General features: G+C 43.9%; 54 protein-coding genes and 4 tRNA genes (2 of these 58 running past the window's edge). 50 read left to right on the forward strand and 8 right to left on the reverse strand.

Annotated elements, in window-relative coordinates:
• From ACSQ8O_RS06640 to ACSQ8O_RS06745, 22 genes are all read left to right on the forward strand, one after another.
• On the forward strand, nt 1–93 hold the end of the coding sequence (locus ACSQ8O_RS06640) for an ABC transporter permease (protein WP_436240931.1). It extends 648 nt beyond the left edge of the window; only the last 93 of its 741 coding nucleotides appear in the window; the start codon falls outside the window, past its left edge; the stop codon is at nt 91–93.
• Nucleotides 94–147: 54 nt separating this feature from the next.
• A complete protein-coding gene (locus tag ACSQ8O_RS06645) occupies nt 148–1,416 on the forward strand; it encodes an ABC transporter ATP-binding protein (RefSeq protein WP_436240932.1) in 1,269 nt (422 codons plus the stop codon).
• A 12-nt stretch (nt 1,417–1,428) separates the two neighbouring features.
• Nucleotides 1,429–2,400: a glycosyltransferase family 2 protein gene (locus ACSQ8O_RS06650; RefSeq protein ID WP_436240933.1), complete on the forward strand. Its 972-nt coding sequence runs from the start codon at nt 1,429–1,431 to the stop codon at nt 2,398–2,400.
• Between the two features lie 34 nt (nt 2,401–2,434).
• Nucleotides 2,435–3,370: a glycosyltransferase family 2 protein gene (locus tag ACSQ8O_RS06655; protein ID WP_436240934.1), complete on the forward strand. Its 936-nt coding sequence runs from the start codon at nt 2,435–2,437 to the stop codon at nt 3,368–3,370.
• A 47-nt stretch (nt 3,371–3,417) separates the two neighbouring features.
• Entirely contained in the window at nt 3,418–4,161 is a 744-nt protein-coding gene (locus tag ACSQ8O_RS06660; RefSeq protein WP_436240935.1) for a sugar phosphate nucleotidyltransferase, read from the forward strand.
• A 14-nt stretch (nt 4,162–4,175) separates the two neighbouring features.
• Entirely contained in the window at nt 4,176–4,721 is a 546-nt protein-coding gene (rfbC, locus tag ACSQ8O_RS06665; protein WP_436240936.1) for a dTDP-4-dehydrorhamnose 3,5-epimerase, read from the forward strand.
• Nucleotides 4,722–4,735: 14 nt separating this feature from the next.
• Nucleotides 4,736–5,620 (forward strand): UTP--glucose-1-phosphate uridylyltransferase GalU, encoded by an 885-nt coding sequence (gene galU / locus ACSQ8O_RS06670; protein ID WP_436240937.1) that lies wholly within the window; start codon nt 4,736–4,738, stop codon nt 5,618–5,620.
• Nucleotides 5,621–5,624: 4 nt separating this feature from the next.
• Nucleotides 5,625–6,647, forward strand: coding sequence for a dTDP-glucose 4,6-dehydratase (rfbB, locus tag ACSQ8O_RS06675; protein WP_436240938.1), 1,023 nt, complete (start codon nt 5,625–5,627; stop codon nt 6,645–6,647).
• The gene (gene rfbD, locus ACSQ8O_RS06680; RefSeq protein WP_436240939.1) at nt 6,644–7,489 is read left to right on the forward strand and encodes a dTDP-4-dehydrorhamnose reductase; all 846 of its coding nucleotides are present in this window, start codon (nt 6,644–6,646) and stop codon (nt 7,487–7,489) included. Before rfbB ends, rfbD begins: the two co-directional genes overlap by 4 nt.
• A gap of 134 nt (nt 7,490–7,623) precedes the next feature.
• Nucleotides 7,624–8,055: a glycosyltransferase gene (locus ACSQ8O_RS06685; protein ID WP_436240940.1), complete on the forward strand. Its 432-nt coding sequence runs from the start codon at nt 7,624–7,626 to the stop codon at nt 8,053–8,055.
• Nucleotides 8,056–8,128: 73 nt separating this feature from the next.
• Nucleotides 8,129–8,584 carry a glycosyltransferase family 2 protein gene (locus ACSQ8O_RS06690; protein ID WP_436240941.1) on the forward strand — a complete coding sequence of 152 codons (456 nt, stop codon included), beginning with the start codon at nt 8,129–8,131 and terminating at the stop codon, nt 8,582–8,584.
• Between the two features lie 98 nt (nt 8,585–8,682).
• Nucleotides 8,683–9,549, forward strand: a complete 867-nt coding sequence (locus ACSQ8O_RS06695) for a glycosyltransferase family 2 protein (RefSeq protein WP_436240942.1) — start codon at nt 8,683–8,685, stop codon at nt 9,547–9,549.
• Nucleotides 9,550–9,555: 6 nt separating this feature from the next.
• Complete coding sequence (locus ACSQ8O_RS06700) at nt 9,556–10,962, forward strand: undecaprenyl-phosphate glucose phosphotransferase (RefSeq protein WP_436240943.1); 1,407 nt, start codon at nt 9,556–9,558, stop codon at nt 10,960–10,962.
• An 86-nt stretch (nt 10,963–11,048) separates the two neighbouring features.
• On the forward strand, nt 11,049–11,174 hold the full coding sequence (locus tag ACSQ8O_RS06705) for a hypothetical protein (RefSeq protein ID WP_436240944.1): 126 nt from the start codon (nt 11,049–11,051) through the stop codon (nt 11,172–11,174).
• A 167-nt stretch (nt 11,175–11,341) separates the two neighbouring features.
• Nucleotides 11,342–11,887, forward strand: coding sequence for a dTDP-4-dehydrorhamnose 3,5-epimerase (rfbC, locus tag ACSQ8O_RS06710; protein WP_436240945.1), 546 nt, complete (start codon nt 11,342–11,344; stop codon nt 11,885–11,887).
• A 102-nt stretch (nt 11,888–11,989) separates the two neighbouring features.
• Nucleotides 11,990–12,295: a hypothetical protein gene (locus tag ACSQ8O_RS06715; protein ID WP_056608630.1), complete on the forward strand. Its 306-nt coding sequence runs from the start codon at nt 11,990–11,992 to the stop codon at nt 12,293–12,295.
• Between the two features lie 168 nt (nt 12,296–12,463).
• Nucleotides 12,464–13,645, forward strand: coding sequence for a LolA family protein (locus tag ACSQ8O_RS06720; RefSeq protein WP_056608634.1), 1,182 nt, complete (start codon nt 12,464–12,466; stop codon nt 13,643–13,645).
• Between the two features lie 176 nt (nt 13,646–13,821).
• A complete protein-coding gene (locus tag ACSQ8O_RS06725; RefSeq protein ID WP_436240946.1) occupies nt 13,822–15,147 on the forward strand; it encodes a YecA family protein in 1,326 nt (441 codons plus the stop codon).
• Nucleotides 15,148–15,170: 23 nt separating this feature from the next.
• A complete protein-coding gene (gene alr, locus ACSQ8O_RS06730) occupies nt 15,171–16,361 on the forward strand; it encodes an alanine racemase (RefSeq protein ID WP_436240947.1) in 1,191 nt (396 codons plus the stop codon).
• Nucleotides 16,362–16,578: 217 nt separating this feature from the next.
• Entirely contained in the window at nt 16,579–16,860 is a 282-nt protein-coding gene (locus ACSQ8O_RS06735) for a CopG family ribbon-helix-helix protein (RefSeq protein WP_028553892.1), read from the forward strand.
• 3 nt (nt 16,861–16,863) lie between these two features.
• Complete coding sequence (locus ACSQ8O_RS06740) at nt 16,864–17,214, forward strand: type II toxin-antitoxin system PemK/MazF family toxin (RefSeq protein ID WP_028553893.1); 351 nt, start codon at nt 16,864–16,866, stop codon at nt 17,212–17,214.
• Nucleotides 17,215–17,388: 174 nt separating this feature from the next.
• On the forward strand, nt 17,389–19,569 hold the full coding sequence (locus ACSQ8O_RS06745; RefSeq protein WP_436241957.1) for a Tex family protein: 2,181 nt from the start codon (nt 17,389–17,391) through the stop codon (nt 19,567–19,569).
• Between the two features lie 308 nt (nt 19,570–19,877).
• On the opposite strand, the gene ACSQ8O_RS06750 is transcribed toward ACSQ8O_RS06745, so the two are convergent.
• The 3 genes from ACSQ8O_RS06750 to ACSQ8O_RS06760 form a co-directional block, all read right to left on the reverse strand.
• Nucleotides 19,878–20,441: a hypothetical protein gene (locus tag ACSQ8O_RS06750; RefSeq protein WP_436240948.1), complete on the reverse strand. Its 564-nt coding sequence runs from the start codon at nt 20,439–20,441 to the stop codon at nt 19,878–19,880.
• Nucleotides 20,442–20,740: 299 nt separating this feature from the next.
• Complete coding sequence (gene cmpA / locus ACSQ8O_RS06755; RefSeq protein ID WP_141692697.1) at nt 20,741–20,905, reverse strand: cortex morphogenetic protein CmpA; 165 nt, start codon at nt 20,903–20,905, stop codon at nt 20,741–20,743.
• 73 nt (nt 20,906–20,978) lie between these two features.
• Nucleotides 20,979–21,332, reverse strand: coding sequence for a hypothetical protein (locus ACSQ8O_RS06760; protein WP_056608646.1), 354 nt, complete (start codon nt 21,330–21,332; stop codon nt 20,979–20,981).
• 113 nt (nt 21,333–21,445) lie between these two features.
• Between ACSQ8O_RS06760 and ACSQ8O_RS06765 the strand changes: the two genes are divergently transcribed.
• The 7 genes from ACSQ8O_RS06765 to ACSQ8O_RS06795 all read left to right on the forward strand — a co-directional run bounded on the left by ACSQ8O_RS06765 (nt 21,446) and on the right by ACSQ8O_RS06795 (nt 26,602).
• Nucleotides 21,446–21,919 carry a SprT family protein gene (locus ACSQ8O_RS06765; protein WP_436240949.1) on the forward strand — a complete coding sequence of 158 codons (474 nt, stop codon included), beginning with the start codon at nt 21,446–21,448 and terminating at the stop codon, nt 21,917–21,919.
• Nucleotides 21,920–21,938: 19 nt separating this feature from the next.
• Nucleotides 21,939–22,014: transfer RNA gene (locus tag ACSQ8O_RS06770), tRNA-Asn, on the forward strand.
• 5 nt (nt 22,015–22,019) lie between these two features.
• Nucleotides 22,020–22,108, forward strand: a tRNA-Ser gene (locus tag ACSQ8O_RS06775).
• Nucleotides 22,109–22,253: 145 nt separating this feature from the next.
• A complete protein-coding gene (locus ACSQ8O_RS06780) occupies nt 22,254–23,996 on the forward strand; it encodes a methyl-accepting chemotaxis protein (RefSeq protein ID WP_436240950.1) in 1,743 nt (580 codons plus the stop codon).
• A 171-nt stretch (nt 23,997–24,167) separates the two neighbouring features.
• Nucleotides 24,168–24,239 (forward strand) — tRNA-Glu (locus ACSQ8O_RS06785).
• A 17-nt stretch (nt 24,240–24,256) separates the two neighbouring features.
• A tRNA-Leu gene (locus ACSQ8O_RS06790) sits at nt 24,257–24,338 on the forward strand.
• Between the two features lie 371 nt (nt 24,339–24,709).
• A complete protein-coding gene (locus ACSQ8O_RS06795; protein WP_436240951.1) occupies nt 24,710–26,602 on the forward strand; it encodes a rhamnogalacturonan lyase in 1,893 nt (630 codons plus the stop codon).
• Nucleotides 26,603–26,646: 44 nt separating this feature from the next.
• On the opposite strand, the gene ACSQ8O_RS06800 is transcribed toward ACSQ8O_RS06795, so the two are convergent.
• Nucleotides 26,647–27,492, reverse strand: a complete 846-nt coding sequence (locus ACSQ8O_RS06800) for a helix-turn-helix domain-containing protein (RefSeq protein ID WP_436240952.1) — start codon at nt 27,490–27,492, stop codon at nt 26,647–26,649.
• A gap of 159 nt (nt 27,493–27,651) precedes the next feature.
• On the opposite strand from ACSQ8O_RS06800, the gene ACSQ8O_RS06805 reads away from it, so the two are divergent.
• From ACSQ8O_RS06805 to ACSQ8O_RS06820, 4 genes are all read left to right on the forward strand, one after another.
• Nucleotides 27,652–28,326, forward strand: a complete 675-nt coding sequence (locus ACSQ8O_RS06805; RefSeq protein ID WP_436240953.1) for an MBL fold metallo-hydrolase — start codon at nt 27,652–27,654, stop codon at nt 28,324–28,326.
• Between the two features lie 9 nt (nt 28,327–28,335).
• Nucleotides 28,336–28,647: a hypothetical protein gene (locus ACSQ8O_RS06810; RefSeq protein ID WP_436240954.1), complete on the forward strand. Its 312-nt coding sequence runs from the start codon at nt 28,336–28,338 to the stop codon at nt 28,645–28,647.
• A 114-nt stretch (nt 28,648–28,761) separates the two neighbouring features.
• Nucleotides 28,762–28,848, forward strand: coding sequence for an AraC family transcriptional regulator (locus tag ACSQ8O_RS06815; RefSeq protein WP_436241958.1), 87 nt, complete (start codon nt 28,762–28,764; stop codon nt 28,846–28,848).
• 436 nt (nt 28,849–29,284) lie between these two features.
• Nucleotides 29,285–29,500 (forward strand): hypothetical protein, encoded by a 216-nt coding sequence (locus ACSQ8O_RS06820; RefSeq protein WP_056608664.1) that lies wholly within the window; start codon nt 29,285–29,287, stop codon nt 29,498–29,500.
• A gap of 214 nt (nt 29,501–29,714) precedes the next feature.
• Here the strand turns inward: ACSQ8O_RS06820 and ACSQ8O_RS06825 are convergent, their stop codons facing one another.
• Nucleotides 29,715–30,050 carry a hypothetical protein gene (locus ACSQ8O_RS06825; RefSeq protein ID WP_056608669.1) on the reverse strand — a complete coding sequence of 112 codons (336 nt, stop codon included), beginning with the start codon at nt 30,048–30,050 and terminating at the stop codon, nt 29,715–29,717.
• A gap of 379 nt (nt 30,051–30,429) precedes the next feature.
• Here ACSQ8O_RS06825 and ACSQ8O_RS06830 point away from each other — a divergent pair, with 379 nt between their 5' ends.
• From ACSQ8O_RS06830 to arfA, 6 genes are all read left to right on the forward strand, one after another.
• Nucleotides 30,430–32,406, forward strand: coding sequence for a glycoside hydrolase family 127 protein (locus ACSQ8O_RS06830; RefSeq protein ID WP_436240955.1), 1,977 nt, complete (start codon nt 30,430–30,432; stop codon nt 32,404–32,406).
• 152 nt (nt 32,407–32,558) lie between these two features.
• A complete protein-coding gene (locus ACSQ8O_RS06835) occupies nt 32,559–33,971 on the forward strand; it encodes an ABC transporter substrate-binding protein (protein ID WP_436240956.1) in 1,413 nt (470 codons plus the stop codon).
• A 72-nt stretch (nt 33,972–34,043) separates the two neighbouring features.
• Nucleotides 34,044–34,967, forward strand: coding sequence for a carbohydrate ABC transporter permease (locus tag ACSQ8O_RS06840; RefSeq protein WP_436240957.1), 924 nt, complete (start codon nt 34,044–34,046; stop codon nt 34,965–34,967).
• The gene (locus ACSQ8O_RS06845) at nt 34,964–35,833 is read left to right on the forward strand and encodes a carbohydrate ABC transporter permease (protein ID WP_236288534.1); all 870 of its coding nucleotides are present in this window, start codon (nt 34,964–34,966) and stop codon (nt 35,831–35,833) included. The genes ACSQ8O_RS06840 and ACSQ8O_RS06845 overlap by 4 nt, the downstream gene beginning before the upstream one ends.
• A gap of 349 nt (nt 35,834–36,182) precedes the next feature.
• Entirely contained in the window at nt 36,183–39,293 is a 3,111-nt protein-coding gene (locus tag ACSQ8O_RS06850; RefSeq protein WP_436240958.1) for a DUF5695 domain-containing protein, read from the forward strand.
• A gap of 106 nt (nt 39,294–39,399) precedes the next feature.
• Nucleotides 39,400–40,911, forward strand: coding sequence for an arabinosylfuranosidase ArfA (gene arfA, locus ACSQ8O_RS06855; RefSeq protein WP_436240959.1), 1,512 nt, complete (start codon nt 39,400–39,402; stop codon nt 40,909–40,911).
• 249 nt (nt 40,912–41,160) lie between these two features.
• On the opposite strand, the gene ACSQ8O_RS06860 is transcribed toward arfA, so the two are convergent.
• The 3 genes from ACSQ8O_RS06860 to ACSQ8O_RS06870 form a co-directional block, all read right to left on the reverse strand.
• Nucleotides 41,161–42,036: an IS3 family transposase gene (locus ACSQ8O_RS06860; protein WP_436241959.1), complete on the reverse strand. Its 876-nt coding sequence runs from the start codon at nt 42,034–42,036 to the stop codon at nt 41,161–41,163.
• On the reverse strand, nt 42,033–42,329 hold the full coding sequence (locus ACSQ8O_RS06865) for a transposase (RefSeq protein ID WP_056620178.1): 297 nt from the start codon (nt 42,327–42,329) through the stop codon (nt 42,033–42,035). The genes ACSQ8O_RS06860 and ACSQ8O_RS06865 overlap by 4 nt, the downstream gene beginning before the upstream one ends.
• 360 nt (nt 42,330–42,689) lie before the next feature.
• Nucleotides 42,690–43,580 (reverse strand): AraC family transcriptional regulator, encoded by an 891-nt coding sequence (locus ACSQ8O_RS06870; RefSeq protein WP_056608686.1) that lies wholly within the window; start codon nt 43,578–43,580, stop codon nt 42,690–42,692.
• Between the two features lie 233 nt (nt 43,581–43,813).
• On the opposite strand from ACSQ8O_RS06870, the gene ACSQ8O_RS06875 reads away from it, so the two are divergent.
• From ACSQ8O_RS06875 to ACSQ8O_RS06925, 11 genes are all read left to right on the forward strand, one after another.
• A complete protein-coding gene (locus ACSQ8O_RS06875) occupies nt 43,814–44,584 on the forward strand; it encodes an NUDIX domain-containing protein (RefSeq protein ID WP_436240960.1) in 771 nt (256 codons plus the stop codon).
• A 78-nt stretch (nt 44,585–44,662) separates the two neighbouring features.
• Complete coding sequence (gene pnuC / locus ACSQ8O_RS06880) at nt 44,663–45,328, forward strand: nicotinamide riboside transporter PnuC (RefSeq protein WP_436240961.1); 666 nt, start codon at nt 44,663–44,665, stop codon at nt 45,326–45,328.
• Nucleotides 45,304–46,347, forward strand: a complete 1,044-nt coding sequence (locus ACSQ8O_RS06885) for an AAA family ATPase (protein ID WP_436240962.1) — start codon at nt 45,304–45,306, stop codon at nt 46,345–46,347. Before pnuC ends, ACSQ8O_RS06885 begins: the two co-directional genes overlap by 25 nt.
• Nucleotides 46,348–46,352: 5 nt before the next feature.
• A complete protein-coding gene (locus ACSQ8O_RS06890; protein ID WP_436240963.1) occupies nt 46,353–47,240 on the forward strand; it encodes an ADP-ribosylglycohydrolase family protein in 888 nt (295 codons plus the stop codon).
• Nucleotides 47,241–47,709: 469 nt separating this feature from the next.
• Nucleotides 47,710–48,657, forward strand: a complete 948-nt coding sequence (locus tag ACSQ8O_RS06895; RefSeq protein WP_056608699.1) for an ABC transporter permease — start codon at nt 47,710–47,712, stop codon at nt 48,655–48,657.
• Between the two features lie 13 nt (nt 48,658–48,670).
• Complete coding sequence (locus ACSQ8O_RS06900) at nt 48,671–49,540, forward strand: carbohydrate ABC transporter permease (RefSeq protein WP_436240964.1); 870 nt, start codon at nt 48,671–48,673, stop codon at nt 49,538–49,540.
• 71 nt (nt 49,541–49,611) lie between these two features.
• On the forward strand, nt 49,612–51,198 hold the full coding sequence (locus ACSQ8O_RS06905; protein WP_436240965.1) for an extracellular solute-binding protein: 1,587 nt from the start codon (nt 49,612–49,614) through the stop codon (nt 51,196–51,198).
• 88 nt (nt 51,199–51,286) lie between these two features.
• A complete protein-coding gene (locus ACSQ8O_RS06910) occupies nt 51,287–53,026 on the forward strand; it encodes a sensor histidine kinase (protein WP_436240966.1) in 1,740 nt (579 codons plus the stop codon).
• The gene (locus ACSQ8O_RS06915; RefSeq protein ID WP_436240967.1) at nt 53,023–54,648 is read left to right on the forward strand and encodes a response regulator; all 1,626 of its coding nucleotides are present in this window, start codon (nt 53,023–53,025) and stop codon (nt 54,646–54,648) included. The genes ACSQ8O_RS06910 and ACSQ8O_RS06915 overlap by 4 nt, the downstream gene beginning before the upstream one ends.
• Nucleotides 54,649–54,735: 87 nt before the next feature.
• Complete coding sequence (locus ACSQ8O_RS06920) at nt 54,736–56,961, forward strand: FAD-dependent oxidoreductase (protein WP_436240968.1); 2,226 nt, start codon at nt 54,736–54,738, stop codon at nt 56,959–56,961.
• A 7-nt stretch (nt 56,962–56,968) separates the two neighbouring features.
• Nucleotides 56,969–57,671, forward strand: the 5' portion of a protein-coding gene (locus tag ACSQ8O_RS06925; RefSeq protein ID WP_436240969.1) for a GDSL-type esterase/lipase family protein. The gene runs 506 nt beyond the window's last position; the window shows 703 of its 1,209 coding nt (coding positions 1–703); the start codon lies at nt 56,969–56,971; its stop codon lies beyond the right edge, outside the window.

The following is a 57,671-nucleotide window of genomic DNA, read 5'->3' on the forward strand; positions in this document are numbered from 1 at the left end:
ACAATTTATTTTTGGGTTTTTACAATTGTTTTATCAATTATCGGCGCTGTTTTTTACAAAAAGATGAAACCTCAATTTGCTGATGTTTTATAATAATTCCATTGTAAATAAGGCCGTGATTGAGTTTGAAGTGGGAGGTCTATTAACTTGTCCGATTTATTAATTCAAATTAATAATTTATCCAAAGTCTATAAACTTTATTCGAGCCCGATGGACCGAGTTAAAGAAGTTTTAACAAAAAAAAAATATCATAAAAATTTTCATGCTCTTGATAATGTTTCTTTTAATGTAGAGCGTGGAGAAACTGTTGGGATTATTGGGAAAAATGGATCTGGAAAATCAACACTTTTGAAAATGATCGCCGGAATAGTTGCTCCATCTGCTGGTGAAATTAGTGTTGAAGGAAAGATTTCCGCATTATTGGAATTAGGAGCAGGATTTAATGGGGATTTGTCAGGATTAGAAAATATACATCTTAATGGCACGCTTCTGGGATATTCAAAAGAATATGTGCGAAACAGTGTTGAGTCCATCTTGGAGTTTGCCGATATTGGTGATTTTATACATCAACCAGTAAAAACATACTCAAGTGGAATGTTTGTACGTTTGGCATTTGCTATTGCAATCAATATTAATCCAGAGATTCTTATTGTTGATGAAGCACTCAGTGTTGGAGATATGCGCTTTCAACAGAAATGTTATAGAAAGATAAGAGAAATAAAAAAGACAGGAACAGTGCTTTTTGTTACTCATGACACAGGAGCATTAGCAAATTTTTGTGATCGAATTATTTGGCTGGATGGTGGAAGGATTTTTAAAGAAGGTCGTCCAGATAAAATATTAGATGAATATCAAGCCTATATGAGCTACGATATTAAGGAAATGCAAGCAGTCACGCTATATAATAGCGATAAAATAAACGAAGATGTCGAAACACATGATACGAGTACTTCACGACCGCAAGCATTTGGAAATGGAGATGGATATTTCGAATCCGTACGGTTAATAAATCAAGAAACTGAGAAAGAGTGTAGTGTAATTTCAGGTGGCGATATCATATATATTGATTTCACCCTAAAAATAGACAATGATATTGATTTACCTATCCTGGGATTTACTTTAAAAGACGCTTTGGGAAATAGTGTGGTTGTCACCAATACACATTTTGAAAAAGTGTCTATGAACCCTTTAAAGAAAGGTCAGCGATATAACTATCGTTTTGTTTGGGAATTCCCATTTTTACGTAGTGGGAAATATTCCCTTGACATTGCTTTAGCCAATGGAACCTACCAGGCGCATGAGCAGATTCAGTGGATAAATGATGTACTTATAATTGTTGTAAGAGATTCCAGACCATACCAAGAAGGACGCGGGTTTTTAGTACCTACTGGAATTAAATTAGTGATTCCACATTAAAGGAGATATATTATGTTCTTCAAATCAAGATCGCCGAAAGATCAAGATGCAAGAGTTTCCGTGATAATTCCACTTTACAATCACGAAAAATTCATTAGTGAAGCAATATCGAGTGTATTAAATCAATCCTATGCTAACCTTGAATTGATTATCATCGATGATGGTTCAAAAGATAGTTCATATAGCATCGCAGAATCTTTCAAAGATAGTAGGATCATACTCCTCAAACATGAGAATAGGGGAGCTCATCATACAATTAACCGTGGACTGGAAATGGCAAGTGGTGAATATCTGACTATACTAAATTCAGATGATTCATTTGAAAAGGATCGTTTAGAAAAATGTTTAAATTATTTACGAACAAATACAGATACCCATTTAGTATGTTCATATATTAAATTAATTAACGAAGTGGGGAGTGGCTTGGGTGTAAAAAAGGGATGGGAGAACATGGAACCATGGCCCATTGCTCATAAAGATAAATCTTTTGCTAAAAACAAAGACTTTATAAGAAATCTTCTTATGTCGAATTTTATCTCCACAACAAGTAATATGGTATTTACCAAGGAATTATACCGCCATATTGGCGGAATGCGTAATTTGCGTTTTGCACATGACTGGGATTTTGCGCTAAGAGCAGCAGAGTATGGGAAGTGTGCGATCATTGAATCAGCTCTCATGCGTTATCGCTTACATGGTACCAATACAATTAATACTAATAGGAAACATATGCTATTTGAAATATGTTGGATTTATGCTGCAAATCTTCATAGATTTGAGGGAATTCATATATTTAATAATGATCCTTTAATTGGATTAGAGGAAATGGCAGAATCATTGAATTTCCAAGGGAATGATAAATTAGTTTGGCTCTTGCGCTCATATTTCAATTCAGAAATCAAGCGAGGTGTAAAAGAGCCAGAGTTAGAAATACTAAATAATACAATTTTAAGAGAATCATTGTTCAAATATATTGTAGAATAAAGAATAGATATTTATGGAAATTTTGTTGAAATAGGTGAAAAAATTGAAAAAAGAACTGGCGATATTAATGGCAACCTATAATGGTGAAAATTATATTGAAGAAATGCTAGATTCTTTACTGAAAACTCAAAATCGTATTTCTCTTGTTGTTTTTGTGAGAGATGATGGTTCTAAGGATCGAACAGAATCCATATTAAAGAGATATTCAATTCAATATCCCGAAAATATAGTACTGTTTTTTGGTGAAAACATGGGCCCAATTCAGGGATTTGATTTTTTGATAAAGAAAGCTCTTGATGAGGGTTATGAATATTTTATGTTCGCGGATCAAGATGATATTTGGTCAGAAGAAAAAGTAGATATTTTATATGAACGACTTAAACAGGCTGGTAACAGTAATCCTTTTTTAATTCATCATGATCTAGCTGTGGTTAATGAGAAATTAGAAATGATGGATCCATCATTCTGGCACTACCAGAACCTTAATCCATGCAATGTTGGTTTAAATAGATTATTGATCCAAAATGTGGTTACTGGATGCACAATAGGAATCAATCGGAAATTAGCTTTATTAGCTTCTCCTATACCTAAAGAAGCAATAATGCATGATTGGTGGATAGCCCTAGTAGCGAGTGCTTTTGGAAAGATTGATGTCATAAAAAAACCACTTGTTTTTTATCGTCAACATAGTACAAATACAATTGGTGCCCAAAAAAATAAAATTCAAATTAATAAAATTAAGGCTCAACTAAATTTATCGAAATATACCAATCAAGCAAATGCTTTCTATCGGAGATATGTTGATATTATGAATGAGAAGCAAAGTAGGGAAATAATTTCGTTTGTAAATTTTTTCACGGCTAGCAGATTGAAAGTCATTTTTATGATATTTATTTTTTCCTTCTATAAGTCAGGTGTTTTAAGAAATGTTGGTTTCATACTTAAAATTTTGTTCCAAAAAAGAGTGTGAGAATTATCAACAAGTACTGAAAAAATTATAGAATAGGAGGTTTTTCAATGAAAGGGATTATCCTAGCTGGTGGGACGGGTTCAAGATTGTATCCGCTAACCAAAGTAACAAATAAGCATTTACTTCCAGTTGGTAAATATCCGATGATATTCCACTCAGTTTTCAAACTTAAACAAGCAGATATCACGGATATTTTGATTGTCACAGGTAAAGAACATATGGGTGATGTGGTTAACCTACTAGGAAGCGGTAGAGAAATGGGAGTATCTTTTACTTTTAAAGTTCAAGATGAAGCTGGAGGAATTGCTCAAGCACTTGATTTAGCAGAGCAGTTTGTAGGAAACGATCAAATGGTTGTTGTATTAGGTGATAATGTTTTTGAAGAAAGCATTGTTCCATTTGTCAATAACTTTAGGGCTCAACGTACTGGAGCTAAGATTTTAATTCAAGAGGTTCTTGACCCTCAGCGATACGGGGTTCCAGAATTGCAAGGTGATAGAATCATATCTATTGAAGAGAAGCCTAAACTGCCAAAAAGTAACTATGCAGTTACTGGTATATATATGTATGACAATTCAGTATTTGAAATTGTTAAGGATCTCAAACCTTCAGATAGAGGCGAACTAGAAATCACAGACGTAAATAATGCTTATATCCAAAGACATAGTTTAACATACGATATCCTTAAAGGTTGGTGGACCGATGCAGGTACACATGCCTCATTAGCAAAAGCGAATGAATTGGCTAGAAATTTGTTTTTTGGAGAGGAATTTGGGAAATTTAAATTATAAGAGGTGCTACACTGATGAAATTAATTTCTACGAATATAAAAGGACTGTGTATTGTTGAGCCCGATGTCCATGGAGATAATCGGGGCTTTTTTTTGGAGAGTTATAGCAGTCTTAAGTTTAAAGAGATCGGAATAGATCAAGTATTTGTTCAAGATAATCATTCATTATCTGCGGAAGCAGGAGTTTTACGAGGACTCCACTATCAGTTAAAACCTAAAGCCCAAACAAAGCTAGTAAGAGTGGCATCTGGAGCTATTTATGATGTAGCAGTTGATATTCGAACAAATTCAGCTACTTTTGGACAATGGGTAGGTGTAATACTTAGCGAGGCCAATAAACGCCAACTCCTAGTTCCGCAGGGCTTTGCTCATGGCTTTTGTACTCTTGTAGCTAACACGCAAGTGCTTTATAAAGTGGATGAGTACTACTCACCTGAACATGATAGAGGCATTCTTTGGAGTGACCCTGCATTAGGTATTGATTGGCCAACTTCTTACCCTATTCTCTCTGATAAAGATCAAAGACACCCATTACTTAAAGATGCAGAAACGAATTTCTAAATTAGGAGAACTTAATGAGAATAAAAAAAGCTATAATACCAGCAGCAGGTCTCGGGACAAGATTTCTTCCTGCAACGAAAGCAATGCCAAAAGAAATGCTGCCAATTGTAGATAAGCCAACTATCCAATATATTGTTGAAGAAGCTGTTGCTTCCGGAATTGAAGATATTATTATTGTGACCGGCAGAGGGAAAAGAGCAATTGAAGATCATTTCGATAACTATTTCGAGTTGGAACAAAATTTGTTTGATAAGGGTAAATTTGAACTTTTGGATGAAGTACAAAAGTCTTCAAAACTTGTAGATATTCATTATATTAGACAAAAGGAAGCAAAAGGACTCGGTCATGCGATTTGGTGTGCACGTAAGTTTATAGGTAATGAACCATTTGCTGTTCTTCTTGGGGACGATATCGTCGTTTCTGAAACACCTTGTTTAAAACAAATGATTGATCTCCATAGTGACTATAAGTCATCAATTATTGGTGTAAAGCAAGTAACTAATGAAGAACGTTCGCGTTACGGTATTGTTGAAGCGGATAAATTAAGTGAAAGGATTTATAAAACGAATAAACTGTTTGAAAAACCTATAAATGATGTCACTCAATCTAATCTAGCTATCATGGGAAGATATATTCTTACTCCTAAAATCTTTGAAATCTTGGAAAACACTAAAATTGGTCGAGGTGGAGAAATTCAGTTAACCGATGCGATTGCTGAATTAAATCTTTCCGAAAGTGTTTACGCATATGATTTTCTTGGGACAAGATATGACGTGGGAGAAAAGTTAGGATTTATTAAGACAACTATAGACTTTGCTCTGGAGCGAAATGACTTAAAAAAGGATTTGCTAGAGTACTTAGAGCAGGTTATTGCTAAAAATCAAAGTAGGGAGTCATAGTCATATGAAAATACTAATAACTGGCGGTGCCGGTTTTATCGGCAGCAATTTCGTTCACTATATGCTTGATCGCTATCCCAGCTATGGAATCATTAATTTGGATGCACTAACGTACGCAGGAAACTTAGAGAATTTGACATCCATCCAAGAGAATAGTCAATACACCTTCGTCAAAGGTGATATTACGAATCCAGAGCTCGTGAACAGTTTATTCGAGCAAGGCGTTGATACAGTCGTTCATTTCGCCGCGGAATCGCATGTGGATCGTAGTATTCTTGAACCGGACATTTTCGTGAAAACGAATGTGTTGGGTACTCAAGTCCTGCTGGAAGCTGCTCGTAAGCATGTGGTTAAAAAATTTGTTCATGTCTCGACAGATGAAGTATACGGATCTCTTGGTGAAACAGGACTCTTCACGGAGGAAACGCCGATTGCTCCGAATAGTCCCTATTCTGCGAGTAAAGCAGGTTCTGATTTAATGGTTCGCTCTTATCATGAGACCTTTGGACTAGATGTGAATATCACTCGCTGCTCCAATAATTATGGTCCCTACCAGTTCCCTGAAAAGCTAATTCCATTGATGATTGCCAACGCCTTAAGCGACAAGGTTCTGCCTGTATATGGTGACGGTCTTAATATTAGAGACTGGCTTTATGTTGAGGATCACTGTAGTGCGATCGATTTGGTTCTACATAAGGGAGTTAGTGGTGAGGTTTATAATATCGGTGGAAATAACGAACGAACAAACATTCAAATTATCCAAACGATCCTTCGCGAGCTTGGCAAGTCTGAGTCTCTGATGCAATTTGTTAAAGATCGCCCAGGACATGATCGACGTTATGGGATTGACGCAACCAAAATTACAACTGAACTTGGCTGGAAGCCGAAGCACAATTTTGAGACAGGTATTCATGAGACGATTCATTGGTATCTGAACAATCAAGATTGGTGGAAACGAATACAGACAGGTGAATATCAAAAGTATTTTAATGAGCAATATGGTTCGCGTTTAGGTGAAAACGCATGAAAATTGTTGTAACTGGCGCGAATGGGCAGCTTGGCCAAGATATTGTTAAGCTGCTAGAAGCTCGGCATGAGGTTCATGGGTTAACAAGAGAACAGCTCGATATTACGAATGAGGATCAATGTTTAGAGGTAATTCAACGTCTAAAGCCAGAGGTTGTTATCCATAGTGCTGCTTATACGGCTGTTGATCTTGCGGAGACTAATGAAGCGGACGCCTTTCGAGTAAATTCGGATGGGACCAGAAATCTAGCGATTGCCGCTGAGAGTATCGGGGCGAAGTTTGTATATATAAGCACGGATTATGTCTTCGATGGGATGGCTACGCAATCCTACAGTGAAAACGATCCCACGAATCCACAGAGTGTATATGGAAAGTCGAAAAGAGCTGGAGAACTCCATGTTCAAGCGATTTCGTCAAGATATTTTATTGTAAGAACGTCATGGGTATATGGCGCGTACGGAAAGAATTTCGTGAAAACGATGCTGGAATTAGCAAAAACACGAGATTCATTAAAGGTTGTCAGTGATCAATTTGGATCACCTACGTACACAGTAGATCTTGCCCTTTTTCTTAAAAAACTCATTGATACTGATCGTTACGGCATTTATCATGCCTCTAACTCGGGTGTTTGTTCATGGTATGACTTCGCATGTGCTATTTTTGAAGAAAGTGGTATAACAATGAACGTAGAGCCATGTACAACGGAAGAATTCCCGCGACCTGCTCCAAGACCTCGAAATTCAGCGATGGAACATGAGGCAATCCGAGTGAACGGATTTGAAGATTTACGTGCGTGGCGGGAAGGTCTTAAGGCTTTTTTAAAAGAATTAGAGGAAGCTTAGCAGTCTGGGAGAGCTATCATTATGCTTTATGTGCATAGTGATGGCTTTTTTGTTTTCGAATTTCCTGGTGGAAAATGTCGTTTGTTTCGGCTTCCAATTCCGTATAATGAATAGGAAGAGGAGGCTGATTTAGTTTGGAAGCTAGCAAACGGACAGTCAGTGTCCATGTCGTCACGTATAATAGCGCGGAACATATCGAAGATTGTTTAGAAGCTGTTCTGAAACAGTCCCATCCAATTGACCAAATCATTGTCGTAGATAATGCATCCAAGGATCATACACTTCATTCGTTGACAAAATGGCAAGAGAAATGCACGATCATCCAAAACAATCAAAACAACGGCTTCGCCGGTGCTCACAATCAAGCGATCCGGCTGACAGAAACGGATTACTGTTTAATCCTCAATCCTGACGTCGTCCTTGAACCGGATTATGTGCTCAACACAGTCCTTGCACTTCAGAATAGCCCTCGAGTAGGCAGTGCAACGGGCAAACTACTTTTCAAGGCGTCACCTCATCATATAGACAGCACCGGACTAATTATTAATAAAGCTCGTAGGGCTTGACCGCGGTGCACACCAGACCAACGATCAGTATCAACAAACCGAAGAAGTCTTCGGTGTTTCCGGCGCCGCTGCAATGTACTCACGCAATATGATTAACGATATTAGTCTCAATGGCGAATTTTTTGACGAGGACTTTTTTGCCTATAAAGAAGATGTAGATGTGGCATGGCGTGCGCAATTATTAGGCTGGAAGGCACTTTATGAGCCAACAGCAATCGTCTATCATGAACGGGGCTGGAAAGAGGGCGGCAGGAGCAGCAAAGCGCTTTTTGTAAGAAGATTATCCTATATTAATCGCTATAAAATGATGATTAAGAACGATAACATCAAAGCCGTTATGAAGCATTTCTTCCCACTTTTGGTATATGAATGCCTTAGACTTGTGTATGCACTCATCCGTGAACCCAAATTATTAGGCGCTTGGATGGATTTTTATCGCAAGTACCCGGAGTTGAGAGACAAGAGAAGTCTAATTCGTTCGAAACAAAAACAAGCATCGTCCGAAGTGTATAAATGGTTTATCAAATGACTACCTAAGATTAGCAGACGCTAGTCTTATTTTTTTAGGCGAAAAATAATATTCCCATGCTATACTAGGGGTAATCAATTAATAAATGAGGTCATATCTTGGATTTATCCATTATCATCGTGAACTACAAAACGAAGGATCTAACGCTTGCCTGCATTGAATCGGTTTTTACGTCAACTACATCATACAAATATGAGATCATCCTTATTGATAACGCATCTAACGACGGCACTATTCAATCTGTGAATGAAGAATTCCCACAGGTAGTCACTATTGCCAATACAGAAAATGTAGGTTTCTCAAAAGCTAACAACCAAGGTATTCGCATCGCTAAAGGTCGCTACGTCCTGCTCCTGAACTCCGACACAATCGTACAACTGGACACATTAGACATCATGCTGTGTTTCATGGACGAAAACCCTATTGTAGGGGCCAGTGGATGCAAAATCGTGCTATCAGATGGTTCTCTCGATAAAGCCTGTAAGCGTGGATTCCCAACGCCTTCGGCATCGTTTTACTATGCATTCGGATTTGCCAAGCTATTCCCGAAAATCCACAGATTCAATCAATATCAGCTTGGTTATCTAAATCCTGACCAACAATATCCCATCGACTCCCTCGTAGGTGCCTTCATGCTTGTCCGCCGTGAGACGATAGAGCATGTCGGCATGCTGGATGAGGAATTTTTTATGTATGGTGAAGATATTGATTGGTGTTATAGAATTAAAGAAGCTGGTTGGGTGAATTATTATTACCCTAAGACTCAGATCGTTCATCACAAAGGGGCTAGCAGCCGAAGAAAACCATATAAGATTATTTATGAATTTCATAGAGCGATGATTTTGTTCCATAATAAGCACTATCGCACAAAGTATTCTTGGCTTACGAATGCGATGGTATACATAGGTGTAGGCTTGAAGTTCGGCCTGTCTCTAGCTCGAAATAAACTACGTCCAACGAGGTGATTCTGTTTGATTCGTCAGAGTCAAGGTTTCTTAACCCAATTATACGCTTTGGCTGATTTCATATGTATCCAGCTCGTGTTTCTCTTATCATGGTGGTTAAAATTTAAAAGCGGTTGGATTCCATATGGCTCACCGCTCCCTTTTAAACACTATCTGATGTGGAGTATTACTTACGCAATCATCGCGATTTTTATCAGTTATTTGGTGAATTTTTATACGCCGAAGCGGAGAAAACGGTTTTCTTTTGAGGTTTTGAAAATCATTCAAGTACATGCGTTCAGCTTACTAATGCTTCTAAGTGTGCTTTTTATCTTAAAAGAAGTCGACGTTTCACGTTCGTATCTATTACTTTTCCTAGTGAATAACATCCTTGTCATTAGCTTTTATCGTTATATGATCAAAATCTCGCTCAAACGCGCTCGCCAAAAAGGCTATAACAAACAATTCATTCTCATTCTGGGTGCAGGCTCACTGGGTCGCAAATTCTATACGAAGCTGAAGCAGCATCCTGAGTTGGGCTATGAAGTCGTAGGTTTCCTTGATGATTACCAAGAGAAACACGAGGTGACTTATCAGAATTACAAGCCAATCATTGGGAAAATTGATGAGTTGGAGTCGATTCTGAATGATCGCATCGTGGATGAGGTTATTATTGCTCTTCCTTTGGATGCACATCAGAAATTCGGCAGCATTATTAATGTTTGCGAAAAAATAGGTGTTAAAACGCTGATTATCCCTGACTTTTATGACTTCCTGCCATCGCGGCCTTATTTTGATAATTTTGCGGATATGCCGTTGATTAATGTGCGTGATATTCCTTTGGATGAATTCCGCAATAGATTGTTTAAACGTGCATTTGATATCATTTTTGCAACAGCAGCAATCCTAGTAACATCTCCTGTTATGCTCGCGGCGGCAATAGCCATCAAACTCACCTCCGAAGGCCCCATCATTTTCAAGCAAGAGCGGGTTGGTCTGAACCGCAGACGGTTTATGATGTACAAGTTTCGCAGTATGAAGAACCTTGGAGACAAGGTTTCAAATACAGAGTGGACGGTTGAGAATGACCCGCGGCGAACGAGGGTTGGTACATTTTTGCGTAAAACGAGTCTCGATGAGCTTCCACAGTTTTTCAATGTGCTCTTTGGGCATATGAGTGTGGTTGGTCCAAGGCCGGAGCGTCCTTATTTCGTGGAACAATTTAAAGAAGAAGTACCGAAGTATATGGTGAAGCATCACATTAGGCCAGGGATTACAGGTTGGGCGCAGAGCAACGGCTTGCGCGGCGATACATCAATCGAGGAACGAATTAAGCATGATATTTTTTACATCGAAAATTGGACTTTTTTATTTGATATCAAGATTATTTGGAGAACCGTCGTTAATGGCTTTATAAATAAAAATGCCTATTAAACTAAAAAATATTGAAACGACCGCATGATTCGCCAACATTTTCCCCATACTATTGCATATACTGAGTAGGCGGGGAGGTTTTGGGTATGATTGATCATGAAGACGCTTATCAGGACGAACATATGTCCATCGGCAAAGGTTTGATTGTCGGTGTGGCCTTCGGTTCCCTGATTTGGGCAGGTATAATCGCAGGTATCGTATATATATGGTAAATGCATCTCATACATGGAAAAGGCTGCTGGGGCTGTGAAGCTCTTGGCGGCCTTTTTACGCTTGCTTAGATCCAGAACGATAAAGGATAGGTCACCTGCCTATAAACGGTTGTCTGAGGCTTTCAACGATCCTCTTGCATATGTTAGTTAAAGAGGTGAGAGGACGTATGAAAATAACGCCGACTGTTTTAGCTGGGCTTGTGATTATTGAACCTGAGGTCCATGCGGACCATCGGGGATTTTTTATGGAAAGCTATCATGCGGCAAAGCTAGCCATGCAGGGAGTTACGATAGATTTTGTGCAAGATAATCATTCACTTTCGGAAGAGGTAGGCGTGCTGCGCGGGCTGCACTATCAATTGAACCCACAAGCGCAAACGAAGTTAGTGCGAGTCGTCGCGGGCTCGATCTTCGATGTAGCTGTAGATATTCGTCCTAGCTCACCGACTTTTGGTGAGTGGGTGGGTGTTACTCTTAGCGCCGACAATAAGCGGCAGTTGCTCGTTCCTCAGGGCTTTGCACACGGCTTCTGTACATTAGAACCGAAGACACAGGTGCTGTACAAGGTGGATTCATATTATTCGCCTCAGCATGACCGCGGGATACGGTGGAATGATCCAGCAATCGGCATAGCTTGGCCGACTACGTCCCCGATTTTATCAGCGAAGGATGAGAAGCATCCTGTATTGAGGGATGCGGAGATTAATTTTTAACGGAGTTGAAGTACTATTTTGGAAGTCGAAAGATGGTACTTTTTAATATCAATCTGAGTTATAATGAGATAAGGAATCTGATTGTGACAAGGAGCGAATGTCGTGGCTGAGATGACGGATCGTGAGTTTTTAAGTGCAATGCTGGGTAGAATCAATGAAATTGGTGCAGATGTAACTGCGATTAAAGATCGAGTTGAGAGTATGGATAGAAGACTGGGCCGTGTTGAAGATCGGTTAGATTCAATGGATATTAGATTAGACTCTATGGATTCCAGATTAAACTCAATGGAGGACTCTTTTAAAGAAGTCAAACAAGTCCAAATTCAACAAGGCGAGCAAATTGCCGGAATTGCTGTGACAATGATGGAACACGCGGCAAGTATTCGAACTTTAAAATTAGTCAAATAAGAGCAGGATTAGAATATTCTAATTCTGCTCTTTTTGCTATTTAAAATACGATAGAACCCGACTGTAATTCTCTTTTCCGGCCAAGCCCCAACTCGTCTGCATAATCGAACAAGTCCCCTCATATGCATGTACTATGTTGATGTTAATCATGAGTGAGGGGATGATCGAATGCGCCGGGTCACATGGATGGTAGCAGTGGTAATGTGCGTAGCATTGGTTCTCGCAGGATGCGGGATGGGTAAAAAGGATGCAGGATCTATCGTAAAGGACTTGGATCATGTGATGGGCAAGTCGAGCAGCTATCAAGCATCAGGCAGCATGATTCTTAATACAGGGCAGCAGCCGCAGGAGTATCAGGTTGAGGTGGCGTTCTCGCCTGAGCATTTCTATCGGATATCCCTGACGAATGCTACGAAGGATGTTACTCAAATCGTTTTGCGTAATGAAGAAGGCGTGTTTGTCTTGACGCCGCATTTGAAGAAGAGCTTCCGCTTCCAAAGCGATTGGCCAGAGAATCAAGGTCAAGTGTATCTGTTCCAATCTTTAGCGAAAAGCATCATTGCGGATAATGACCGTCAATTTACGACGGACAAGGATGCTTACGTCTTCGATGTCGCCGCGAACTACCAGAATGAGCAACTTTCTCGCCAGAAAATCTGGCTGAATAAGAAAACTCTCGCACCTGCGCAAGTACAAGTGTCAGATGCGAATCAAAATGTGTTGGTGCAAGTGAATTTCACGAATTTTGAATTCGATACAAAGTTCGATAAGGACTATTTCCAAATGGAGCGCAACATGACTAGTTGGAATTTACAGCAAACAATGCCTACGTCAGCTGACGTTGCGGTTACAGATGCGGATCACCCGGCAGCAACTGGGGACAAATCGGTAACGGACAAAAACCTGTCCGCGACAGGTGGTCAATCCGATCAATCCAAAGCCACGGGTACTACGACGAAACCAGATGCGACGAAAACCGCGCCAGCAGCTGCCAAAGCACAAAGTATTGGTATTGTTGAGCCATACTACTTGCCGAAGGATGTTGTGAAGCAGGATATCAGTGATATGAAGCTTGGTGAGGATGCTGCTGTACTTTTACGATATAAAGGGAAATACAACTTCAATTTGATTGAGGTTAGACCTCAAGCCAAATCGGTTTCATTGCCACCAGGAGACATCGTTGATCTCGGATTCACGGTTGGTGTGATGACGGGGAATGGCTCGAAGGATGAGCCTAGAACACTGACTTGGACGAACGATGGTGTTGAATTCCGGATGTTTACGGGCGATATGCCAGTGAATGAAATGATTCAAGTTGCAATGGCAACGGATGGACAGTCCGGGAAATAAGTTCGATTTTATTTAAAAAAGAGAAAGGCTCTGCATCCTATGGTGCAGGGTTTTTTCTCATGTATAACAGGAGAATTCGGAAGAAAATTTACAAGAAGATTTAACCAACTCCCACGAACGGTCGTTTTTTTGGTATAATGCAACTTTGGAGCGAATAGATAATTGGAGTGTTTAAGATGAATACAATTGATAATTTGACTTTGGAAGAGATGCAGCTGTTCTGGGAAAACGAGACGAAGGCATTTGCAACGTTTCTGAATGATGAGGGAAAGTTGAAGGAAGAAACGGCTAGCAAACATGTGGATCGCATGGGCTTTGTGATGACCGAATATTTCGTGCGTTATGGAATCAGCTATGAAGATGTACAAGGTGAAACGATTGTCGATTTTGCAGGTCGTTTCTTAATCAGCCATGTACTTAGCACAAAAGAATCCGATATCGGTGCTTATTTGACTTCTTTTAAAAAATGGATTCAATTCCTACAGGTGACATCTAGAATTTCAAAAGAACAGTCCACTTCATTGAATGAAGTATGTAAGCATAAAACTTATTTCGAAGAGCGCTTCGAGCAGTACATGGAAGCAGATAATGACTATGCGCTGGAACGTTGGCTGAACTCGAATGATATAGAAGCATACATTGAAGAGCATACGCCTCCTTCCAAGCGCAAGCTGAAGCCACTTGTAGTTGACCAGAAGCTGCTTCAGCTTTGGATGGATGGGCGGACACCAGTACCACAAATCGTTCAGGAATTCAGAGCTTTTCTTGAGGCCGTACAGACTGGAAAGAACGTCAAGTTGTCCGCTGCGCGCAAACATTTGCCGCGGAAATTCTGGAGCGAGTTCGATGAACAGCTGGACCTGCAGCTTTTTCGCAAACCGACATTGAATCAAGATCAGGAGCCGGTGTACCAATTCTTTTTCTATGCAGCGGTAGTGTTAGGACTGACGGAAGAAGAAACACAACTTACGGTAAATACGAAGCAATTAGCCTTTTACTTGGCGCTTACAGAGCAGGAACAAGCCGCTGTACTCTTGGATACACTTTGGAATCGAGTAAACTGGGGAATTCTCGAGGAAGTGAACGAAGGTGGTCGCCCAGAAGATATTCAAGCCTGGAGAAGAGCCATCGCAAGTGTGTTAGCCAGCTGGCCAGTAGGATCCCCGCACAATGTGAAAAAAGAATGGGATAAGCATCGCCAATCCGGCATTTTGTTGGATACAAGTGCTGATGTGTTTTTACATGCGGTAGCAACCATATTGGTTCGTTTCGGTGTGATACAGGCACAATTCTTGCCAGATTCAGAGATGAAATATGGGTTTGAGCGAAAACCTGTCACCATGACGGTACTTGAACCTGGAAACCGCGTATTCCGTTATTTCGTCAACGAGGCAGCCTATGTGATTAATCATACACCTATGATTGCTGCCGAACCTAAAATCGGACGTAACGAACCATGCCCATGCGGCAGCGGTAAGAAATACAAAAAATGTTGTTTGTAACAGGATAGAAGAGGTGAACGCTGGTGGATGCTTTTTATCGGCCCACGTGGGTGGAAATATCGTTAGATGCACTGCGAAGCAACATTGAACAATTTCAGAAGGTACTGCCTGCAGGCATGAAGCAGATGGCAGTCGTAAAAGCGGATGCTTACGGACACGGGGCTGTAGAAGTATCCAAAGAAGTTCTCGCTGCGGGTGTGGATTATTTGGGTGTGGCGTTCTTTGATGAAGCGCTGGAGCTCCGAAATGCAGGGATTACTGCACCTATTCTCGTACTCGGCTACACGCCTCCAGAGGGGATTAGTCGAGCACGAGAGCTGGATGTAACGATTGCGGTGTACAGCCGTGACGTACTCGAAGCACTGCGTGAGCAAGGACGTAAGCAGGGGCACAAGGCTCAGAAGAAATTGAAAATCCATATCAAATTAGATACTGGCATGGGGAGACTAGGTTTGCACACGGAAGCAGATGCGATTCCCTTTATAGAGGAAGCCTTACTGCTGCCTAATGTGGATGTAGAAGGTCTCTTTACACATTACGCAAGCGCAGATGAAGTCGATAAGAGCTATACGCTGGAGCAATACGGCAGGTTTGAGCGGATCGTGAGCTATTTTACGGATAAAGGGGAAACGTTCCCTTATATTCACGCGGGAAATAGCGCGGCAGCCATTGATTTGCCAGGGTTGACTTATTCGATGGTACGTCTGGGGATCTCGATGTACGGCCTGTATCCTTCTGAGGATGTAGATCAAACGAAAATTGAGCTAAAGCCAGTCCTGAGTCTCAAAACAGGGATTGTGCATCTCAAAACGCTGCCTGAGGGTTCAGGTGTTAGCTATGGAACGATTTATCACACCAAGGGTGATGAGCAAATCGGGACCTTGCCGATCGGCTACGCGGATGGATATTCCCGTATGCTTTCAGGTAAAGCAGAGGTGCTGGTTCGTGGCAAAAGAGTGCCAATCGTCGGCAGAATCTGCATGGATCAATGTATGATCAATGTATCCGATGTGCCTGATGTAAGTGCACTTGATGAGGTTGTCCTCATCGGCGAGCAAGGCGAAGAACGAATTACCGCGGAAGATGTGGCCCGTCAGCTTGGGACGATCAATTATGAAATCATATGTATGATTTCACACCGTGTTGCGCGCGTGTACGTGCGTAATGGGGAGCGGGTTGAGGCTTTAAATCCTCTCATGCGGCATCGTTATTAGAACGGTGAAAAAAAACTTCATGAATTTACCATGTAAATTATGCAGGCATTGGAGAGGATTTTCAGAATAGGGTATAGAATACTATGTATTAACAATCTTATATCTTTAGGTGTAACATAATTGATATACCGGAGGCATATATTCTATTGTATAATTTGGTTTTTGGAATGACATACTGGTAATATTGTCTTTGTATCGTTTCTGGGGGTGCGAGAGTGTGAGCAATGCGCATAATACGAAAAGGATCATGATTAGCTTGCCTGACAATCTGTTGCAAGAAGTGGACGGGATTGTTGAGAAGGAAAACTCCAATCGGAGTGAATTCATTCGTCAGGCAATGAAGCTGTATTTAATTGAACGCAAAAAGCGCAGTCTACGCGAATCCATGCAGCGTGGGTATATGGAAATGGCGAAAATAAATCTCAGCATGGCATCTGAAGCTTTTCAAGCGGAGGAAGAAGCGGACGGAACGCTTGATCGCTTAGTAAGCGGGGTGTAAGACGTGATTGTGAAACGTGGCGATGTATTTTTCGCAGATCTTTCGCCGGTCGTAGGATCGGAGCAGGGAGGAGTCCGTCCTGTTCTAGTGATCCAAAATGATATCGGCAACCGCTTTAGCCCCACTGTGATTGTTGCAGCGATTACAGCTCAAATCCAAAAGGCAAAGCTTCCCACGCATGTGGAAATCGACGCGGAGACGCACGGTTTCGATCGAGATTCGGTCATTCTGCTTGAGCAAATCAGAACAATCGACAAGCAAAGATTGACGGACAAAATTACGCATTTGGATGAAGAAACCATGCGAAAGGTTGACGACGCTTTGCAAATTAGTGTGGGACTGATAGAATTTTGAATAAGGTCTGGAACGGACGAGGGAGATAGTACCCTCGTTTTTTGGTTTGTACATACATATACATACGATTAATAGAAGAGAGGTATGACTGTGGCAAATGTGGAGACGGATGGCCAAGTAACGGAGAACGAAGGAAAACCAAAAGCAAGTGAGTTTGAGGAACCGAAGGCGAAGATACAGATTCCTGCGGAGAAGAAAGCGGAGATTCAGGAACGGATCCTGAAGCAAATCTCCGCCGAGCTGCAGTTGCCTTCCGGAAAAGTGAAGACGACGATGGAGCTGTTGGATGAGGGCAATACGATTCCGTTTATCGCGCGATACCGGAAAGAGATGACCGGTGAGCTTGACGAGAATCAACTGCGGGATATCGAGGAGCGTTTGCAATATTTGCGTAATCTCGAGGATCGCAAAATCGAGGTTGTTCGTCTGATCGATGAGCAGGGCAAGCTCACGGACGAGCTGCGCACATCGATTGAGAGAGCTGTGAAGCTGCAGGAAATCGAGGATCTCTACAGGCCTTATCGCCAGAAGCGGAAAACGAGAGCTAGCGTTGCCAAGGAACGCGGTTTGGAGCCGCTTGCGGCGTGGATTTGGAAGCAGCCTCGTCAAGGCTCGCTGGAGCAAGAAGCTTCGCGTTACATCAACGCGGACAAGCAGGTTGGTAGCGCTGCAGAGGCGATTCAAGGCGCGATGGATATCCTGGCGGAGAATATCGCAGATGATGCGAAAATACGGGCCTGGGTGCGTCGATTCACGCAGGATAACGGCATTATGCGGACAGAGGCTAAGGATGCGAAGGCAGAATCTGTCTATGAGATGTATTATGCCTATCAAGAGCCTGTGAAGCGCCTGCCGCCTCACCGTATTCTCGCGATTAATCGCGGGGAGCGGGAAGAGATTCTGAAGGTTGGACTAGATGTTCAACCAGATAAAATTCACGACTACATGTTGCGTCAAATCGTGAGAGGCGATTCGGTCGTAAAAGACGTGCTGCGTAACATTGTTGAAGACGCATATAAAAGGCTGCTTGCACCATCCGTTGAGCGTGAGGTGCGCGGTGAAATGACGGAAGCGGGCGAAGAGCAGGCGATTAAGATTTTCGCGGAAAATCTGCGCAATCTCCTGCTGCAAGCGCCGATTAAGGGTCATGTGGTGCTCGGTGTCGATCCGGCCTACCGGACAGGCTGTAAGCTGGCCGTCATCGACGACACCGGTAAAATGCTTGAAATCGCCGTCACCTACCCAACACCACCGAATAATAAGGTGGCGGAAGCGAAGGCGAAGTTCAAGCAGTTGATCAGCACATACAGCGTGGAGCTGATTGTGATCGGGAATGGGACGGCGTCCCGTGAAACGGAGCAGTTCGTTGCGGAGCTGATCGGTGAGATCAAAGAGCGGAAGCTCAAGTACTTGATCGTCAGCGAAGCGGGGGCGAGCGTGTATTCCGCGTCGAAGCTGGCGCAGACGGAATTCCCAGAGCTCGACGTGGCCGAGCGCAGCGCGATTTCGATCGCGCGGAGGCTGCAGGACCCGCTCGCAGAGCTTGTGAAAATCGAGCCGAAAGCGATCGGCGTCGGTCAGTACCAGCATGACGTTTCGCAGAAACGTCTGGACGAGAACTTGAAGGCCGTCGTAGAATCGGCCGTTAACCATGTCGGGGTGGACTTGAACACGGCGTCCCCGTCCTTGCTGTCGTACGTGTCGGGGGTCAACGCGACACTTGCGAAGAACATCGTGAAGTATCGCGAGGAGAATGGCAAGTTCAGCTCCCGACAGGAGCTGTCGAAGGTTCCTCGCCTTGGTGCGAAATCCTTCGAGCAGTGTGTCGGGTTCATGCGGATTGCGGGCGGCCGGAACCCGCTCGACAACACCCCGATCCATCCGGAGTCTTACGACGTGGTGGATCGGTTGTTCAAGGAGCTGCGCATCGAGCTTGCGCAGCTAGGCTCTCAGCAGCTGCTAGCGCTGCTGCAGACGCTGGAGCCAGAGGAGCTGGCTCCTAAGCTTGGCGTCGGTGTCCCGACGATGCGGGACATCCTAGACAGCCTGCAGCGGCCTGGGCGGGATCCGCGGGACGAAGTCCCTGCGCCGATCTTCCGCACAGACGTGCTGCAGCTGGAAGACCTTGTGCCGGGCATGGAATTGACCGGCACGGTGCGTAACGTGATCGACTTCGGCGCCTTCGTCGATATCGGCATTAAGAACGATGGGCTGGTGCACATCTCCCAGCTGAAGAACGGGTTCGTGAAACATCCGATGGATGTGGTTTCTGTTGGAGACATCGTCCAAGTATGGGTACTCAATGTGGACCAGAAAAAAGGCCGCGTAGGCTTAACGATGAAGAAGCCGCAATAGCAGGTTTAGGAAATCAGTTGATGATGAATAAGTGGCAGTTGGGAGTTCGCTCCCAACTGCTTTTTGTGCGTCTAGCATTTTAACTGGATTTCCTCCATCTATATTTCCTGTTCACCTCCACATTTACTGATTTAACTGGATTTCATGTAGTTACTTTCAGCGTATTTCTTTCAAATCGCCAATTTGTTTGTAAATAGATGGAGGTTTTCCAGTTAATCTCTGCAAAACGCCGAATTCGCCAAAATTAACTGTAGGTTATACAGTAAAACGAGGGGGAACGAGTCAACTTATTATGTTCGAAGCATCCCCTACTTCTGAGCACCTCCCACCTCCTTCACCAAATAAGTCATCGTATATCGCTGACCGGCGACTAGGGAAAGCATTCCTTCCATCGAAAGACGGATGAGCCACTCAGCCGCGATACGAATGTTCACATTGCACTCAGCTGCGACTTCTTGAAGCCGAACTTTACCATTACGCCGTTTGGCGATCTGGAGGATAAACTGCTTTCGAAGTTCCCACACGTCCGCCTCAAGCTCAGCTATGGTGGGGGGATGTGGTTTGCTGCTAGAAACGATCCTTCTATGTTCCAAAGGAATAACGTTGTTATTTCGATGTCCGTTTTTTTGCACTTTACTTTCTTGTTCTCCAGTCTGGCGCACTCGATCTACTTGCTTTCCAGACTGTATCACTTGGTTCTTTCTCTTCACGTTATTTTGCAGTCGATCTATTCTCTTCCCGCTCACTTGCTCTCGACCTACTCGTTCTCCTTCCTGCAACACCTGAAACCGATCCTCCAATCCCCTTTTCCAAAATAACCTACGATGCTTCTCGCGCATTCTGCGCAGCCACTGACTACTATTTGTCTCCATGTAAATAAGCCCCCTTTTTCAAAATAAATACGCAAAAAAGCACAAACGAACTGCAGATAAATCTGCAAGCTCGAGTGTGCTTCACTCAGGTATTTATATTTAATTCTCTAATTCATCTTTACTTTTTGTTACATTTATTTACAGTATAGAGGGCACATTTCAAATATGCAACTGTTTTTTCTTGCTCTTGATGGCGTCAGGTTCGTATGTTTTTTATCGCATGTTTACTCTTTCTATCTGGTTTTTATGTACCGAATGGCAAAAAGCCAGCACTTGTAGCACAAGTACTAGCTTTCTCATTAAAATTTACGTTTGCTCGGTCCGTCCGTCGATTGGCTGTCAGGCCACTCCTCTTGTGAGCGGCGAGTGCGGTAAAAGTACCAGCTATCGTTCAATAATCGAATTTGTCTGCGGTTTTTGTTCTGGAAGGCACGCATTAATTGATTACAAAGCCATTGCGGCATATGCCCATCCCCTTCTTCGCCATGTACTTATAGCATATGAAGAATGAGGGAAATGGGTGCAGGTCCCGATTGTTTAGAGATCAAATTCCTCTTCGTACCATTGCTCAAGCTGAGCTTGCAGCGCACGAATTTCAGTCAACAGTGAGATCAACGGATAGGATTTCTCTTGGATACCAGCGAACGTTTTTTCTAAACCATTGATGTAATCCAAGCCTTGGATAAGCGTATACGTCGTACCGATCAATTCCAAGTCGTCACACTCCGCAATTACGCGTGGAAGCTGTGGCACATGGTCAGCGGTTAATTTCTCTAATTCTTTGTGTAAACGTTGGTTCAAAGCCGTTAATTGATAGGAATAGGAGGAAGGCATTTCGACGAATTCCAATTGTTGGTCAAGCTTCAATATGGCATAGCGCATTTGTGGCATGAGGTGGTTCAAATCCTTTCTGTATAGAGCGTTCGTTCTTCTTTTCTACTTGACAGTATAGCCGTACATACGGTACAAATTCAAGTAAGAACTTGTCATTGGAGTGTTCGTAGATGGAAGATCAAGAGCTGCAGCAATGGATCGAGCAGATTTCTATGGAATCGTTTGGGAGACCCTTCGTTCACCAAGCGCGTTTTAACCGGAGATTGCGATCGACGGGTGGACGTTATTTTATGAAATCACATGATATTGAGATCAGTTGGAGCCAGTGGGAGACCTATGGGCGGGATGAAATCGAGAAGATCATCAAGCACGAGCTCTGCCACTATCATTTACATATTATGAAGCGAGGCTATCAGCATCGGGATCAGGATTTCAAAACCTTACTAGCCCAAGTAGGCGGTACCCGATATTGCCAATCCTTACCGCGGCCCCGGGCGAAACAAGCCTATAAATATAGGTTAGAGTGTGTGAATTGCAAGACGGAGTATTATCGGAAACGTAAAATGGATGTGCGTAAATTTGCTTGTGGAAATTGCAGGGGAAAATTGAAATCGTATACACTTGACTTAACGGCGCCTTCATAATAAAATAAAACTTGTTCATTCCCTGATAGCTCAGTTGGTAGAGCACTCGACTGTTAATCGAGTTGTCACAGGTTCGAGTCCTGTTCGGGGAGCCATATATGGAGAGATACCCAAGTGGCTATAAGGGGACCCTCTGCTAAGGGGTTAGACTGCGTAAGCGGTGCGAGGGTTCGAATCCCTCTCTCTCCGTCACGAAATAAGTTCAATGGCGTTCATGCCGTTGGGCTTATTTTTGTTCATACGAATCTCACTCCATGCTAACAATTTTCTAATAAATGTTAAACGTTTGTCCTCTATAGTGAATAAAAAAAGCTTCACGATGGGGGAACTTCCAGTGACTAAATTATTCTCGATACGTGTGCGTCTTCTCTTATTGTTGTTAATTCCTTCTCTGTTGTATTTAGGCACGAGTGTATATCTCCTTCAGGTAAACAAGTCCAATACGGATACGCTGACCTCCTCCTTGTATGAGACGACAGAGAAGAGTGTGTCACTTATTTTGAATGCGGACCGGGATATGTATCAAGCTATGAATGCTTATCAGTTGTTAGTGTCGGGTACTTTGACTGCGGAGGAGAAAACGAGCCAGTTGAAGGTGCTTAAAGACAATATTGATCAAACGAATACAAGAGTCGGACAAGCGGTTACTATTTTCAAATCACAGGAATTACTGCAAACGGCACATGCGGAGACGAAAGTGACGATTGAGCAAAGTGCATCGAGCTTCCAAACTTCCTTTGATCAGTGGGTTAAAGAAGCGAATGCCGTAGTTCAAGCGGGGAGTGTTGGCAAAGGCGTTTTGAATGAAGCGAAGCTGATGGCCACCTTTGAGAAGGGTCGCGAAGGGCTGAATGTCATTGGTGAAATTCTAGACGTGCATGCTAATCAAAGCATTATCGATATTAAGCAGGACAATAATGAAACAGCCAAAGGCGTTTACATCGGCGTGGCGGTTATCGTCTTCATTTTGTTTGGAGCTGGCGGATTTGTGATCAGGAAAATCATGTCAGTGGTACGTAGAATTTTAACCATTACGGGTGAGGTTGCTGCAGGAGATTTGCGCCATGAGGCGCAATTGACGTATTCAAAGGATGAGCTGGGTCAGATTTCAGAGTCGGTTGATCATATGGTTGCCAAAATGAGAGGCTTAATCGGCACGATTGCACACAATACGCAATTCGTGCACGATGCTTCCGTGGAGCTGTCGGACAGCTCCAAAGAGTCTGCCCACGCTGCTGAACATGTGGCTTCGAATATTCAAGAAATGACACAGGAAGTCGAAGTGCAAGCAAGAAGCAGTGAGGAGACGAGCCGGGCAATCGAGGAAATGGCGATTGGGATTCAACGTGTCGCAGAGAACTCAAGCGTCATGGCGGATCACTCCTCATTAACCTCTCAGCATGCAACACTCGGTAATGAGCTGCTTTCGAAACTGCAGCACCAAATCGTGAATATGCTGAGCTCGGTCGAACAGCTGTCTGTGACGGTACAGTCGCTGACCCGTAAGTCGGATGAGATTGGGCAGATTGCCTCAAGTATCACGAGCTTCGCCAACCAGACCAATCTCTTGTCGCTGAATGCGTCCATTGAGGCGGCTAGAGCAGGTGAGCATGGCAAAGGGTTTAATGTCGTTGCCCAAGAAATCCGCAAGCTCGCATCACAATCGATCGAATCTGCCGACGGTATCAATCAGTTGATCCACGAAACGAGAGTCGAGATTGCTAGTGTATCCCAGTCGATGAATGCGACGAAGCAGGAAGCAAGCGCCGGCTCACAAATGATGCAGGAAGTAAACCAGAGCTTCGAAACGATCATGCAGTCTGTGACACACATCGTCACTCAGATTCATGAGACATCGGCGATAACGCAGCAAATGTCGGCTAGCTCGGAAGAAATTTCAGCTACGATGGATCAGTCAGCGTCAAGCTCATCTCAGATTTTGACGAGATCGCAAACGGTAGCAGCGGCCACAGAGGAACAGCTTGCCATGATGCAGAATATTGCTGCTGCGTCGGAACAGCTGAAGTCCGTTGTGGATACCTTGAACGAGTCTGTGTCCTATTTTAAAATCAAATAGTTGGTTGCAAAAGGGGAGTTCTCATGGTTTTAGAAGCATGGCTATGGGGACTCCTCGCTTGTTTGCTTCGACTGGTTCATTACCAATAATTAGGCTTGTCAAAGAGCCCGGAATCCTTTATAATAACACTTGTCGTCCATAACGGGCTGAAATGTTCAATGACTTTTGTATGGCCCGTTGGTCAAGTGGTTAAGACACCTCCCTTTCACGGAGGTAACAGGGGTTCGAGTCCCCTACGGGTCATTGTTTTATTCTCTCATGCGGTCGTGGTGGAACGGCAGACACACCATCTTGAGGGGGTGGCGCTCACAAGGCGTGAGGGTTCAAATCCCTCCGACCGCATCCCATAAAAACCCTTGATAATCAAGGGTTTTTGTTATGTTTATGGAAGTACACGCCTACCGAACGTACGAAAAATGATTATAAATATAGACCAGTTCCTATTTTTGGGAAGTGGTCTTTTTTTTGTTCGAAGCTGGGCTGTTGCCTGTTTTAAAGATATGTGCCATAAAATAGCAGGATTGTGCAGGAAGTTAGCTATTGTCTGCATTAAATCTCTTGTATTTTCACGTTATAATGAGGAACGAAATGAAATGTAAGCGCAATCAATAGACTGATGATCCATACGATCGTAGGAGGTGAAACGGGAGGTTCGCAGATGTCCCGAGGCAAATTGAATGTAGATCTAAATTGACTACCTGGAGGTTGTAGAAATGTTTAAACATGCTAAGCAACTGATTAAAGCAACTTGCTTCATTACATTAAGCTCACTCCTCATTTCCTCTTTCGGTATCCAAACACCTTCCGCACACGCAGCGGTTGCTAGGCAAATGGAGAAATTAGACCGCGGTCTAGTGGCAGTTAAGGTCAGCACGGGCGTCCTCGTCAGTTGGCGACTTCTCGGGACGGAGGCAGCAAGTACTTCCTTCAACGTCTATCGAAATGGCGTTAAGCTTAATGCTACACCGATCACGACAAGCACGAATTATCAAGATAATTCGGGTACCACGAGCTCCAGTTACACGGTTAAAGCCGTTGTTGGTGGCGTGGAGCAGACCGCGTCAACTGCGGTTACGCCATGGGCGAACAACTATTTGGATGTACCGCTACAGAAACCTGCGGGCGGGACGACACCAGACGGTGTCAGCTATACCTATAACGCCAATGATGCAAGTGTTGGCGATGTGGACGGTGACGGGCAATATGAAATCATTTTGAAATGGGATCCTACGAATTCCAAAGATAATTCACAAGATGGATATACGGGTGAAGTATTTGTCGATGCTTATAAACTGAATGGTACGCGGTTATGGCGGATTAGTATGGGTAAAAATATTCGAGCTGGTGCTCATTATACGCAATTCATGGTTTACGATTTAGATGGGGATGGTAAAGCGGAAATCGCCATGAAAACAGCCGATGGAACGAAGGACGGCACTGGCATAGTCATTGGCAACTCAACGGTGGACTATCGCAACAGTGTGGGGAGAGTTCTGAGTGGGCCAGAATTTTTAACCATCTTTGAAGGGGCGACAGGAAAGGCGTTGACCTCAACGAGCTATGATCCACCGCGTGGCACAGTCGGCGATTGGGGCGATACGTATGGCAACCGCGTAGATCGTTTCTTAGCGACGGTCGCTTATCTGGATGGTCAGAAGCCCAGCATTGTCATGGCACGCGGCTATTACACAAGAACGGTTCTGGTAGCCTACAATTGGCGTGGTGGAACACTATCTAAATTGTGGACATTTGACAGCAACACCTCAGGCAACTCGGCTTATGCAGGGCAAGGGAACCACAACTTAACAGCTGCCGACGTTGATGGTGATGGCAAGGATGAAATTGTCTATGGCGCGATGACGATTGATGATAACGGAGCTAAGAAATATAACACAGCGTTAGGGCATGGCGATGCCCTTCATGTCGGCGATTTGGATCCGAACAGCGCGGGACTCGAAGTATTCAAAGTGATGGAAAGTACGAGCGCTACCTATGGCGCAGCCGTGTGGAACGCGGGAACTGGGGCCATCAAGTGGGGAGTGAATACAGGCGCTGATACGGGAAGAGGTATGGCAGCTGATATTGACCCACGGTATGCTGGTGAAGAAGTATGGGCAAGCAATGGTGTTGGGCTTTATCAAATCAATGGTACCAAAATCAGCTCCACGACTCCTTCATCCATTAACTTTGGTATTTGGTGGGATGGCGACGTTTCCCGTGAGCTTCTTGACCATAATTGGGATGGCACGAATGGGGTTGGACGTATTGATAAGTGGAATTACACAAGTCTCAATACAACGACCTTATTAACCGCAACAGGAACCAATTCGAATAACTCCACGAAAGGGAATCCTAGCTTGCAAGCCGATTTATTCGGCGATTGGCGTGAAGAGGTCATTTGGCGGAAATCAGACAGTTCAGCTTTACGCATCTATGCAACGCCTTATGAAACAACGACACGCCTGTGGACTTTAATGCATGATCCGCTTTACCGTCTGGATATCGCTTGGCAAAATGTAGCTTACAACCAGCCGCCTCACACGAGTTACTATCTCGGGACAGGTATGGCTACACCGACGCAGCCGAATATCTATACCACGCCCTAAACTGAGAATAAGAGAAGCGTTCGGGTCACTCCGGCGCTTTTTTCTCATTCCATTCTTAGTTGTTGAATGCGTTTTCTACACACAGCAGGGGATGTCCCATAGAAAGCGGAAAACTGGCGAGAGAAATAAAAGGGATGATTGAACCCGACTTCCTCCGCAATTTCGGCCATCGTTAATGAAGTCGTTTCTATGAGTTTTCTAGCTTGGCGAAGTCGAATTTTATTTAACATGTCCATCACGGATTCACCGGTCTGTTTTTTAAAGAGATGGGCGAACCTGGAAGCAGATAAGTTAACGACAGCAGCCAGTTCAGCAACCGTATAAGGTTGACTATAATGCTGTGTAATCAGCGCTAACGTATGCACTATGCGTGAATCCAACGGATATTCGGTTTGCATGGCACTTTTGGACAGGAGAAGGAGGAGTTTTTCAAGTGCGTTGATAGCGAATCTTTCTGAGTAGAAATCCGTTTCATCATTGTATTGAATTAAATTGTAAAAAGCGTTAGTTACCTGAAGCGACTCGTTTTCAGAATGAAAGCGAGCAAATCGTATGCCTTTAATCACCTCTGGCAGCTGTAAAAGCGGTAACCATTCTTCCTTCGGGACAAAATGACACCAATAAAACTCCCATAGCGTGTTCTCTGGCGTTCCGTAAAAATGGGGGGTGCCTGGTGTGATTAAGGTAACCTCATCCTGGTGGCATTCATAGGTCTCTTTACCGTTGTTAAATAAACCTGTCCCCTTTAATGTCAAGGTTAAATAATAATCTTTCGTACCATTGGACCGTTTCACCTTGTAGCCAAATGATTGGCGATAATGGCCGGAAATTAGCTTTCCGGGGATCGTAGTTAAATTCTCAGTGGCAGAAAAAGACATGAACTCAGTCATAATCGCTTTGCCCCCATTTCCCATTTAGTTACTAGTATATAGGATTTTATGGAAAAATAAATCGGGTACAGCGTGTAGCTCGAATACAAAAATTGATCTTACATGCACCAGCCATTACAATGGAAATAAGTAGTTAGGCAAATTTTCGGAGGTGCAGGAATGGCAGATCAAGCAGGAATTCAACCACTTATTTTGGATATGGACGTTAATGGGAATCCATTCACCGTACATGCAGCATTAATTTGGGACGAGCAGGATGTCATCCTTGTTGATACGGGTATCCCTGGCCAGTTAAGACTTATTCGCGACCAACTTGCTGCAGCATCCTTTCCTTTTGAAAAGCTGACGAAAATCATGATTACGCACCAAGACATGGATCACATTGGCAGCTTGCCAGAACTGGTGGGCGCTGCTGAGGGACGGATCGAAGTGCTGGCGCATGAACTTGGCAAGCCTTATATTCAAGGGGAAGTGCCCTTGATTAAACGCAAGATTTTGGCTACTCCGACGAAAGTGGATGTGACGCTTCAGGATGGGGATGAACTTCCTTTCGGCGGGGGCATTCAAGTCATTTATACACCTGGCCATACACCAGATCATATCAGTCTGTACCACCCAAAAAGTAAAACATTAATTTCCGGGGACGCGCTTACGTCGCAAGAAGGTGTGCTTATGCCTCCGAATCCTCAGTTCACGCCTGATATGCCGTTAGCGCTTAATTCCGTAGCAAAGCTACTGGACTATGACATTGAAACTGTCATCACATATCATGGTGGTGTTTGTACGGAAAATATTAAAGAACGTCTCGCTGAAATTGCGCAAGGTCAGGCATAAGGAGCTCCTATGGATCCCAAAGTCAAACAAGCTTTAGACATAACACTTCAGAACTGGCGGACCATGACCTCCTATCAAAGTGATGAGAAAGAAGCAGTGGCCGATCAATTCCAATCTTCGTTCTATGTATTTATTGATACCGTCCGCGATTGGGTACTCCGTCAAGATCCCATGCCTCTAACGCTGGATGATATGCTTGCAATTGATATGATCCAAGATATTTTTGACGTATTGCCTGCTCCTTTGCATCTGAATTTGGAGACGGAATTAGAATTAATGATAGACGGGGTAGAACGCGAGGATGAAGATAAATACGATTGAGAATTGGCTCAACCCATGTTATATATGGCGTTGGGTCCTTTTTTATTGGAGCATCGAGCAATCGAAGAAGCTGCTGCGCGACAGTCGGATGAAAATATATGAAATCGCGAGCAAGTGGGGATTAGGGATTTGCGGTATTTCGGCAAGCTGTTTAAAAAGCGGACAGGGCAGACCCCGAAGGAGTTTCGATACGGAAAATGAACTTATTTCAAAAGCTGCTTCTGCACCTGTAAGTCGAAAAAATCGACTTAGAGAGCTCCGAAGGCCAAGCAGCGCTCCCGTAAGTAGAAAAAATCGACTTAGAGAGCTCCGAAGGCCGAGCAGCGCTCCCGTAAGTAGAAAAAATCGACTTAGAAGCTCCGGCGGGCCAAGCAGCGCTCCCGTAAGTCGAAAAAATCGACTTAGAGAGCTCCGGCGGAGCTATTTTCACTTGCGCGATACATCGTGTGTCCGCACTAAACCCGACTAAAACACTCAGTCCAAGAGGTTATATTGGTATTTAGCAAATATTAAAATATAACATAATCATTTAGCTAAAAGCAATATTTTTTTTGAAAAAGACTTGATAAAATCAGTCAAATGGGTTAATCTTCTAATTGTTGGAAAACAATAAAGTTGAGAGAAAGGAGTGGAACAAATGGAAATGATGAGCATGAAAATGATGATGTCGATGTGTATGGAAGAAATGATGTGTAAAATGAACAACATGAAGATGATGATGGATTGCATGCAAGGTATGGAAATGGCGGACATGATGGATATGGATATGATGATGTCCAAGATGCAGTCTTGCGATGAGATGATGACAATGATGATGGGTATGATGCGTGAAATGAAACAAACCGCTGTGTAAGATTCGTCCTTATACAAGGAGTTATCGAACACACACGGTTATCATTGGATTCATACGATGAAATTTTTATTGCCAGTACATATCAATCTGCAAATTGATGCGTACCGTTTAAAGCAATTCTGCAGAGCAGATGACTGCATGCATGGAAATGATGAATAGACATGAACCCGATGTCCGGTAGAGCGGTAATCCGCATACGGGATTTTTTGCATTTCTAGCGTTGGTAAGTCGCGTTCAACTGTTTACCAATTTCAACCCGCTGTAGTTTCAATCCCCAAACTTCCTCGATCAACCGAGAAGAGACATACACGTTATCTGTTTCCCTCAGCTGTCTGTATAGCTCCAGCATCTTCTTATTGACGGCATCGAACTGGTGCCATAGTTGGCTTATTTGATATTCAAGTGTCGTTTGTTGCATATATAAGGCTGATTTACTCAGCGTCTGTATAATTTCGTTTTGCCATTGGGCGTCCCCGATTTGCTTCGCATAATTCAACAAATCCAGATAATCATCTTTCCAGCGTTGCTCTAATTTCACGGTTTCTAGCATGGCGGTTACCTCATTTCGGCTTTATACCTAGTATTATACTCGGAATTAACGGAATTGCAAGTGTGAAAATTATTTATTTCAAAAGTTATTAAAATCGTAGTTCATGCTTAAACAATAAATCCACTATTCCGATGTTATTCCCGATAATATGTTTCTTCCCTTCGCCTAAGAAAGCGCGCCGCAATCGATGAAATAAGGGATAGGTGGAGAGTTGAACTGTAAAATTGGAGAGCTCATTTGGGATATTATTAATATTTTCTATTGGTTGTAATTTCTAAAAAAGTGGTTGTAAATCTTTAATTAATACCAGGCTATCCCATGTATTATAATTAGTAGCGCTTTCATTAAGAAGGCGAAATTTAAAAAAGGGGCACACCTGATGAGTATTATATCTATCTCAACACCCGTTCAATTGAAGAATGTGATAATCCAGGATGACTTCTGGTCCCCTTATATTTCATTAATTCGCGATGTTGTAGTTCCTTACCAGTGGGAGGCGCTGAATGACCGAATCGAAGGCAACGAGCCGAGTCACGCCATCCAGAATTTCAAAATCGCTGCCGGATTGGAGCATGGCGACTTCTACGGCATGGTGTTCCAAGATAGCGATGTGGCCAAGTGGCTCGAAGCCGTTGGATATCTTTTGGAGCAAATGCCTGATCCCGATTTGGAAAAGGTAGCGGACGAAGTCGTCGATCTGATCTCTAAGGCGCAGCATGCGGATGGATACTTAAATACGTATTTTACACTCAAAGAAAAGGCAGGCAGATGGACGAATCTCGCGGAGTGCCACGAGCTCTACTGTGCGGGTCATCTGATCGAAGCGGCGGTCGCCTATGAGAAGGCAACGGGGAAGGGCAAGATTCTGGAAGTAGCTTGCAAGCTGGCTGACTGCATCGATGCGACGTTCGGGCCAGAGGATGGAAAGATCAAAGGTTATGATGGGCACCAAGAGATCGAGCTGGCGCTAATGAAGCTCTACAGAGTCACTTCCAACGATCGCTATGTGAAGCTGGCAAAGTTCTTCTTGGATGAGAGAGGGCAGAGTCCCCACTTCTACGATTTAGAGTTCGATCGCCGGAATGGCGAGACTCATTTCCAAGCGCTGAAGATAGCCAAGGACAAATCTTACAGCCAAGCGCACATCCCGATTCGCATGCAGCAGACAGCCGAAGGTCACGCGGTGCGGGTCGTATATATGTGTACGGGTATGGCCGACGTAGCGGCAGCAACTGGAGACGAGGAGTTGTTGAAGGCATGCCGGGCGCTCTGGCATAACATCGTGAACAAGCGGATGTACATTACGGGATCGATCGGCTCAATGTCTTACGGCGAGTCGTTCACGCTCGATTACGATTTGCCGAACGATACGGCTTACGCCGAGACGTGCGCATCGATCGGTCTCATCTTCTTCGCCCAGCGCATGCTTCAGATCGAGCAGAGAAGCGAATACGCGGACGTCTTGGAGCGAGCGCTCTATAACACCGTTATCGGCGGAATGTCTCGCGACGGACAGCATTTCTTCTATGTGAATCCGTTGGAAGCTTGGCCTGAAGCGAGCGGTAAGAATCAGAATTTCGATCACGTGAAGATGGAAAGGCAGCGATGGTTTGGCTGCGCTTGTTGCCCACCTAATATCGCTAGGCTGCTCGCCTCTCTCGGCAGCTATATCTACTCGTTCCATGGGCATACCCTTTATGCTCACTTATATATTGGGAGTCAAGTCACGGTGGAGGTGGATGGCGGCGCCGTTGGGCTCATCCAGCATTCCGAGCTGCCTTGGAACGGTAACATTAAATTCGAGCTGAAGATGGATGAACCCAAAATTTTCTCCTTGGCTCTACGGATACCAAGCTGGTGTAGGTCTTGGGATGTCAGGGTTAACGGGCAACCGGTAGTGGAATCGGCTATGCGCCTGCTTAACGGATATCTTCATCTCGAACGGAAATGGAGTACCGGCGATATCGTCGATCTGGTTCTTGCAATGAACGTTAGTCCGATGAAAGGAAATCCGGAAATTCGAGAGACCGTAGGCATGGTCGCCATCCAGCGAGGGCCGATGGTGTACTGCCTGGAGGAAGCCGACAATGGCAAAGGTCTACATAAGCTGATTATCCATCCGGGCTTCGAAGATCAAGTTAGCTTTGATAGCAGCTTGTTAGGCGGACTGCTTACCATTGACTTAACCGCTTATCGGCTCCAAGACGAGGGCTGGAAGGATCAACTGTACCGCGTGAAAGACGAGGATCACTTAGAAGCGACTACGGCCAGATTTATCCCTTACTTTGCTTGGGCGAACCGGGGAAGCGGCGAGATGAGAGTGTGGATTAGAGAAAATACGGTTTTACCCTCATGAGGTGCAAGGATAGATCACGCTTGTTAACTCTGGTCAAGGAGGGAAGGGAGCAATCGACAATATAACAGTCTTAATAGACAGATGAAATATTCCCCGCCCACGCGGGAGGAATCAAGGAGTGACGGCGAATTATATATGATGGAGGGGTTAATATGAAAACAATGAAAAAGGGATTCGTGGTTAGCGTATCAATGGTCTTGATCTTAAGCATGATGGCTGGATGCTCCACGAATAACGATAAACCAAGCGCATCGCCAACGGGAGAAGCAGCTACAAAATCACCAGAGAAGACGGCAGCTCCTTCCACGGAGAAGGTTAAGATTACCTATTCGATGTGGGGAAGTGAGGCTGAAGGAAGCGCAACCCAGGCAGCGGCGGATAAGTTTAATGCTTCTCAAAACAGAATCGAAGTCAAAGTGCAAGCGATTCCTTGGGAAAACTACATGACCAAACTGAATACGCAGGCTACGGCAGGTCAATTACCAGATACGGGAATATTGAAGGAGGATGGCGTCATCCAGTGGTCCTCCGATGGTATGTTGAATGATGTAAGTGCCATGTACTCGGGAAGTGACAGCAAGCCGCTGGATAGCCTAGCTTACAAATATCAAGGCAAAACCGTAGCCTATGCCGCTGCGAATGAAATCCTACTCCTTTATTACAACAAAGACATGTTCGACAAAGCGAAAGTACCTTATCCGCCATCCGCATTGGATAAAGCATGGACATGGGATGAATTCGTAGCAACAGCCAAAAAGCTGACGGTCGATAAGAATGGCAAACATGCTGACGAGGCTGGCTTTAATCCGCAGAGCATCGTTCAGTATGGTGCATCCGTCGAAAATCTGGCATGGCAGTTGGAAGCTTGGGTGCTCAGCAATGGCGGCGGTTTCTATTCGGGTGACGGTACATCGGTGAGAATCGGGGAAGACGCCAGTATCGAAGCGATTCAGAAAGTCGCGGACCTGTACTTGAAAGATCATGTTGCCCCGTTGTCTGTTGGACAGACCGATGATGGCATTCAGCGTACCATCATCGCAGGAACGGTCGCCATGGCCACGAACGGCCAGTGGAACATAGGAACTAGCTTGAATGCAGCCAAGGATGCAGGACTGAAATATGGCGTTGCCGTATTACCATACTTTAAGGAAAAGGTTACTCTCAACACGGGCGGTGCCAATGTCGTATTCTCCCAAACCAAGCATCCGAAAGAAGCGATGGAATGGCTCAAATGGTACACAGCTGAAGAAAACAATTGGGGACTTATCTCATCGGGTATTTGGATGCCAACACTGAAAAAGTGGTATACGGATGAAACGCTTACCCATAAATGGGTCGACAATAAGAACTTCCCTCCGTACAACGAATACAAGTCCGCTGTAGTCGATTATGCACAATCCTCAGCCGCCAGACCCGCTGCCTGGTTCTATACGAATCATACGACGGACTTTAACACCTTGCTGGGATCGACCTTGGGGGATGTTTGGACCGGAAAAGCTACCGCCAAGGATGCCATTACCAAAAATCTCGAAGCTTTGAAAGCAGCCAATAAAGGCAAAAAATAACGTATAGGAAGGATGACCGCTAAGAACAAGCAAGCGGCGGTCATCCTTCACATATGAGGTGGGGGGCAAGATATGGAAACCTTTAATAAACCTCAGCAACGCCGTTCCCGCTTTCATTCAAGCGAGGCAAGTGTTGCTTACATATGCTTGATTCCAGCAATACTCGGATTAATCTTCCTGACCTATCTACCTCTTCTCGGCGTGTTGGGAATAAGTATGACGAATTGGACGGGGCTAAAAAACCCCGAATTCATCGGCATCAGCAATTACATCACGCTATTTACCACCGATCCTTATATTAAAGATTCAATTATAGCAACGCTCTACTTCGCATTTTTATCCGTAGCCGGAAGCATGGTTTATTCACTTTTCATCGCGATGCTGTTGAATCGTAAAATTCCGGCAAGAGGATTCTTCAGAGCCGTATTCTATGTGCCTTTCGTTTTGCCTGCTGCCGCTATATATGTAGGATGGTCCTGGCTTTACGAGGCGAATTTTGGTTTCTTCAACTATCTTCTCTCCGAAATTGGTTTGAACAAAGTTCTCTTTATCGCGGATTCCAATTACGTAATCCCATCTCTTTCATTGATTGCGGTCTGGCTGTCGGGGAACTTAATCGTTATTTTTTTGGCAGGGCTTCAGAGCGTTCCGAGCGTCTATCATGAGGCGGCTGAAATGGATGGCGCCAACGGATGGAATCGCTTCCGGCATATCACCTTACCTTGTATGACGCCGATCATCTTTTACAACCTGTTGCTAAGCCTGATTGCCAATCTCCAAGTCGTTACGCCGGCCCTTGCACTGACCAATGGTGGTCCGGGCAACTCTTCCCGATTCATGACTTATCTGATGTATGATCAGGCTTTCGTCAATTACAAGCTGGGCTATGCCTGCGCGACGACCTTTATTATTTTCGCCATTCTTGCCGCTTTTACTGCCGTTTTGTTCAAGACGTCGAAACGGTGGATCTTTTCCGAAGGAGACGACGATAAATGAGCGAAGTCGCATACGCCAGATTGAAGAGCAAGAAACGCAGTGAACGAACGATGAACGTGCTTACACTTATAGTCGTCATTGTATTTGCCCTCATCGTACTCTTCCCGATTTGGTGGATATTCCGTACGTCACTGATGACGAATCCCGAGATCTACAAATATCCGCCGTCTCTTATACCGAAAAATTGGTTGTTTTCCAATTATGAAAAAACATTGAATATATTTAAATTTTGGAAGTATCTGTGGAATACAATGATCATTATCGTTCCTTCCTGTTTGGGGGGGACGTTCACGGCTACCTTGTGCGGATATGCCTTTGCGAGGTTGCGGTTTAGAGGCAAACAATTGATCTGGATTCTTTGCGTCGGTTCAATGCTCTTGCCTGCCATGGTTACGCTCATTCCCCTCTACATTGGATGGACACGGGGGTTGGGACTCCATGACAGCTATCTGCCATTGATTTTGCCCTATTTTTGCGGGGGCGGCGCTTTTAATATCTTTTTGATCAGGCAGTTCATTCTCTCCATACCGAGAGAACTCGACCAAGCAGCAACGATAGACGGCGCCGGGTACTTCCGGATTTTGTTCAGCATTATTATGCCGGCGATCAAGCCCGCTATGATCGTCGTTGCCTTGTTTATTTTCATCGGATTATGGAATGATTTGCTCCAACAGATGATCTACATTAATTCGAGCGATAAATTCACCATAGCGTTGGGGCTTACCAATTTTAAAGGTCAATTAAAGCAAGATTGGTCGTTGACGATGGCAGCCACGTGCCTGTCTTTTGCGCCAGGCGTCATTTTCTACCTGATTGGTCAAAAGTATTTTGTAGAGGGAATCACGTTGACCGGTATGAAAAGTTAATCTGGAATGAGCAAAAAGAACCCCCTTGAAGGATAATCCTTTAGGGGGTTTTTAGGTTGATATTTTTAAAGAAAATTCCTGCGACATTAGTTCATATAGTGTAAAAATAGGTTGTGAAACTTAAAGTAAATCGCACAAATTTTAGATATGATAGAAAATGTAAGCGCTACAAATTCAACAAATAAGGAGGTGTGCCGCAAAGGATGATAGCACGATACAGCCAGGATTTAAACCTAATGGTAAGAGAAATCCCCGCTAAATGTCGAAGAAATCTAAGATGAGAAAGAGAGGCTACTTAATGAAGCAAATACTTAGTAAGTATTGGAGTAAGATGTCAAAATCACAACGTATGCAACTGTTTGCAGCATCTACGTTTACTGCAGCAGCCATTCTGTTGGTACCGCAACTCGCTTCAGCGAATACAATTACGAACAGTAATTTTACGGTTCAGACGGGTACGAATGGCGAAATTACTTCTCTACAGATTGGCGGGGATACATATCCAACCAATTATGTCATGAATGCAACGAATGCCCCGAATCAGAATACAGCTGATCATCAATGGGTTGGGGAGCTTATGTTTACGTATAAGCTTGGAACAGGGGCTTGGACACAAGCGCTTTCGAGTAAATCAGCGGATGGCAGAACCACTTCCCAGACGGGCAATACCGTCAATATTACGTATCAGAATTCAACCAACAGTGCAGGGATTAAAAACTTCAAAGTGGATGAATCGTATTCCCTCGTGAGTGACTATTTGAAATGGCAAATTACCGTTACCAATACGAGCACGCAAACTTTGGAAATCGGAGATTTCGGCCTCCCGCTCCCCTTCAATGAATTCTTCACTGCCGGCAATAATGACGAAATCTATGAGACACGTGTCATTACACATGCTTTTATCGGTAACAATAGTTCGTATATCGTGGCGCAGCGCCCTAGCGGTATTGGCCCTTCTCTGCTTATGGTACCTGACACGACGACGGGAGCGGGACTTGAGTATCAAGACAATTGGCGCGTTGAGGAGCATCCAGGCAGCATGTGGGCAGCGGATCAAGGCGGCTATGCGAAGGGTCTGAATGTGTACTATATCCACTCCAATGTGATTAAAAGCAATGGTCGTGGATATTTGCCCAACACGAGCCTAACGTTAGCACCAGGCGCAAGTAAAACGTATGCCTTCAAATTTTTCAAAGCTGCAGATGAGTATGCCGTTCAAGATAGGCTGTATAGCGAAGGTATGGTTGATTTCAATGTGGTTCCTGGCATGATTGTACCAACGAATCAGACGGCTAAGTTCGATTTGCACACATCCAAAACGATTACTGCCGTTACGCCGCAATACCCATCCGAGACGACAATTACGTCTTTAGGTACAACGGGAACGGATCACAAATTGTATCAGATGACGATGACCCATTTGGGACAGAACAATATTACGGTTACGTACGGCTCAGGGGAGAAGACAGTTCTCCAATTCTATGCCATTGAACCTATTGATGCGGCATTACAGCGACATTCGACGTTCATGGTGAACAATCAACAATGGAATGTGCCAGGGGATATTCGCGATAAAGTGTTCGACGACTGGATGATGCAGACCAAAGCCAAGCGGAACAATTTTGCTGGATACTGGGGTTGGGGAGATGATTGGGGGCTTACACATGGTCAATTCCTTGCAGAAAAAAATGCGATTACGCCTATCGCTTCTGAAGTAACAGCCGTAGATAATTATTTGGAAACGGCCGTATGGACGAATTTGATGAATGGCCATCATACCGATTATCTTGTTCCAGATTTTCTAATGGCACAGCCGAATACAACGCCAACCTATCGGGGCTATGCGTATCCGCATATTTATAATACGTACTTCAGTATGTATAAAATTGCTAAGCTGTACCCAAATCTTGTGACATATAAGAATCCCAAAAATACGTATTTGCTTCGCGCATATAATGTGTTCAAAGCCTTGTATGACGGGCCTGTTGCCTACAACTGGGAGACCGGATTAATGGGTGAGTTAACGACACCTGACATCATTAAAGCACTTCAAGATGAGGGCTATACGACACAAGCGAACGATATCATCAGCAAAATGGCAACGAAATATAGCAATTTTTCAGCAAATTCCTATCCATACGGATCAGAATACAGCTATGACAATACTGGTGAAGAATCGGTTTACATGCTGGCTAAGATGAATAACAACACGACAATCAGAGGTAAAATCAATGCAAAGACCAGAGCAGCACGTGGTCATATGCCGGTATGGTATTACTACACGGATCCTGTAACCATAACGGGGGACAATTGGTGGAATTTCCAATACAGTACGTCACTTGCAGGCTATGCGATGGATGACTGGATTCGTACGAATTCTACGAAACCTGAGCAAGAGCAACGGTTATCCTATGCGGCTAAAATAGCGAATATCGGTGCGATCAATTCTGGTCAAATCAGTAGTGATGCAGCGAATATCGGTGCTGTTTCTTGGACTTACCAGGCAAGTAAGGGAAATAATGGCGCTCTAGGCCTTGACGGCGGTCCTCTATTTAATGGATGGCGCGGGATGAGCGGAGAAGCTGATCTTGGGCTGTTCGGTGCTTTGAAAATTCTAAGTGCGGATGTGGCCGTTGATCCCATCTTTGGCTTGTATGGCTATGGGGCGGACGTTACCTTGAGCAGCGGGAAATATACGATTACGCCGAAGGACGGATTGTTTAAACGTTTGCATCTCATTACAGAGAAATTCTCCATGGAGCTTGAGCGCGACCAGTATACATCGGCTATCGTGGCTACAGCTAAGAATGATGTGAACTTTACTTTAAAAAATTCCACCACAACAGCAGCCCATGTTACGAAAGTCACGTTCACGGGTCTTGCAGCAGGTACCTATAATGTGCTTGTGAACAACGTGCAAACAGGCACGGTGACGGCGACGTCAGGTGCTAAAACCATCGTTAATCTTAGCATTGGAACGAATGCTACGTACGATGTGAAACTGCAAGTAGGCACACCGTCAGGGCCTCAAGACGTTGCACCGCAAGGAACAGCGACGACTTCGTTCGTATCAGCTTGGGAAAGCCTTGCAGGTCTGAACGATGGTTATGCACCAACAAGTTCAAATGATAGAGGACATTCTGTGTATGGAAACTGGGATAATCCAGGTACGACACAATGGGTGCAATACGACTTTGCATCAGCGAAAACAGTATCCAGTACAGCGATCTATTGGTTTGACGATAATCAAGGTATCGATCTCCCCGCTTCCTATACCATACAGTATTGGAATGGAACCGCATGGGTTAATGTAGCAAGCCCATCAGGACTAGGGGTTGTCGCCAATCAATACAACACGACGACATTCACGCCTGTTTCTACCACCAAAATCCGTGTCAACATAACAGCCAAAGCAACCACATCAACAGGAATTGAATCGTGGAGAGTATTCGGAACATAATCCATTTAATAGAGGCTGCCTCTAGGATCTTTGTAGATCTGAAGGGCAGCTTTCCTATGAAAAATAGCACAATGGCTTGGTAACTGAAATAAGGAGGAAGAGAGAGATGACGACTGTGTTAAAAGCGAGCATAAAGTTGGACAAAGATTTTCGAATTGCTGAAGTCGATGAGCGCATTTACGGATCTTTCATTGAACACTTGGGGCGTGCTGTTTATGGCGGCATTTATGAGCCTGGACACCCTGCAGCAGATGAGCAAGGTTTTAGGCAGGATGTTAGTGAGATGATTAATGAAATCGGTGTCCCTATCGTTCGTTATCCAGGGGGCAATTTCGTCTCGGGCTACAACTGGGAGGATGGTGTCGGACCGATTAGTGGTAGACCTGCCAAGCTGGAGTTGGCATGGCGTGTACTAGAACCGAATTTATTTGGCACAAATGAATTTCTCGCATGGACCAAACAAGTTAGAGCACAAGCAATGATGGCTGTAAACTTAGGGACTAGAGGGATCGATGATGCCAGAAACTTGGTGGAGTATTGCAATCATCCTGCGGGATCGTATTGGAGCAATTTAAGAATTGCTCACGGTTATCCAGAGGCTTACGGGATCAAGACGTGGTGTTTAGGCAATGAGATGGATGGACCCTGGCAAATTGGTGCCAAAACGGCAGACGAGTATGGTCGATTGGCGAATGAAACAGCGAAAGCGATGAAATTGGTTGATCCGACGATCGAGTTAGTGGTATGTGGAAGTTCTTTCCGAAATATGCCAACCTATGCGGAGTGGGAAGCCACCGTACTGGACCGTACGTATGATAATGTGGACTACCTATCCTTACATACGTACTATGGAAACGCAGATAATGACACCGCGAACTACTTGGCTAAATCGCTGGATATGACAGCCTTTATACAAGAGATTATTGCGGTATGTGATTATATAAAAGCTAAAAAGAGAAGTAAAAAAACCATGATGCTTTCTTTCGATGAATGGAATGTATGGTTTCATACTTTGGAGTCAGACAAGAAGATAGAACCGTGGCAATTTGCGCCTCCACAGCTTGAAGATGTGTATACCTTGGAGGACGCACTGATGGTAGGCACGATGCTGATCACACTATTAAAACATGCGGATCGCGTGAAAATTGCCTGCTTAGCGCAGTTAGTGAATGTCATAGCCCCTATTATGACGCAAACAGGTGGACCTGCTTGGCGCCAAACGATTTTTTATCCATATATGCACGCCTCTGTTTATGGGAGAGGATCCGTGCTGCATGCGTTTATAGACTCTCCTAAATATGATACGAAGGACTACACGGATATCCCCTATCTGGATAGCGTTGTTGTTCATCAGGAAGAGAAGGACGAACTTACGATATTTGCAGTTAATAAGAGTCTTGATTCCTCATTAGTTGTTTCATGCGATTTGCGCAGCTTTGAGGGATACCGCGTGGTAGAACACATCGTATTGGAAAACAGGGATGTCAAAGCTGTGAATACGATGAATCATCCTAATCGAGTGACACCGCATAGTGATGGCGATGCTGCCATTCAAGACGATATGCTAATCGGAACATTGCCAAGGTTATCTTGGAATGTGATACGACTGCGCAAGTAAGTGAACGAGAGATGATGAAATGAATAGGATTGAGGGGGAGTTCCTTACTATGCGTGGGGGAACCGCGGGTGGAGAAATGATGGTTTGGGTCAAAGCGTTTCAATAAAAGTTCAATATCTGATAAGTAGCCAGTAACCTTGAGCAATTTAGGTTGCTGGCTATTTATTTAAGTAAGCGAAGTTACCCTTCTGTGCACCAGATGAATAGATGGAAAACTGCTCTTCTGTCAAGAAAGTGGACGTCACTAAGTTATGCGACCTGCTGGTAGTATAGCTGCTCAAATTGCTCAGGTGACATGTAACCAATTGTGCTATTCGACCTTGTCCTGTTGTAAAAGAACTCAAGATACCGATACAACTTCTGCTGAGCTTCTTGTTTGGTCTTGAATTTTGGGTTGCTGTAGATGAATTCACGCTTCAAAATGCTATGAAATGCCTCAATACAGGCATTGTCATAACAGTTTCCTTTTCGACTCATACTTGACGTTATCCCGTAGTTTTCGAGCTGTTTGCGGTACTCTTTGGACGCATATTGAGAACCTCGGTCGGAATGGTGAATCAGGTCTTCTCCAGGCTTCTTCACGCTATAAGCCTTCTTAAGTGCATCTAAGACGAGATCCGTTGTCATTCGGTCACACAGTTTCCATCCAACAATTTGCTTTGTGTAAAGATCTAATATGCTTGCAAGGTAGAGCTTTCCTTGACGGCATGGAATGTAAGTAATATCTGCTACCCATTTTTCATTTGGCTTCGTTGCAGCAAAATCTTGCTGAAGGAGATTGGGAGCAATCGGCTGATCGTGGTTCGAATCTGTTGTTTGAACTCTAAATTTCCGTGCCATACAAGAGCGTAGACCTTGTTCACGCATAATGAGGCCGACCGTCCGTTCCGATACACACAAGCCTTCCTTCAAAAGTTCTTTGTGTATTCGTGGGCTGCCATAGATTTCATGCTTGAGTTGAAAGTAATACTTAATACGATCTGCTAGTTCCTCCTTACGCTTGCACTGCTCAGAGACGTCAGCTGTTTTCCATTTGTAATATCCGCTCTTGGACACTTTTAGAACGTTGCACATCTTCTCCAATCGAAACTCAGAGCGGTGATCTTCAATAAACTGAAATCTCAGTTCCTTTCTTTGCTGAAGATGTGCATGGCCTTTTTTAGAATCGCGATCTCTTCCTTTAGATCTTCGATTTCCCGTTTCTGATCATCAATGAGTTGAGACTGCTCACGGAGGTTTTCCACTTTGTTCACAGGCTCATGATCAAACTCACGGTATTTCCCCAGCCAATTTCGAAGAGTACCAGGATTAATATTCAACTCGTCCGCGATATGCTCTAAGGATTTAGTCTGCTCTTGTACATACTTTACAGCTTCACGTTTAAAAGTTTCATTATATCGTTGTCTTGATTCGCTCATGGACAGACACCTCTTAGTTAGTTGTTAAGATTATTATTACTTCTACACTAAGAGACGTCCACTTCTTATTCTAAGTGCAAATATACAGTTAAAAATTGGGGGTTTGTGATCGAACGCCGAGTAGATGGAAAACCTGCAGTTAATTTTGATCATTTTACTCCATCTGAACAAAAAAGGCAGTTTTAACTACATGTTTTACAGTTAAATCGAATTGTCGAGGAAATTCCTCGAAAATAGCTGTATATATTCCAGTTAATCAAATGTGTGAATTACAAGGCCACGCCAAACCTACAAATGAACTCGACCAACAAGGTCCTCCGGCGGAGATCCCGTGTTCGCGTCTCATGCTGGGCATGACGGTCATGAATGGCCTGTATAGTTTTTACGAAAATTTAAAGGAGAGATCCCTTCTTTGGTAGAGAAGCAGTGTGAGAAGTAGGAGGCGTGTTGAAAGCCGCTCTCTTCCGCAACTCTCGCCATGGTCCAATTGGTCTGAATCAGCAACTTCTTGGACTGTTCGATACGAAATTGAAGCAAATAATCATTAGGTGTCATCCCGAACACCTTCAACATACATTTGGCAATGTAATTAGGATGATAATTAAGATGCTCTTGCAAGAGGGCATTGGATATTTTCTTCGTATAATTTTGGCGAATAAATAGCTCCACTTTCTCAGCTAAATGAAACGCAGTCATGTCGGTTGTTGAAATTAATTCACGGTTAATATGCTGCATAAACAATTGAAAGGTATTCTGTTTCCTCCAATTGCGTTGGGAGCGCGACTCCTGTTCCAAATCGAAGAAATATTCTAAGATTTCTAAGGCTTTGTGATTCAGTTTCATATATTTGGGGATAAATATGGAATTCACTTCCGCATGATTTAGGAAAGCCTTCTGTTTGTGATCCTCAATGAGAGCATTCTGATTCGCTAAACACGCATCCATATCCATGTACTCATCCCAAGCGCCATACGTATGGAAATGGATCCAAAGGATTTCAGCTTCTTGCTCACAAGGAGCCGTTCCGAAATGCGAGAGATCGGGTCTTAGAATGATGGCATCATTAGGCTGAAGTGTCCATTCATTCGTACCTTCTCCGATGAATATAGTCCCTTTCTTAACGACGATGAGGTCGAAGGCACCGATGTTTGTCCTACTTATATGACTCTCCCCAATTTCATAGTAAGCGCTTCCGCAATCTAAGAAATAAGGAATCGGTGGAGCAATGAAGTGAAGAACGGTTGGTTTCATGGCCTACCTCGTTAAGATCGAATTTGTATCCAACATCTGTGATGGATATGCTTATTTATATTTTACGTGAAGTGCCATGCGAAAGAAAGTGATTTTGGCGAAATATAGCGAGAATATGAGTCCTTTTACAGAAGGACATAGTCAAACGGGCTAAAGCCCACTTGACATCCAATTTAAATATGTCATAATGATAATATCAAATTGACATTAAAGTTACGAAAGCAGGTGCCACAATGGACACGAACGAAAAAGAGTCGAACTACTCCTCCCAGAAGTATCGGACACCGGACGGTGCACCGAGTGATATTGTCATTTTCACCATTAACGCAACGGAAAAGAACACAACCAAAAAGGCGCTGCCTATTAGGGAACTAAAGGTTCTACTCATTCAAAGAAAACAATGGCCATTCGAAGGCCATTGGGCATTACCTGGTGGGTTTTGCCAAGAGTCAGAGAGTATGTATGCATGTGCACGGAGGGAGCTTCAAGAGGAGACTGGCGTCGCGGATGTTCATATGGAATATTTTAACGTCTATAGTGAACCGGGACGTGATCCGAGAGGATGGATTATCTCTCATGCTTTCTATGCCTTAGTTAACGAGAAAATGTTGGCTGAAAGACGCGCCGACACAGATGCTTCGGATGTGCAATTATTTACGGTTGAGGAAGCACTAAAGTTAGAGTTGGCTTTTGATCATAGGCAGATATTGACGGACGCCTTGCATCAGATTCAGAAAAAGATGCTAACGACAACCATTGCCAAGGAATTTCTTCCCGAAGAGTTCACCATCGGTGAGCTGTACCAAGTGATTCAAACGGTCGTGCCGCATTTTGAGGAAAGCAACTTCATTCGTAAAATCACATCTACCCAAAGCCGCAAAGGTATTATTGAAGAAGCGGTGGATCGTAATGGAGAGCCGAAGCTTTCCAATCGCTACTCGCAAAGAGCCGCACAGCTCTATCGCTTTACTGATTTGACGCCTCAGCTGTCGATTTACAGCTAGGCGCTTCTCTATTACCTTTTGATAATGTCATAATGATAGTATTGTTAGCTTGGAGTTAAACTTAAGGAGGCGTTACGTATGAGAAAAGCATGGTCATTCTTGGCATTATTCGTCTGTATGGTCGCCATTGCGATATACACCTCATCAACAGCAATCGAAATCATTGCGACTACGACAGGTTTGTTGTGCGTATGGTTAACAGCGAAGGAACATATATGGTCTTGGCCAGTTGGACTGGTCAATGTGGGTTGTTTCTTCGTGATGTTTTGGGAAGCGAAATTATATGCGGATACGATGCTGCAAGTGTTCTTTTTCATATTAAGCGTGTATGGTTGGATCATTTGGCTGACGAAAAGAGAGGATACCAAGGTGCGTCCGACTAGAAAAATAACATTACGACTCACGTTCCTATTAAGTATATTCTTGGTGGTGATGACCCTGCTCTGGGGCTATGTTCTACAAACATACACAGATGCCTCGATTCCCTATGCGGATGCTTTCATTGCTACTTTAAGCCTCATAGCACAGTATCTACTTTCGTCAAAAGTGCTAGAGAATTGGCTCATCTGGATTGCTGTCGATGTGCTGTCGGTAGCGATGTATGCCTACAAAGATTTGTATGCAGTTGCCTTCCTTTACCTTATTTTCTTGTTTATCGCTATTGCTGGCTATGTGGGATGGAAACGGGCGTTACACATGGAAGATCGGAGGGGGTTCCTATGTCACAACACAGAACAGGCTTAACACTTGGGAAGTTTGCACCTTTGCATGCGGGTCATCAATACATGATCGAGACTGCGATCAAGGAGATGGATGAGGTGATCGTTGTCATCTACGATTGTCCCGAAACGACGGATATCCCTTTGCGAGTGCGATCCAATTGGATACGTACCCTCTATCCGCAGGTGCAGGTTATCGAAGCGTGGGACGGTCCCCTTGAAATAGGCGATACGCCAGCGATTAAAAGGATGCATGAGGCCTATATCCTGCAGAAGTTGGAGGGGCGGAAGATCACACATTTCTATTCCAGTGAGTTTTATGGTGATCACATGAGCATGGCTTTAGGGGCAGTGAATCGCCAGGTTGATTCAGATCGGAACACGTTTCCAGTTTCGGGCACGCAAGTGAGGGGGAACCCTTTTGACAATAGAAAGTTTCTGAGTCCGGTTGTTTATAAAGATCTGATTACGAAAGTCGTATTTCTTGGCGCTCCCTCGACGGGCAAATCCACACTTACCGCTTATATGGCGAAACAGATGAATACAAGCTGGATGGTGGAGTATGGACGGGAATATTGGGAGAAGCACCAGGTAGATCGCAGATTATCGTTAGAGCAGTTGGAGGAGATTGCGGAGGGGCATTTGGAAAGGGAGGAGCTTATGTTGAAGGAGGCGCGGGATATTCTCTTCGTGGATACCAATGCGATTACAACGTATATGTTCTCTCATTATTATCACGGTAAGGCTACACCACGTTTGACTCAACTGGCAGTGGATGCGGCGTCGCGGTATGAGCTGGTTTTTGTTTGCGATACCGATATTCCTTATGCAGATACGTGGGATCGTTCGGGGGAGGTTCAGCGGTTTGTGTTCCAGAAGCAGATCATCGCCGATCTCAAAATGAGGCAGATCCCGTATTTCCTATTACAAGGAACTCTTGAGGAGAGAGCGGAGCAAGTAAGTAAGATTTTGAAGACATATCATAAATATCATAGTTTGAGTGAATGTCTGATGACGCAAGCAGGTAGTGGGGGAAGGGAGTAATAAGCATGAACAAACACGACTTGTTGGATAAAATCAAAGGAGGGATCTACGGTGTCGCGATCGGTGATGCGTTGGGCGGCACGACTGAGTTCATGAGTGTCAGAGAAATCCAAGCAAGATACGGATATTTGAAGGAGATCATTGGCGGGGGCGTTTGGCGATTGGAGCCTGGTGAAGTGACGGACGACACGATGATGACGTTGTGTGTGGCGGAGGGGATATTGGAAAATCCAGCGCACCCTTTGGATGCTATCGGTGATCAGTTCATGAAATGGTATCAAACGAGGCCGAAAGATATCGGTAACATCATCCGACATACGTTTGAAAATGTGGAGGACAGTTGGTTCGAGGCGGCATACGTAACGCATATTGAAATGGGCCAAAGTGCTGGGAATGGTTCACTGATGCGTTGTTTGCCAGTAGCGTTGGCGTACACCGAGTGGAAAGATATCGAGCGGATTTCCCATATGCAATCGAAAATGACTCACTATGACGAAAGATGCAATGAAGCTTGCATCCTCTACAATCGCATTGCTTTTCGTCTGCTGCAGGGAGAAGAATTGAAAGATGTGATTCAGCAGGAGCTGATAGGAACGGAGTATGAACGTATACTCACATCCGAACCAAATTGCGAAGCAACCGGCTTTGTTGTGCATACGTTCCGCTGGGTACTTCACATTTTGCTGGAAGCTTCAGACTTTAGTGAAGTTGTTCAAAAGGCGGCTAATCTAGGCGGAGACTCGGATACGATAGGTGCCATTGCTGGCGGGTTGGCAGGTATTTATTATGGCTATGAGGGGATTCCGGCAAAGTATGCCGAGGTGATCCTGATTAGAGAGCGGTTGGATGAGCTAGCGGTGAGGTTGGTTGGTGTGAGGGATGGGTTAAAGTAGTTGTGAAAATAACTTACGGACAAAGTGAAAGCACCAGAAAATGGTCGCGCTCACTCTGTCTGTTTTTTATTTCTGGGGTTTGGGTAAGCGAAGTGCTCCTGGCGCTGGTGCAGGCACAAGTATCGGCGCTAGCAACAGGGCGCAACAGGGCATCCCCATCCTGGCCAAGTGAATAACTGGATTTTCTGCAGCTAATTCAAGCGAAATCACGGCATTTCGCAAAATAACTGGATTTCCTCCCGTTATTTCAGGCCAATTTCGTCAAACGGGATATTTCAAGCATAATTAGATGTAGAAAATCCAGTTAAAATCCCCAAAGGTTTGTTTTGACCGAAAATAGATGTAGGATATCCAGTTAATCCCCAAAAGCTAGGCTACTTAATATCTTGTAAGAAATTCTAGAAATCACAGAAATTTATCCGACAGGCGGATGCTATTATACAAATATAAATAAAGACGAGGTGATGATATGCAAGCAAAACTGGCAACGGACGCCATTCCCACCCCCAAAAAGCAGGATTCATGGATAAGAACGATAAGCAGATATAAAGTGATGTATGCGCTCTTATTTCCGGCATTAGTGTACTTTGCCGTATTCAAATATATTCCTATGGCAGGAATCATTATTGCTTTTAAAAACTATAACCTCGCCTTGGGACTATGGGATAGCCCGTGGGTGGGATTGAAAAATTTCAAAGATTTTATCAATGGCGTTTATTTCTGGGACATTATGAGAAATACGATTATCATATCGCTGTATAAGCTATTGTTCGGTTTCTCTGCTCCTATCGTACTTGCTTTGCTTCTCAATGAAGTGTATACCCAATGGTTTAAGAAAATCGTGCAAACGATCACGTATTTGCCCCATTTTCTGTCATGGGTCATTGTTTATGGACTGATGGTGGCGTTATTAGCACCAGGGGATGGCCTTTTTAACATGATTTTTAAGCAAAATGGGATTCAACCTATCTCCTTTCTAACGGAACCTGCCTGGGGTAGACTGTTGATCATCCTATCTGAAATATGGAAGGATATTGGCTGGGGAGCGATATTATACCTTGCCGCATTAGCAGGCATTGATCCAAGTTTGTATGAAGCAGCTAGAATTGATGGGGCTTCCAAGTCAAGACAGCTATGGCATGTCACATTACCCGGCATTCGAGGCGTCATTATTCTGATGCTGATCCTCAAATTAAGTCATATTCTGGACGCAGGCTTTGACCAAATATTCATGTTTGCCAACAGCTTTAACCAGGAGAAGATCGACATTATCGACACATGGGTATACCGTGAAGGGTTGGAGCGTCTTAAGATTGGCTTAGCTACTGCTGTGGGGTTGTTTAAAGCTATCATCGGATTTGCTTTAGTTTTGGCAGCGAACAAGATTGCCAAAAAATTCGATGGGCAAATTTGGTGAGGTGGTTTTATACATGATTAATTTAACAGTCGGGGAAAAAGTATGGCAAGTAGTCGTATATTCTATTCTTATAATACTAGCCCTACTTTGCTTACTTCCCTTTTTATATGTGGTTGCTGTTTCAGTGACGCCAGAATCGGAAGTAGTAAGAAAAGGAATTGTGATTATTCCAGAATCCTTTACGTTCCTAGCCTATAAAGAAGTGTTCATTTCTCATGGTATAGGGCAGGCGTATAAAATTACGTTGTTTCGAACGATCGTAGGCACGGCGCTAAATGTGCTTTTTACGGTACTAGCTGCTTATCCGTTGTCCAAAAAATATTTGCCGGGGCGCAGCACATTTTTAATATTCATTGTGTTTACCATGATGTTCAGCGGAGGTTTAATTCCGACATATTTGTTAATCCGCTCTCTAGGATTGCTAAACAGTCCGTGGGTATTGATTATCCCGCATCTCATTAGTGCATTTAATCTGGTCATTATTAAAGGCTTTTTCGAGCAATTGCCTGCTGAAATCGAGGAATCGGCGAGGGTCGACGGCGCAAGTGAACTTCAAGCGCTTTGGAGGATCATTTTACCACTCTCTATGCCCGTGCTTGCTACGATTTCCTTATTTTACGCCGTGGGGCATTGGAACAGTTATTTCGATGCCATTGTTTACTTGAATGATGCGAACTTAATGCCGCTTCAAGTTGTCTTGCGCAACATTCTGCTTAACATTGCATCAGAAAGCGCTGAATCGATGGCCAATTCCGGAACGGTTAGCAAGTTCGCTGTGCAAATGGCTGCTGTCGTCGTAACGACGGTTCCGATTTTGATTGTTTATCCATTTATGCAGAAACATTTTACTAAAGGTGTACTTATGGGATCGATTAAAGGTTAAAAGGCAATTCCTACCTAGGTTGTTACGGGGACACCGTGATAATATATATACAAGCAAAAGGAGAGGTCAATATGGAACGTAAAAAGATTACATTTACTGTTCTGGCTGCTATCGTAGGGCTGGGAACGCTATTGTCAGCATGTGGGAACCAAGAAGAAGTTAAGCAGACAGCTTCGAGCAGCCCTCAATCCGAGGCTAACAAGTTTGCTACCAAAATGAAAATCTCGATGTTTAACCAAGGTACGTTCAATGCTGCCGCTCCGATACCTCCACGTGAGGAAGATATTCAACGCCAAATGTTGGAAAAGGCGATGAACATCGACTTGGATATGACGATTCCACAAGCTGGGCAAGCCACTACCAAACTGAATACCCTCATTGCTGGTGGGGATATTCCAGATTTGCTCTTCTTGAAGAGTCGATCCGATCTTGCGCAATATTATGACCAAGGCGTTCTTGCGGATTTGACGCCATACTTGGATCAATTTCCTGAATTGAAGAAGCGTTTTGCTAAAGACTCCTGGGAGGCGACATCCTATCTGGGCAAAACGATTGGGGTTCCCGGTTATGATAATGTAAACGGTATCAGTCGAAGTTACTTTATCCGCAACGATTGGTTAAAAAAGCTAGGTATGAAAGTGCCGACAACCCCTGACGAGTTGTTCGAAGTGATGAAAGCCTTTACGGAGAAAGACCCTGATGGAAACGGCAAGAATGATACGTACGGATTCATAGGCGGTATGAATAAAGAAGGCAATCTGCAAACCTACGGCTTCGATAGCTTGATGTGGATGTTTGGCGTCAATCCTCCCTCCGCCATTGATGTGAAAGATAACAAACCGGTGTACTTATTTATTGATCCTAAAATGAAGGAAGCGCTCGCTTACATCAATAAAATGATGACAGCGAAAGTTGTGGATCCAGATTGGGTGACGATGAATACGCCTGATTTGTTGGACCAAAAGTTATTTAAAGGTAAAGTTGGCTTCATGATCAGAGATGCCCGCAGACTAGAACCGGATTATCAGCAGAAAATGAAAGAAATCGGCGGAGAAGTACCGGAATGGATCGTTATTCCTCCAATGAAAGGGCCATACGGCGATCAAATCGTAGAGAGAAAATCGTTCCAAGGCAATTCATGGGCCATTTCCAAGAAAGCGGATAAGGACAAAATCATTCGAATCCTGTCTATGCTGGAATATATGTTTACGGACAAAGAAGCCTACCCGAATTTCGCATACGGAATTAAAGGAATTCATTGGGATGTCGTAGACGGCAAGATAAAAAATAAAAACTCTGAATTATCCAAGGAAGTGAAAGAAAAGTACTTATGGGTAGATCATTATAGAATGCCGCGTCGTGGCGATGATGCCGAGTACTTCAGCTTCCAGAATCCGAAGACGGCAGAAGCTTTCAACAACAATCAGCAATATGTAGGTCTTACTTTGCCTGGGAATTTGTTGACGGCAGACCCGAGCGATACTTTGGCAGCAGACCGCACACGTTTCATTAATGAAAGCTTAGTCAAATTTATGTCTGGGAAAGACCCGCTTACCAACTGGGACACTTTCCTCAAAACATTGGATACCAAGTTTGACATGCAAAAATATAAAGAAACAGCCGTTAAGCAATTTAAAGAAGCAGGTCTAATCAAGTAATAGACGAAGAGAGTGGCGATAAATCGCCCCTCTCTTTGTTGTCCTATGCTATGCTTAGTTTAATCCAGATTTAAAAGGAAGATGACCGATGCGAAGAAGAATCAGCTTGCCTATAAAACTATTTATGATTGTGTTTGCGTTCGTGTTAAGCTGCATCATATTGATAAGCCAATTGTCCTATCGCTATGTCCAGAAGGAAATAAGAACCAACGACATTTATTACACGAACCAAATATTGGACAAAGTTGACCAGTATCTAACGGTTAATTTTTCTTCCTTCCAGACGATCTTGTTCTCGGTCGAAACTTCGGTGAAAGCAAACATTGCCAATACGGAAGTGATTAAAAAGCAATTAAGAGAGCTCTATGAACTCAACAGTAATTACGTGAGTAACATTTACTTGATCAATAGTGATTTATCTATTCTAGGCGGAAGTACGACTACGCGAATTTTCGATGAACCTTTATCGGACAGAAAACCCTTATTTGATGCGGCCGACAAGAACAAACGGACTACATTTGTCAGTGATCCTTATAAATCGAAGTATTCCGGTTGGACCGTTACGATGGTGCGATATCTGAACGGCACTCCGACTCCTATGGCCATTGCTGTAGATTTGGATCTAAATGCGATTGAAGAAACTTTGTTTAAGATTAATAAAAAAGAACGAATGAATCTAGCTTTGATTACCACATCGGGTAAAATTATTGCTGGATTTTCGGAAAATAGAGGACCCCTAAGTATTCAAGATCATACGTTTTCAATCGGGGAAATGTCGGCAGAACAAATTCTGGATACGACGGGAACAAGCCTACAACTCCATACCAAAGATGGCTTACCGGTCTCCATTCTGAAGAAACCGACGGAGAAATTCAATTGGTTCCTCATCTCGATGAATGATGAATCTCGCATGGAAGCTGCGTTGTCCAGATTGGAAAACTATTATCTTGGACTTCTCGTTGCAGGCTTGCTACTAAGTTTGTTCATTTCCTTCTTTATTGCCAAATATATAAGGAATCCGCTCTATGCACTCAAAACAAAAATGAAGCGGGTAGAGCAAGGTGATTTGACAACGACAGTTACCATTAACCGAAACGATGAATTCGGTGACCTTTCCCTAGCCTTCGACCGTATGCTGCAGCAAATTGTGGAACTGATACGGCGAGCAGAGCTTCATAATGAACTGGAGCGGAAACTGGAAATCCAAGTGCTGCAATCTCAAATAAACCCTCATTTTCTCTATAATACGCTTGGATCAATCAGCAATGTCATACGTCTCGGACAAATAGAGAAAGTAGATGTAGTCATCGGGTCTCTCATTGCCATATTGGAATACGGGATCGCCGACGCTTCGGAGAAGGTTTCACTACGTCAGGAGTTGCGCAATGTATCGGACTATATCGCGATCCAGAACATCCGTTATAATAGGCACTTCCACTTGATTGAGCATATTGAAGAGGGGTTAATGGATTTTCCGGTTTTTCGTATGCTGCTGCAGCCCATTGTGGAAAATAGTATCTTCCATGGCTATAACGGAGGTGGAATCGAAGGTTCGATTACGATTCATGCGTACAGGAAGGGCGGCTTCGTTATGATCGAAGTCATTGATCAAGGCGAAGGCATTCCAGCGGATCGCATACAGCATATTTTAATCGCAGACCCGAATGATCTGGAAGTAAAAAGGAAAAGAATCGGGTTAAACAATATTCATGGTCGAATAAGACTTCACTACGGGGAGCAGTTCGGGCTCCAAATCATAAGCACACCTCAGGAGATGACCTGTGTTCGCGCCGTATTCCCAGTAGGTTCTTTTAAAGGAGATGTATGACGGTGAGAGACTACACCTGCTTCATTGTTGACGATGAAGATTTAATCATTCAACGCTTGGAATTATATTTTAGTGAGCTCTCCCATAAGGAAACGCGATTCCATTTAGTCGGGAAAGCGAATAATGGGCTGAAGGGGATCGAGGAGATTTTAAAGCTCAAACCGGACATCGTCATCTCCGATATCGTTATGCCGCGAATGGATGGGATTGCCATGATTGAGCAGTTAAAGCTGGAGCTGCCTCATACCCAATTCATTCTACTGACCGCCTATTCGACGTTTGAATATGCACAGCGAGCTATCCATGCCAACGTCATGGAGTACATTGTTAAGGTTCCCTTGAATGAAGCAGATTTGGATCGAGCTTTGGGTAAGGCAGCCGGCATTTTGGATGAGGTTAAGAAAAAAGAAGAGGAATTTCAATCTTTAAACGTATCTGTCCTTGAAAATAAATACAGGGTTCGCAAGCAATTTTTTAACGAACTGATCAGAGGGGAAATTCCTCCTCATCGGGCGTCGAATTTCGCCAATCGCATGGATTCCCAGTTCTTTCAAGCCAATTATTGCTGCTTTATTGTTGAAATGAATCTGTATGAAAGTTTCCGAAATGAATATTCAGCGGTTGACCAAAACATCTTAAAATATGCGATTACGAATGTTATCGAAGAAACGGTGATGAATAGTGGCAGGGGTGTAGCTACGGATCTATCCGATAATCGTTTTATTGGTTTTCTTTCCTGGGAAAATAATCGCAGTGAAATGGATACTGAATTTGCTTGCCAGGAATTAGGAAGTCAGATCGTCACCCATTTGCAGCAGTATTTGAATCAAAGGGTATCCGTAGCTTTTGGCGGTCCGCATCGAGGTTGGGAATCCATCAAACAAGCTTACACGGAGGCTCAAAATGTGAGTGAGGATTTCTATTATCATGCAGAAAAAGTAGTCAAAACACCCGCACATCGGTTCCAATACCGGAATGACAAAAGAGAGGAATTCCAGCAGAAACTGGCTGATTTTCTTGTAGGAGTGCAAAGACAAGTTTCCAAGGGTGAGCTGGAGAAAGAATTTGCTGAGTTAAACCAATTTGCTACTGATCATAAAATTCACAGGTCCATCATGGCACCTATGCTTCGAGATTTGTACAGAGACATCATTATGAAATTTAAATCGGGGAACACGTCGACCACGGAAATAGCCGAGTTTCCTATAGAATTTATGGCATTTCGAGAGCAACTTGCCTATATCAGTGACTTCACATTCGAATATGTACACGCCGGCCAACTTTTACATCGGGCAGAAATCATGAGAGCCATGCGCTTTATTGAGAAAAATCTGAAACAGCGTTTAACCTTGGAGGCTATTGCTGAGGATGTAAACTTAGCGCCATCGTATTTTAGCAGCCTATTTAAGAAAACAATGAACGAAGGTGTAATCAGCTACATCAACCGTAAAAAAATCCAACTGGCACTCGAACTGTTAAATGTTCAAGATTATTCGTTATTGGAATTGTGTGAGGAAGTAGGCATTGTCAATGAAGGGTATTTTTGCAAACTATTTAAAGAATATACCGGTGACACACCTAAGCAATATCGGATCAAAATGACACGGTATGAATCTAAATAAAATATGATTTTTTCTTGAAATCATGTAAATAAACGGCGAACAAAAGGCTTACCATGATAGATGTATCTAATCATGGAGGTTATCAAAATGGAGCTTATTAAAGCGGATGTAACCGTCGTAGGCGGAGGTATTGCTGGGCTATGTGCTGCCATTGCTGCCGCTCGTCAAGGGCTGCAAGTGTCACTTATTAATGATCGGCCAGTTCTTGGGGGGAATGCCAGCAGCGAGGTTAGGGTTCATATCAATGGGTCTGCCTACCTTGGCAAAAGTCCATCCTATTATGCACGTGAGGGCGGATTAATAGAAGAGCTCAAATTGAAGATTTTCCACTATAATCCGTTATATAACAAAAAGCTTATGCTTTCACTTTCGGATACGGTCTTGTTGGATATGGTCTATGCTGAGCCTAACATTTCGCTATTTCTGAATACATGCGTGCATGAAACGGGGATGGAGAATGGCAGAATCAAATGGGTGGAGGGCCTCCAATTGGCTTCCGAAAAGAAATTCCGGTTTGAAAGCCGAACCTACATCGATTGCTCCGGAGACGGGGTTGTCGGATTTCAGGCTGGCGCTCTCTTTCGATGGGGGAGAGAAGCGAAGCATGAATACAACGAAAACTTGGCCCCAGAAGTGGCAGACCACTACACCATGGGAGACACGATCCTTTTCCAAGCACGCGACGTAGAATATGCCGTTCCGTACAGGAGGCCGGGCTTTGCGTATGATATTACGAAGTTGCCCTTTTTTGAAAGTATCAGAAAAGGTTTGAACCATCGTGCTTTTCCTAGAAAAATCAACGGACTCGGCGGCTTGTGGTGGCTGGAATACGGCGGGCATATGGATGTTATCGCAAATAATGAAGACATCGCATTGGAACTGCGGAAATTGGTTTACGGGATTTGGGATTATATCAAAAATAGCGGCGAATTTGATGATGTGGACAATCTCATCTTGGATTATGTTTGTCCCATTCCGGGAAAACGGGAATCGAGGCGATTTATTGGGAATCACATGTTGTCTCAGAACGATCTTACCGCAAAGCCGCATTTCGATGATGCTGTATCCGTCGGGGGATGGTATATGGACTTACATGCTGCGAAGGGCATTTACGATGAGGGACCGGCTACAGCCTGGAATTTCGTGCCTGGCTTATACAATATTCCTTTTCGGAGTTTGTTCTCCCAAAATGTACCTAACCTCATGTTCGCTGGTCGCAATATAAGTGCTACGCATGTTGCTTTCGGATCGACAAGGGTAATGGCAACCTGCGGTTGTATGGGGCAGGCAGTCGGAACAGCCGCTTCGTTATGTCTGAAATATGACGTAGACCCCGCTGACATCGCCCAAGCTCATATGAGAGAGCTGCAGTCGCTGCTGCTTCGAGACGGGCAAACGATTGTAGGGCTTAAAGAAGAATTGGATCCTTACTTCGCTGACGGATTACACATTCATGCTTCGTCTCAACGCAGCTATGAGAATCTTCATCCGACCGAAGAGATTCCCTTGGAGAAAGGGTTATGTTTGGTTTTGCCGATCGAGACATCCGTGGCGGAAAGCGTACGGGTCAAAATTAAAAATAGCTCCGAGCATTCGGAAACGCTGCATGTGAAGTTGTTTGGTGGGGATCGGAAGGAAAACTATATTCCAACCAGCCAGTTGAAAGACTATAACTTAGCTATTGCAGCTGGTCATGACGACTGGATTACGTTGGACTTGGGCTTGGAGAAGCCGGCAGACGATAAAATTTACATCGTACTGGAAGGAACGGAGAGCCTTGCCGTATACGGTAATGAAGAGAAACTGACAGGAGCGGTCAGCTTCCATTATAGGCCGGAAGAGCCGTCCAAGCTGAAGAAATGGGGTAAGAGCATCTGCTTTAAGGACCTGCTGCCACACCAGAATATGTACAATCCTGAGAATGTCGTCAACGGTTACTCCAGACCTTATGGTCTGCCGAACGGCTGGATTTCCGAACGTACGGAAGGACAGGAGTGGTTGGAGCTTTGTTTTGCAAGCCCTAAAAGTCTGGATGAAATTCATCTCGTATTCAATTCACAGCTGGATTTAGAGCATTTCGACGATCCGATCGAGCCGCTTATCCAAGATTATGATGTGACCTTGACCCTAGAAGACGGAACCGAGAGTGAAATCAGTATCCGTGGAAATTATCTCACGTTGAATAAACATAAGGTGGATGCGAAATGTGTAACTCGAATCCGGATTCATTTCTGCGCGACATACGGTTCGCCTTATCATGAAGTGTTTGCTGTGAAATTGTTTGCTCCAAAAACGATTAGTGAGGTCAGGTGAAGTCACGATGCAGGAATTCTTCCCTCGAAGAGGGTTACCTAATGTTATTCAGAAGTTGGAAAATGGGGAAACGGTGACAATCGTCTATTTTGGCGGCAGTAATACGCGTTCTGCAGGGTATCGGGTCATGACGGCGGACTGGCTTCGTGAGCAATATCCTGAGGCGGATATCCGCAGTGTGAATGCAGGCATTGACGGAACTGGCTCGGATTTGGGCTGTGCCCGTTTGGAGACGGATGTGCTTCGTCATCAGCCTGATCTCGTGTTTGTTGAGTTTGTCGGCAACGATGGGGGAGTGCCCGAGTCCAAGGCGCGGATTGAAGGTATTGTCCGTCAGATCCGCAAGATGAGCCGGTTTACTGATATCCTGTTCGTTTATACGCTGAAAGAGCGAGATGTGGCCGGATTTCAGTCCGGGGAATACCAGAAAGGGGCTCTTATGCAAGAGGAAGTAGCCGATTATTATGGTATTCCTTCGATTCATCTGGGGGTAGCGGTCAGTCAATTAGTGACGGAAGGAAAGCTTGTTTTCACTTCAAAGGCAGGAGAGTCTTTTCCTGGGGCTGTTGTTTTTACGCATGATTCGATCCATCCACTAATCCCTGAAGGACACCAGATTTACACGGATACGATCACCCGGTCATTTGAGAGGATTCGTGAACTTAGGGCTAGTTCGGGACGTGTTGAACATAACCTGCCTCAAGCCACCT

Origin of the sequence: Paenibacillus sp. LjRoot56 (assembly GCF_964253335.1) — a bacterium.
GTDB lineage: Bacteria > Bacillota > Bacilli > Paenibacillales > NBRC-103111 > Paenibacillus_E > Paenibacillus_E allorhizoplanae.

Excerpts from the sequence above, each read along its gene's own strand:
- ACSQ8O_RS06650 (WP_436240933.1), top strand. The coding sequence starts at position 1,429 with ATGTTCTTCAAATCAAGATCGCCGAAAGATCAAGATGCAAGAGTTTCC.
- ACSQ8O_RS06660 (WP_436240935.1), top strand. The coding sequence starts at position 3,418 with ATGAAAGGGATTATCCTAGCTGGTGGGACGGGTTCAAGATTGTATCCG.
- rfbC (WP_436240936.1), top strand. The coding sequence starts at position 4,176 with ATGAAATTAATTTCTACGAATATAAAAGGACTGTGTATTGTTGAGCCC.
- galU (WP_436240937.1), top strand. The coding sequence starts at position 4,736 with ATGAGAATAAAAAAAGCTATAATACCAGCAGCAGGTCTCGGGACAAGA.
- rfbB (WP_436240938.1), top strand. The coding sequence starts at position 5,625 with ATGAAAATACTAATAACTGGCGGTGCCGGTTTTATCGGCAGCAATTTC.
- rfbD (WP_436240939.1), top strand. The coding sequence starts at position 6,644 with ATGAAAATTGTTGTAACTGGCGCGAATGGGCAGCTTGGCCAAGATATT.
- ACSQ8O_RS06690 (WP_436240941.1), top strand. The coding sequence starts at position 8,129 with ATGTACTCACGCAATATGATTAACGATATTAGTCTCAATGGCGAATTT.
- ACSQ8O_RS06705 (WP_436240944.1), top strand. The coding sequence starts at position 11,049 with ATGATTGATCATGAAGACGCTTATCAGGACGAACATATGTCCATCGGC.
- rfbC (WP_436240945.1), top strand. The coding sequence starts at position 11,342 with ATGAAAATAACGCCGACTGTTTTAGCTGGGCTTGTGATTATTGAACCT.
- ACSQ8O_RS06720 (WP_056608634.1), top strand. The coding sequence starts at position 12,464 with ATGCGCCGGGTCACATGGATGGTAGCAGTGGTAATGTGCGTAGCATTG.
- ACSQ8O_RS06725 (WP_436240946.1), top strand. The coding sequence starts at position 13,822 with ATGAATACAATTGATAATTTGACTTTGGAAGAGATGCAGCTGTTCTGG.
- ACSQ8O_RS06750 (WP_436240948.1), bottom strand. The coding sequence starts at position 20,441 with ATGGAGACAAATAGTAGTCAGTGGCTGCGCAGAATGCGCGAGAAGCAT.
- cmpA (WP_141692697.1), bottom strand. The coding sequence starts at position 20,905 with ATGCCGCAATGGCTTTGTAATCAATTAATGCGTGCCTTCCAGAACAAA.
- ACSQ8O_RS06760 (WP_056608646.1), bottom strand. The coding sequence starts at position 21,332 with ATGCCACAAATGCGCTATGCCATATTGAAGCTTGACCAACAATTGGAA.
- ACSQ8O_RS06765 (WP_436240949.1), top strand. The coding sequence starts at position 21,446 with ATGGAAGATCAAGAGCTGCAGCAATGGATCGAGCAGATTTCTATGGAA.
- ACSQ8O_RS06795 (WP_436240951.1), top strand. The coding sequence starts at position 24,710 with ATGTTTAAACATGCTAAGCAACTGATTAAAGCAACTTGCTTCATTACA.
- ACSQ8O_RS06800 (WP_436240952.1), bottom strand. The coding sequence starts at position 27,492 with ATGACTGAGTTCATGTCTTTTTCTGCCACTGAGAATTTAACTACGATC.
- ACSQ8O_RS06805 (WP_436240953.1), top strand. The coding sequence starts at position 27,652 with ATGGCAGATCAAGCAGGAATTCAACCACTTATTTTGGATATGGACGTT.
- ACSQ8O_RS06810 (WP_436240954.1), top strand. The coding sequence starts at position 28,336 with ATGGATCCCAAAGTCAAACAAGCTTTAGACATAACACTTCAGAACTGG.
- ACSQ8O_RS06820 (WP_056608664.1), top strand. The coding sequence starts at position 29,285 with ATGGAAATGATGAGCATGAAAATGATGATGTCGATGTGTATGGAAGAA.
- ACSQ8O_RS06825 (WP_056608669.1), bottom strand. The coding sequence starts at position 30,050 with ATGCTAGAAACCGTGAAATTAGAGCAACGCTGGAAAGATGATTATCTG.
- ACSQ8O_RS06830 (WP_436240955.1), top strand. The coding sequence starts at position 30,430 with ATGAGTATTATATCTATCTCAACACCCGTTCAATTGAAGAATGTGATA.
- ACSQ8O_RS06835 (WP_436240956.1), top strand. The coding sequence starts at position 32,559 with ATGAAAACAATGAAAAAGGGATTCGTGGTTAGCGTATCAATGGTCTTG.
- ACSQ8O_RS06840 (WP_436240957.1), top strand. The coding sequence starts at position 34,044 with ATGGAAACCTTTAATAAACCTCAGCAACGCCGTTCCCGCTTTCATTCA.
- ACSQ8O_RS06845 (WP_236288534.1), top strand. The coding sequence starts at position 34,964 with ATGAGCGAAGTCGCATACGCCAGATTGAAGAGCAAGAAACGCAGTGAA.
- ACSQ8O_RS06850 (WP_436240958.1), top strand. The coding sequence starts at position 36,183 with ATGCAACTGTTTGCAGCATCTACGTTTACTGCAGCAGCCATTCTGTTG.
- arfA (WP_436240959.1), top strand. The coding sequence starts at position 39,400 with ATGACGACTGTGTTAAAAGCGAGCATAAAGTTGGACAAAGATTTTCGA.
- ACSQ8O_RS06865 (WP_056620178.1), bottom strand. The coding sequence starts at position 42,329 with ATGAGCGAATCAAGACAACGATATAATGAAACTTTTAAACGTGAAGCT.
- ACSQ8O_RS06870 (WP_056608686.1), bottom strand. The coding sequence starts at position 43,580 with ATGAAACCAACCGTTCTTCACTTCATTGCTCCACCGATTCCTTATTTC.
- ACSQ8O_RS06875 (WP_436240960.1), top strand. The coding sequence starts at position 43,814 with ATGGACACGAACGAAAAAGAGTCGAACTACTCCTCCCAGAAGTATCGG.
- pnuC (WP_436240961.1), top strand. The coding sequence starts at position 44,663 with ATGAGAAAAGCATGGTCATTCTTGGCATTATTCGTCTGTATGGTCGCC.
- ACSQ8O_RS06885 (WP_436240962.1), top strand. The coding sequence starts at position 45,304 with ATGTCACAACACAGAACAGGCTTAACACTTGGGAAGTTTGCACCTTTG.
- ACSQ8O_RS06890 (WP_436240963.1), top strand. The coding sequence starts at position 46,353 with ATGAACAAACACGACTTGTTGGATAAAATCAAAGGAGGGATCTACGGT.
- ACSQ8O_RS06895 (WP_056608699.1), top strand. The coding sequence starts at position 47,710 with ATGCAAGCAAAACTGGCAACGGACGCCATTCCCACCCCCAAAAAGCAG.
- ACSQ8O_RS06900 (WP_436240964.1), top strand. The coding sequence starts at position 48,671 with ATGATTAATTTAACAGTCGGGGAAAAAGTATGGCAAGTAGTCGTATAT.
- ACSQ8O_RS06905 (WP_436240965.1), top strand. The coding sequence starts at position 49,612 with ATGGAACGTAAAAAGATTACATTTACTGTTCTGGCTGCTATCGTAGGG.
- ACSQ8O_RS06910 (WP_436240966.1), top strand. The coding sequence starts at position 51,287 with ATGCGAAGAAGAATCAGCTTGCCTATAAAACTATTTATGATTGTGTTT.
- ACSQ8O_RS06915 (WP_436240967.1), top strand. The coding sequence starts at position 53,023 with ATGACGGTGAGAGACTACACCTGCTTCATTGTTGACGATGAAGATTTA.
- ACSQ8O_RS06920 (WP_436240968.1), top strand. The coding sequence starts at position 54,736 with ATGGAGCTTATTAAAGCGGATGTAACCGTCGTAGGCGGAGGTATTGCT.